At 44.2% G+C, this 57671-nt stretch carries 48 protein-coding genes, 1 other RNA gene and 1 pseudogene (1 of these 50 only partly in view); 35 read left to right on the forward strand and 15 right to left on the reverse strand.

The window, feature by feature from the left end; all coding sequences use genetic code 11:
• The 4 genes from mnmH to A8C56_RS24415 form a co-directional block, all read right to left on the reverse strand.
• On the reverse strand, positions 1–965 hold the 5' portion of the coding sequence (gene mnmH, locus A8C56_RS08680; RefSeq protein WP_067754590.1) for a tRNA 2-selenouridine(34) synthase MnmH. The gene continues 67 nt to the left of window position 1, outside the view; only the first 965 of its 1032 coding nucleotides appear in the window; it begins with the start codon at positions 963–965; the stop codon falls past the left edge of the window.
• 117 nt (positions 966–1082) lie between these two features.
• Positions 1083–2270, reverse strand: coding sequence for a thiolase family protein (locus A8C56_RS08685; protein ID WP_067754593.1), 1188 nt, complete (start codon positions 2268–2270; stop codon positions 1083–1085).
• 113 nt (positions 2271–2383) lie between these two features.
• Complete coding sequence (locus A8C56_RS08690) at positions 2384–2887, reverse strand: putative polyvalent protein kinase domain-containing protein (RefSeq protein WP_067754596.1); 504 nt, start codon at positions 2885–2887, stop codon at positions 2384–2386.
• Positions 2888–2906: 19 nt separating this feature from the next.
• A complete protein-coding gene (locus A8C56_RS24415) occupies positions 2907–3149 on the reverse strand; it encodes a hypothetical protein (protein ID WP_157097925.1) in 243 nt (80 codons plus the stop codon).
• A gap of 215 nt (positions 3150–3364) precedes the next feature.
• Between A8C56_RS24415 and A8C56_RS08695 the strand changes: the two genes are divergently transcribed.
• Complete coding sequence (locus A8C56_RS08695) at positions 3365–4600, forward strand: exo-beta-N-acetylmuramidase NamZ family protein (RefSeq protein WP_067754598.1); 1236 nt, start codon at positions 3365–3367, stop codon at positions 4598–4600.
• Between the two features lie 177 nt (positions 4601–4777).
• On the opposite strand, the gene A8C56_RS08700 is transcribed toward A8C56_RS08695, so the two are convergent.
• Positions 4778–5284, reverse strand: a complete 507-nt coding sequence (locus tag A8C56_RS08700) for a DUF6438 domain-containing protein (RefSeq protein ID WP_067754601.1) — start codon at positions 5282–5284, stop codon at positions 4778–4780.
• Between the two features lie 19 nt (positions 5285–5303).
• Entirely contained in the window at positions 5304–5624 is a 321-nt protein-coding gene (locus A8C56_RS08705) for a hypothetical protein (protein WP_067754604.1), read from the reverse strand.
• Between the two features lie 297 nt (positions 5625–5921).
• Between A8C56_RS08705 and A8C56_RS08715 the strand changes: the two genes are divergently transcribed.
• The 13 genes from A8C56_RS08715 to A8C56_RS08770 all read left to right on the forward strand — a co-directional run bounded on the left by A8C56_RS08715 (position 5922) and on the right by A8C56_RS08770 (position 18295).
• Complete coding sequence (locus A8C56_RS08715) at positions 5922–6725, forward strand: DUF3822 family protein (protein WP_067754609.1); 804 nt, start codon at positions 5922–5924, stop codon at positions 6723–6725.
• Positions 6713–7252 carry an RsmD family RNA methyltransferase gene (locus tag A8C56_RS08720; protein ID WP_067754612.1) on the forward strand — a complete coding sequence of 180 codons (540 nt, stop codon included), beginning with the start codon at positions 6713–6715 and terminating at the stop codon, positions 7250–7252. The genes A8C56_RS08715 and A8C56_RS08720 overlap by 13 nt, the downstream gene beginning before the upstream one ends.
• Positions 7253–7352: 100 nt before the next feature.
• Positions 7353–7922, forward strand: coding sequence for a 5-formyltetrahydrofolate cyclo-ligase (locus tag A8C56_RS08725; protein WP_067754615.1), 570 nt, complete (start codon positions 7353–7355; stop codon positions 7920–7922).
• A complete protein-coding gene (gene lpxK, locus A8C56_RS08730; RefSeq protein ID WP_067754618.1) occupies positions 7912–8991 on the forward strand; it encodes a tetraacyldisaccharide 4'-kinase in 1080 nt (359 codons plus the stop codon). The genes A8C56_RS08725 and lpxK overlap by 11 nt, the downstream gene beginning before the upstream one ends.
• Positions 8988–11015, forward strand: coding sequence for a ribonuclease R (gene rnr / locus A8C56_RS08735; protein WP_067754621.1), 2028 nt, complete (start codon positions 8988–8990; stop codon positions 11013–11015). Before lpxK ends, rnr begins: the two co-directional genes overlap by 4 nt.
• A gap of 204 nt (positions 11016–11219) precedes the next feature.
• Positions 11220–11339 carry a hypothetical protein gene (locus A8C56_RS25485; protein ID WP_157098105.1) on the forward strand — a complete coding sequence of 40 codons (120 nt, stop codon included), beginning with the start codon at positions 11220–11222 and terminating at the stop codon, positions 11337–11339.
• Between the two features lie 100 nt (positions 11340–11439).
• Positions 11440–12405, forward strand: a complete 966-nt coding sequence (locus tag A8C56_RS08740; RefSeq protein WP_067754624.1) for a polyprenyl synthetase family protein — start codon at positions 11440–11442, stop codon at positions 12403–12405.
• A gap of 58 nt (positions 12406–12463) precedes the next feature.
• Positions 12464–14161 (forward strand): amino acid permease, encoded by a 1698-nt coding sequence (locus A8C56_RS08745; protein ID WP_067754627.1) that lies wholly within the window; start codon positions 12464–12466, stop codon positions 14159–14161.
• Between the two features lie 138 nt (positions 14162–14299).
• Positions 14300–15325 (forward strand): Smr/MutS family protein, encoded by a 1026-nt coding sequence (locus A8C56_RS08750; RefSeq protein WP_067761792.1) that lies wholly within the window; start codon positions 14300–14302, stop codon positions 15323–15325.
• A gap of 77 nt (positions 15326–15402) precedes the next feature.
• An RNA gene (gene rnpB / locus A8C56_RS08755) (RNase P RNA component class A) lies at positions 15403–15808 on the forward strand.
• Between the two features lie 513 nt (positions 15809–16321).
• On the forward strand, positions 16322–17143 hold the full coding sequence (locus tag A8C56_RS08760; RefSeq protein ID WP_067754629.1) for an SGNH/GDSL hydrolase family protein: 822 nt from the start codon (positions 16322–16324) through the stop codon (positions 17141–17143).
• A 78-nt stretch (positions 17144–17221) separates the two neighbouring features.
• The gene (locus A8C56_RS08765) at positions 17222–18085 is read left to right on the forward strand and encodes an SPFH domain-containing protein (RefSeq protein ID WP_067754632.1); all 864 of its coding nucleotides are present in this window, start codon (positions 17222–17224) and stop codon (positions 18083–18085) included.
• Between the two features lie 18 nt (positions 18086–18103).
• The gene (locus A8C56_RS08770) at positions 18104–18295 is read left to right on the forward strand and encodes an Arc family DNA binding domain-containing protein (RefSeq protein WP_067754635.1); all 192 of its coding nucleotides are present in this window, start codon (positions 18104–18106) and stop codon (positions 18293–18295) included.
• Positions 18296–18704: 409 nt separating this feature from the next.
• On the opposite strand, the gene pyk is transcribed toward A8C56_RS08770, so the two are convergent.
• The 6 genes from pyk to A8C56_RS08800 all read right to left on the reverse strand — a co-directional run bounded on the left by pyk (position 18705) and on the right by A8C56_RS08800 (position 29306).
• Complete coding sequence (pyk, locus tag A8C56_RS08775; RefSeq protein WP_067754638.1) at positions 18705–20201, reverse strand: pyruvate kinase; 1497 nt, start codon at positions 20199–20201, stop codon at positions 18705–18707.
• Positions 20202–20342: 141 nt separating this feature from the next.
• Positions 20343–21563 carry a 6-phosphofructokinase gene (locus A8C56_RS08780; protein ID WP_067754641.1) on the reverse strand — a complete coding sequence of 407 codons (1221 nt, stop codon included), beginning with the start codon at positions 21561–21563 and terminating at the stop codon, positions 20343–20345.
• Positions 21564–22017: 454 nt separating this feature from the next.
• A complete protein-coding gene (locus A8C56_RS08785; protein WP_067761794.1) occupies positions 22018–23556 on the reverse strand; it encodes a RagB/SusD family nutrient uptake outer membrane protein in 1539 nt (512 codons plus the stop codon).
• 29 nt (positions 23557–23585) lie between these two features.
• A complete protein-coding gene (locus A8C56_RS08790; RefSeq protein WP_067754645.1) occupies positions 23586–26975 on the reverse strand; it encodes a SusC/RagA family TonB-linked outer membrane protein in 3390 nt (1129 codons plus the stop codon).
• Positions 26976–27144: 169 nt separating this feature from the next.
• Complete coding sequence (locus A8C56_RS08795) at positions 27145–28020, reverse strand: hypothetical protein (protein WP_067754648.1); 876 nt, start codon at positions 28018–28020, stop codon at positions 27145–27147.
• A 29-nt stretch (positions 28021–28049) separates the two neighbouring features.
• The gene (locus A8C56_RS08800; protein WP_067754650.1) at positions 28050–29306 is read right to left on the reverse strand and encodes a YdcF family protein; all 1257 of its coding nucleotides are present in this window, start codon (positions 29304–29306) and stop codon (positions 28050–28052) included.
• A 348-nt stretch (positions 29307–29654) separates the two neighbouring features.
• Here A8C56_RS08800 and A8C56_RS08805 point away from each other — a divergent pair, with 348 nt between their 5' ends.
• Positions 29655–29936 carry a hypothetical protein gene (locus A8C56_RS08805; RefSeq protein ID WP_067754653.1) on the forward strand — a complete coding sequence of 94 codons (282 nt, stop codon included), beginning with the start codon at positions 29655–29657 and terminating at the stop codon, positions 29934–29936.
• Between the two features lie 31 nt (positions 29937–29967).
• Here the strand turns inward: A8C56_RS08805 and A8C56_RS08810 are convergent, their stop codons facing one another.
• Positions 29968–30816 (reverse strand): fructosamine kinase family protein, encoded by an 849-nt coding sequence (locus tag A8C56_RS08810; RefSeq protein ID WP_067754656.1) that lies wholly within the window; start codon positions 30814–30816, stop codon positions 29968–29970.
• 396 nt (positions 30817–31212) lie between these two features.
• Between A8C56_RS08810 and A8C56_RS08815 the strand changes: the two genes are divergently transcribed.
• From A8C56_RS08815 to A8C56_RS08870, 11 genes are all read left to right on the forward strand, one after another.
• A complete protein-coding gene (locus A8C56_RS08815) occupies positions 31213–32730 on the forward strand; it encodes a serine/threonine protein kinase (RefSeq protein ID WP_067754658.1) in 1518 nt (505 codons plus the stop codon).
• 504 nt (positions 32731–33234) lie between these two features.
• Complete coding sequence (locus A8C56_RS08820; protein WP_067754660.1) at positions 33235–34185, forward strand: hypothetical protein; 951 nt, start codon at positions 33235–33237, stop codon at positions 34183–34185.
• A gap of 158 nt (positions 34186–34343) precedes the next feature.
• The gene (locus tag A8C56_RS08825; RefSeq protein WP_067754662.1) at positions 34344–35474 is read left to right on the forward strand and encodes a PP2C family protein-serine/threonine phosphatase; all 1131 of its coding nucleotides are present in this window, start codon (positions 34344–34346) and stop codon (positions 35472–35474) included.
• A gap of 4 nt (positions 35475–35478) precedes the next feature.
• Positions 35479–39525 carry an FtsW/RodA/SpoVE family cell cycle protein gene (locus A8C56_RS08830; protein WP_084490123.1) on the forward strand — a complete coding sequence of 1349 codons (4047 nt, stop codon included), beginning with the start codon at positions 35479–35481 and terminating at the stop codon, positions 39523–39525.
• 151 nt (positions 39526–39676) lie between these two features.
• The gene (locus tag A8C56_RS08835; protein ID WP_067754664.1) at positions 39677–40588 is read left to right on the forward strand and encodes an FHA domain-containing protein; all 912 of its coding nucleotides are present in this window, start codon (positions 39677–39679) and stop codon (positions 40586–40588) included.
• 527 nt (positions 40589–41115) lie between these two features.
• Entirely contained in the window at positions 41116–42495 is a 1380-nt protein-coding gene (locus tag A8C56_RS08845) for an FHA domain-containing serine/threonine-protein kinase (RefSeq protein ID WP_157097926.1), read from the forward strand.
• A gap of 225 nt (positions 42496–42720) precedes the next feature.
• The gene (locus tag A8C56_RS08850; RefSeq protein WP_067754672.1) at positions 42721–43095 is read left to right on the forward strand and encodes a hypothetical protein; all 375 of its coding nucleotides are present in this window, start codon (positions 42721–42723) and stop codon (positions 43093–43095) included.
• Positions 43096–43272: 177 nt separating this feature from the next.
• On the forward strand, positions 43273–44358 hold the full coding sequence (locus A8C56_RS08855; RefSeq protein WP_067754678.1) for an efflux RND transporter periplasmic adaptor subunit: 1086 nt from the start codon (positions 43273–43275) through the stop codon (positions 44356–44358).
• Positions 44359–44384: 26 nt separating this feature from the next.
• Positions 44385–47555: an efflux RND transporter permease subunit gene (locus A8C56_RS08860; protein WP_067754681.1), complete on the forward strand. Its 3171-nt coding sequence runs from the start codon at positions 44385–44387 to the stop codon at positions 47553–47555.
• On the forward strand, positions 47545–48984 hold the full coding sequence (locus A8C56_RS08865) for a TolC family protein (RefSeq protein WP_067754684.1): 1440 nt from the start codon (positions 47545–47547) through the stop codon (positions 48982–48984). The genes A8C56_RS08860 and A8C56_RS08865 overlap by 11 nt, the downstream gene beginning before the upstream one ends.
• Before the next feature lie 140 nt (positions 48985–49124).
• Positions 49125–49403: a hypothetical protein gene (locus A8C56_RS08870; protein WP_067754687.1), complete on the forward strand. Its 279-nt coding sequence runs from the start codon at positions 49125–49127 to the stop codon at positions 49401–49403.
• 226 nt (positions 49404–49629) lie between these two features.
• On the opposite strand, the gene A8C56_RS08875 is transcribed toward A8C56_RS08870, so the two are convergent.
• The gene (locus tag A8C56_RS08875; RefSeq protein WP_245645808.1) at positions 49630–50100 is read right to left on the reverse strand and encodes an ORF6N domain-containing protein; all 471 of its coding nucleotides are present in this window, start codon (positions 50098–50100) and stop codon (positions 49630–49632) included.
• Between the two features lie 452 nt (positions 50101–50552).
• On the opposite strand from A8C56_RS08875, the gene A8C56_RS08880 reads away from it, so the two are divergent.
• The gene (locus A8C56_RS08880) at positions 50553–51365 is read left to right on the forward strand and encodes an alpha/beta hydrolase (protein WP_067754689.1); all 813 of its coding nucleotides are present in this window, start codon (positions 50553–50555) and stop codon (positions 51363–51365) included.
• Here A8C56_RS08880 and A8C56_RS25010 read toward each other — a convergent pair.
• Positions 51355–51623 (reverse strand): annotated as a pseudogene (locus A8C56_RS25010) (helix-turn-helix domain-containing protein); the annotation flags it as partial. The gene A8C56_RS08880 and the pseudogene A8C56_RS25010 overlap by 11 nt on opposite strands.
• Before the next feature lie 76 nt (positions 51624–51699).
• Here A8C56_RS25010 and A8C56_RS08890 point away from each other — a divergent pair.
• From A8C56_RS08890 to A8C56_RS08930, 8 genes are all read left to right on the forward strand, one after another.
• Positions 51700–52155, forward strand: coding sequence for a YqgE/AlgH family protein (locus A8C56_RS08890; protein WP_084490127.1), 456 nt, complete (start codon positions 51700–51702; stop codon positions 52153–52155).
• 53 nt (positions 52156–52208) lie between these two features.
• On the forward strand, positions 52209–52523 hold the full coding sequence (locus A8C56_RS08895) for a hypothetical protein (RefSeq protein WP_067754699.1): 315 nt from the start codon (positions 52209–52211) through the stop codon (positions 52521–52523).
• Between the two features lie 174 nt (positions 52524–52697).
• Positions 52698–52919: a hypothetical protein gene (locus A8C56_RS08900; RefSeq protein WP_157097927.1), complete on the forward strand. Its 222-nt coding sequence runs from the start codon at positions 52698–52700 to the stop codon at positions 52917–52919.
• A gap of 831 nt (positions 52920–53750) precedes the next feature.
• Positions 53751–54077 carry an ArsR/SmtB family transcription factor gene (locus A8C56_RS08910; RefSeq protein ID WP_067754707.1) on the forward strand — a complete coding sequence of 109 codons (327 nt, stop codon included), beginning with the start codon at positions 53751–53753 and terminating at the stop codon, positions 54075–54077.
• Between the two features lie 57 nt (positions 54078–54134).
• Positions 54135–54608 carry a DUF6428 family protein gene (locus A8C56_RS08915; protein WP_067754709.1) on the forward strand — a complete coding sequence of 158 codons (474 nt, stop codon included), beginning with the start codon at positions 54135–54137 and terminating at the stop codon, positions 54606–54608.
• A gap of 140 nt (positions 54609–54748) precedes the next feature.
• The gene (locus tag A8C56_RS08920; RefSeq protein WP_245645810.1) at positions 54749–54943 is read left to right on the forward strand and encodes an arsenate reductase/protein-tyrosine-phosphatase family protein; all 195 of its coding nucleotides are present in this window, start codon (positions 54749–54751) and stop codon (positions 54941–54943) included.
• A 438-nt stretch (positions 54944–55381) separates the two neighbouring features.
• Positions 55382–56284, forward strand: a complete 903-nt coding sequence (locus A8C56_RS08925) for a helix-turn-helix domain-containing protein (RefSeq protein ID WP_157097928.1) — start codon at positions 55382–55384, stop codon at positions 56282–56284.
• A gap of 60 nt (positions 56285–56344) precedes the next feature.
• The gene (locus A8C56_RS08930; protein ID WP_067754715.1) at positions 56345–56773 is read left to right on the forward strand and encodes an SRPBCC family protein; all 429 of its coding nucleotides are present in this window, start codon (positions 56345–56347) and stop codon (positions 56771–56773) included.
• Positions 56774–57671: the final 898 nt, after the last annotated feature.

Consider the following 57671-nt stretch of genomic DNA (forward strand, 5'->3'; position numbering starts at 1 on the left):
GCTTCCAGGGGAAAAACACGTTCCGGTGGTCGCATGCCAAGCCCTTTATGGTAGGTCTTGTCATAATATACCAGTACAATCCGGATAAAATCGGCCATGCGTCCTTCGCGGATGGCGGCAATAGCCTGTTGGGTCTGTAATGGGCCCAGCCGCTTACGGATACGTTCGGTGCAGGCTATCAGGAAATCAGGATCCAGACAGCCGTATTCTTCTAACAATGCGTCAATACGTTGCACTGCCGGCACCTGCAGGTCAATCATCGGCGCAGTCCGCATCTGCTGCCACAGTGGCACCGGGATGATACGTTTGCCAATCTTCTGGCATTCGTCCTCCAGCCATAGTGGTTTGCCAGTCTGCATCTCTTTCAACTGCCAGGCCAGCTCATTTTCAAATTGTTCCTGGCTGGGTTGTACCATCCGGTTCATGGTACCATAAGAAGAACCCTTGTGCTGTGCCAGCTCCTCCAGGTCAATAACCTGTTGCCCGCGGGCTTTCATATATTGCAGCAGCCGGGTTTTACCGGAACCGGTCATACCGCCTAATATCCGCAGCTCATACATCCGCTCAAACTGCCGGTGTGCCCAGCGGCGGTATTCCTTATAACCTCCCTGTACCTGGTATACCTCAAACCCGTACAGATCCAGCGCCCAGGCCATGGCCCCGCTGCGCATACCCCCCCGCCAGCAGTGCACGGCAATACGCTTTCCAGGTGCGATCTGTAAACATTGTTGTATAAAACCCGACCATTTGGCGCCTGTAAGGTCAAAACCCAGGAGGATCGCCGGTTCGCGTCCCTGCTGCCTGTAAGTGGTGCCTACCTGTGCCCGTTCTTCATTGCTGAATAACGGTACATTGCAGGCACCGGGTATATGTCCCCGGGTAAATTCGGCAGGAGTGCGCACATCTACCAGCGGCAGTGTTGGGGCCTGTTGTATCCAATCTGCTATGGTAATGCTTTTTGTCATATTTCCGCCGGCAAAGGTAATTGATTTCAGACAGCCCAGCTAAAAGCCAGGAATACACCAATAAGCAGTAGAGAAGCTGTTACTCACTTGAAGCGTAATAGCCGCATTGTGATTGAGTCATACAATACGTTCAATGACCATAGCGCTGGCGCCGCCACCACCATTACAGATTCCGGCGGCGCCATAACGGGCATTGTTTTGCTGTAGCACATGGATAAGCGTAACAAGGATCCGTGCGCCGCTGGCGCCCAGAGGGTGACCGATGGAAACCGCGCCACCATTAACATTCACTTTGGCAGGATCTAATTGCATGCGGCGCGTATTTTCAATACCCACCACGCTAAACGCCTCGTTCAGTTCCCAGTAATTGATCTCTTCCATTTTTAACCCTGCTTTTACCACTGCTTTGGGTACAGCCAGGGAAGGTGTGGTCGTAAACCACTCAGGCGCCTGCTCCGCATCTGCAAAGGACAGGATCTTCGCTATCGGCTTTAGACCCAGTTCGTCTGCTTTTTCCCTGCTCATCAGCACTAATGCGGCGGCACCATCATTCATGGTGCTGGCATTGGCTGCGGTTACAGATCCGTCTTTTTTAAAAGCCGGTTTCAGTGAAGCCACCTTATCAAATTTTACATTAAACGGCTCTTCATCTTTTGAAAAAAGAGCAGGGTCGCCCTTGCGGGAAGGGATTGCTACAGGAATCACTTCCTCATTGAATTTCCCCGCTTCCCATGCTGCCTGGCTGCGCCTGTAACTTTCCATAGCAAAAGCGTCCTGTTCTTCTCTTGTTATACCGCATTCCGCGGCGCACAATTCAGCTGCCATACCCATGGCCTGCCCATCATAGGCATCGGTTAGTCCGTCTCTGGCCAATCCGTCAATAGCCGCTGTATTCCCGTATTTATTGCCCCAGCGCAGCTTGTCCAGGTAAAACGGTACGTTGCTCATGCTTTCCATGCCGCCGGCCACTACAATATCCGCATCACCTAATGCAATGCTTTGAGCTGCACCGGCAACGGCTTTCATACCGCTGGCGCACACTTTGTTTATAGTAGTACAGTTCACCTGATCGGGCAGGCCAGCCAGCTTTGCCGCCTGGCGTGCCGGTGCCTGGCCCAGATTAGCCTGCAGTACGCAGCCCATAAGCACATCATTAACCTTATCCGCATTCAAACCGGCTTTTTCCAGTGCCCCTTTAATAGCAGCAGCGCCCAGTTGTATAGCGCTTATATCCTTTAACGCACCGCCAAAGCTTCCTAAAGGCGTGCGCACCGCTGCAATAATATATACTTCTTTTGGTAACATAATGACAACTCTGATTTTGACAAATGTAGGCAATTTAATCAATGTTGTTAACGGCTGTTAGTGTTGGGCTGGTGGTCTTGAAGGTTTTAGTGATTTCAGTAAGCCTCCTGGTACTAAACCGGAATTTTACGGACCTTCGCATCTCCATATTCCCTTGTTCCACCATAACCTAATTCAGGAGTGTTTAAAAAAGGCACAGTGTCAATAAAGCGATAGTTTCTCTGGTCGGTCAGCATTATATTGTCAATATGCATATCCTTAATGATATAATCCCTGCCGGTATATAAGGCGGGACCGGCCCAGTTGGTAAAGCCTCGTCTGACTAATTCTTCCTGAAAGGCATCCACTTCCGAAAAAGATAACACATTCCCCTTAACATATCTTTGTTTGAATATTGGTGCAAAAACAATTGCATTTTCATTATTCGTGTCGTAGGTGTGGGTAAACCCTGTCAATTCAAGCCTGGTATCCGGAAACAGGTAATTGTGGAGCGCTATTTTATTGTCCAGAAAACGGATCGGTGTTTCATAGAATTTCAGATAGTTGTACCCGACTTTCAAAACATGATCCCCGGCAAAATATACCCGATTTTCCTGGCCGATCTGATGAAGTTCCATTCTTTGATGGCTGCAGGCTCTACCCAGATACCGGCATATTTTGCGTAGGCTTCAAGGAGTTGCTCCTGTTCAGCTCTTCCTGTTCCCTCCGGCGCATTTCTTCTCCTTTTCTTACCTGCTCCAGCGCCTGCTCGTAAGAGTAAGGATGCTTCAACATTTCTTCTGCCTCCTGCAAGGCGGCCATACTCCTCTGCCAGTGATAAGGTGTTAATGTACTGTCGTCCGTTAAGAACGGTATCTGTTTGTCTGTTAAGTGCTCCATAATTAATTGTTCCGTTTGGGCTAACAATATTCATGATGTCTTTCAATATTAAAGTTAGCAAAATAAAACCATACGGCAATGGTATCATCAGCCGAAGGCTTCCACAAATGTACTCGTGTTTTCAGCATAAAACTCATTTGTGGAAAACAAAACCGCTGTTAAGAAATTCCCCGTTTTTTTCATCCCAATCGCCAATCCTTTTGTATTTTAGTCCGATGAAATGGAATACCATACAATGGTTGTTTGTTGCCGGATTATTATTCTGTTCCTTTATGAAGGCTCCTGCAATTAAAAACAATGAAAGGAACAACCAGTTCCGTGAACCTGATATTAAAACAGGGGCAGACCAAACAGAATTATATGTGCCCTATCTGAGAGGAAAGCGGGTTGCAGTAATGGCCAATCCTACATCCATAATAGGGAAAAAACACCTGGTAGACAGTCTCAAAAGCCTGGGAATACATATTGTAAAGGTGTTTGGTCCTGAGCATGGTTTCAGGGGAAATGCAAGTGCCGGTGCTAAAGTTAAAGATGAGACCGATCCGGCTACGGGTATCCCGATCATTTCGTTATATGGCTCTAAACATAAGCCCAGCAAAGAGGATATGGCTGATGTGGATGTCCTTGTTTATGATCTGCAGGATGTAGGCGTGCGTTTTTACACCAACATTAATGCACTGGCGCGATTGATGGAAGCCTGTGCTGAAAATAATAAAGAAATGCTGATCCTTGACCGGCCTAACCCTAATGGCTATCTTATTGATGGGCCTGTACTGGACATGAAATATAAATCCGGCATCGGTATGTTCCCGATCCCGATGTCGCATGGTTTAACTGTTGCAGAATTTGCCCAGATGGCCAACGGAGAAGGATGGCTGGCCAACAAAGAAAAATGTCGCCTGAAAATTATCAAAGTAACCCATTATAATCATGCGATGCCTTATACATTGCCTGTAAAGCCATCTCCTAACCTGAATACACAGCAGGCGGTTTTATTATACCCCTCAACCTGTATGTTTGAGGGTACTTATATCAATCTGGGCAGGGGCACACAGTTCCCGTTTACTGTATTAGGCAGCCCTGAACTGAAAGGGAAATATACCTTTCATTTTACGCCGGTTTCCATAAAAGGCATGGCTGAAACTCCTTTATTTATGAACCAGGTTTGTTATGGGCTGGACCTCCGGAACTATGATACAGAGAAGCTTCGTAAAAGCGGAAAGATCAATTTGCAATGGATCATGGAATTGTATAAAGCGTCACCGCATAAGGAAAAATTCTTTGATTCCAAATTGAGCAATCAAATGGGTAAAATCGAAAACCTGATCGGGAGTGGTTTATTCCGTCAGCAGATCATTGAGGGCGCATCAGAAGCAACCATCCGGGCCTCCTGGGAACCGGGACTATCAAACTATAAAAAAATGCGGGAAAAATATTTGCTGTATCCATAAGAAATTTCCATCCAGCTGCTCTTCGGGAAAGCTGTATTCTGTAATCTCTGGCTACAATAGGATAGGAGCCGGCCAAAAGTTCCTGTTGAGCAAAATGTGTTTCCAATCATTATAGGTAAGCGCAGCGAACAGTTATATTTATATACTCATTCAGGGAATAGGCCCATACCCTAGATATTAAGCATTTGTTTCAAACCTGATTGTATCCTTTGAGGGTACAAGTTTTTGTTTAGTGCGGCTATCCAAAAGCCAGAATAAAATTTTCCGAACCGAATCAAGCAGATCAGCAGATTGAGCCCTGATCTTTTTTATTGAATCATTATATTGAATAACAACCTGGATATTCATGTCGTCATGTGAATTGATATATTGGGAGTCCAATTGCTTAAATTGAATCCTTTCCAGTTTCTGGCTGACGCTATCCCAAAACTCATTTGAGACTTTACCGGTATAGAACCCATTTAGTTCTGTATATTCGCCTCCGAAGTAATTATAATTTAAAGATTTGTCAATAGCAATTGCCAAAAAAGGACATTCTCCATAACATCCTCCCGTAACAATAGTTATTTTATTGATCTCTTCAGGCAAGGAATGTTGTTTTTTTATATTACAAGAACCCAAGATCAACAAAAACAATAATATTATTCTTAAAAATATAAACTGCCTAACCAGTAGTTGCCACATTTTTGTACAGAGTTTACGTTTAAATAGCTATCTCCTGTTTTAGATTCCGAAAATCAGAATGATATTTTTTAGAGCAAAGCGCACTATTCCCAAGGTTTATCCTTTGACCAAAAGCCTGTTGTTCAAATTTAAAACCATATTCATATAGATCTTCAGCTGCTGTTCGGTCTAATTTATTATTGTACCTGCGAAAATGCACTAATTCATGTAACAGAATAACTGAAATAAAAAATGCAGTAGACAAAATTGTATCTGTATTTTTTGCTACTTCCAGTCCAATTAGGAGGTTTTCTCTAATTTTAATATCGGTTATACTTTCTTTTGAACGAAAACTTTCCATAATTTATGGCCAGAATAATCAGAATAATTCAAAACAGGTTTTATTACAGGGAAACCGGTTCCGGACAGATATTTTGAAATATTAGAAGTACCAGCTCCGGAACATTCTTTTAATGAATGACTTATATTGATATTTTGGAAAACAAGATTGTGCAGATCCCAAACAGCAGCAACAGAACGTTTATATCCTGCTATTTGAGTTATGTCCATTCATTAGGTTTGCTGTTCAAATATACAAAGGATTTTTTTATTGCTAAGTATTTAGAATGGCTATATTTACGCCCGGTAATTAAAAAAAATGCAGGCAAGATTTGAAATAAACGGGGAATATTTTATTGACCATGAAAACGGGACCCTTGTAGTACAGGCCGGGCCGGGGTATTTTGCATACGCGATCTGTGATGGCTTTGGATCCAAGCTCGGAGCGCTGAAATGGTTCCAGGTTGATCACAACAACCATATATCCTCCCTTTTAGGGGAATTGCCTTTTTTACAACAGCAGTTTGCAAAAAAGATCATTGCCTTTGATTTCCCGGCATACACATTACTGCCTGTTTTTTTAAATGAAGGTGATAACGAAGCCTTGTTGCACCTTGCTGGCGCTGACCCGCAGGATCATATTTTAACAGAAGTGATCAACAATAATATTGCACTGAACTATTCTGTTCCGTATTCCCTGTTAAACCAGTGTATTCATAATATACCGGGCGCCGCTTACTGGCATTTACAGGCAGTGCGGATCACCGAGCTGTTAAAAGATCGGGCTGCATCCATAATGGAAGTCAATATCATTGATGATCATTTTTCCGTTGTTGCGTCAAAGAATGGGCAGTTGCTTTTAGCCCGGCACTATACTTATCAGGCTCCTGAAGATCTGCTGTTTTACCTGTTAAAGATTGCAGAAGTGCACCAACTGCCGCAAACAGAAGTACAACTGAATGTTTCAGGGCTCATTGATTCAGATTCCAGGCTATACCGGATGCTGTATGATTATTTTCTGAACATCCGGCTGATGAAAGCGGGCTGGGCAGATGAGCAGCAACTGCAATACCCGGCACATTATTTCACAACATTAAAGCAGGTAGCTATATGCGAATTATAGCAGGAGCGCTGGGAGGCCGGAAAATTAACCCTCCTGCAAAAATGCCTTATACACGCCCTACAACAGATGTGGCTAAAGAAGGTCTCTTTAATGTATTACAGCACCGTATTGATTTTGACGGTATCAAAACCCTGGATCTTTTTGGAGGCACGGGCAGCATCAGCTATGAGCTGGCCAGCAGGGGAGCGGGCGACCTGACCATTGTAGAAAAAGATCATACCATGTTTGAGTTCATAAAAAAAACAGCTGCTGCCCTGAAAATTGAGAACATCCAATTTGTAAAAATGGATGTTTTTAAATACCTGGAATCCTGTCACAGCTCTTATGATTTTATTTTTGCGGGGCCACCCTATGCTTTGGTTTCTATTGATGAACTGCCTAAAATAATAGTGCAAAGGCAGTTGCTGAACCCCGGAGGATGGTTTGTACTGGAGCATACACCGCGTAATGATTATAAGCAGTTTGAAAAATACAGTTTCGAAAAAAATTACGGCACCACTATTTTTTCTGTGTTTATAAATGGCTAGCCTTTATTGTTCTTAAGCAGCCATTAAACTAATAATGGGCAGGGTGCTTCTGCCATACTGGTGAGCCTTAGGCGAAAGCTGTTTATATTGCATATATTTTATGCTGAAATCTGAAGCCAGAAAATTATACCGTCAAAAGCGTGCCGCTATTACACCGCGGGAGCAAAGGATCTGGGACGATCTGCTCTTAATACAGTTCCAGCAATTATCTCTGCCGCCGGTCCGTTCCGTTTTCAGCTATGCGGCTATTGAAAACCGGAAAGAGATCAGTCCCGATGCTATTATCGGCTACCTGGAATTCAGCAATCCCGGGTTAAAGATCGCATATCCTGTGTATGATCACTCCATTGCAGCAATGAAAGCCGTTTGGGTCAATGATGCCACTTTTTTTGTGGTAAACCCGCAGGGTATCAGTGAGCCGGAAAACGGCATTCCGGCAGCTCCCGGGGAGCTGGACATCATCCTGGTACCCTTGCTTTGTTTTGACAAAGCGGGTTACCGGGTAGGCTATGGTAAAGGCGTTTACGATAAATTTCTCAAAAATGTGCGGCCGGATGCGTTAAAGATCGGGCTGAGCTATTTTGAGGCTGTTGCAAATATTGAAGATACCAATGAATTTGATGTATCTTTAAACTATTGTATTACTCCGCATCGGATTTATGAGTTTTAAGAACGTCATTAAAAGAAAGAATAAACTATTACTACCTATTTCATGGCTTTATGTTGCAGGCGTCCGCATTTTTAATTTCCTGTATGATTCTGGGCTGAAAGGATCCACCCGTTTTTCGCTCCCCCTTATTTGCGTAGGCAATCTTTCCGTTGGTGGTACCGGCAAATCACCCATGGTGGAGTACCTGGTCCGGTTACTAAAAGAACAGTACAGTATAGCAGTTGTGAGCCGGGGCTATAAAAGAAAAACAAAGGGCCTCTTAATGGCGTCGGCAACAACAACGGCCGATGATATTGGTGACGAACCTATGCAGTTGCATAAAAAATTTCCCGGGGTGCCGATAGCTGTGTCAGCCCAAAGGGCTGTAGCAGTAGCAGCATTGCTCAGGCAACAAAAGCCGGAGGTGATCATTCTGGACGATGCGTTCCAGCACCGTGCCCTGCAGGCCGGGTTCAATATTCTGCTGACAGAATACAGTAATTTGTTCGCGGATGATTATTATTTGCCTGCCGGTCAGCTGCGCGATCTGAAATCGAACTATAAGAGAGCTCAATGTATCATAGTGACCAAATGCCCGCCAGATCTTACCTCAGAACAGGCCCGGGCAACCTGCAATAAATTACAACCTGTTAGCGGGCAGCCCGTTTTTTTTGCTGCTTTAAAATACGGCCAGCCCCAAACGCTTTTTGGCAACACGCCAGTGCTTTTTGAGTCTGTGCAGCACCTGCTGCTTGTTACCGGGATAGCGAATCCATTGCCCTTAAAAAGGGAATTACAGCAATATCAGAAAGATATCCGGACGTTTTATTTTGAAGATCATTACGACTTTGAGCAAAAGGATATTGTGGCTATACTGGAAGCCTATCACCGGTTTCCCCCCGGAACTGCGGCTATTATTACCACTGAAAAAGACGGTGCCCGTTTACAGAAATTTCAACCGCAACTGGAAAGGGCCAATACCTGGTGCATACCGGTAAGCCATTCTTTTTTATTGGGTGAAACAGAGAAATTTAATATCTTGATCAACGATTTTATCAGAAATGTTGATAAACAGAAAAACAAAACATGACAAAAAAAACAAAAAAAAAGAAGTCCCGGTCATCGTCCGGAAGCGAGCCGTTGCTGAAGGGGGTGCTTGAAGTTACGAGATCCGGAAGAGGGTTTGTAATTGTACCAGGGCTTGAGGAAGATATTCTCATCCGCCCGGAAGACCTGAAGAATGCAATGGATGGCGATACGGTGCGGGTTAAACTGACCTCAGGATATGATGCCAAGCTAAAGGGAAAGATAACGGAGGTGGTACAGCGCGGAAGGACTGAGTTTATCGGAACCCTGCAAATGAACAGAGGCTTTGGATTTGTGCTGGGCGATAAAGAAAAAGGATTGCCGGATATTTATATTCCTGCAGAAAATCTGAACAATGCAAAGAACGGCCAGAAAGTAGTGGCAAGAATACTTCGTTGGGAAAAAGAAGATAAACGTCCTGTGGGCGCTATTGTATCTGTACTGGATGAAGAAAAGGCAGGTGATATTGCTATGAAAGAAACCTTGCTGGAAAAAGGATTCCCGCTTACTTTTTCTGATGCCGCTATGGAAGTGGCAGGCCGTATTTCGGATATTATTACAAAGGAAGAGCTCTCCAAGCGAAAAGATGTGCGGGGAACCCTTACATTTACAATAGATCCCGAAGATGCAAAAGATTTTGATGACGCCATCTCTTTTCGTATTTTAAAGAACGGAAACTATGAAATAGGAGTTCACATTGCAGATGTAAGCCATTATGTGGTGCCGGGCACTGCTTTAGACGATGAAGCCTACTTCAGGGCAACATCCGTATACCTGCCGGATCGTGTAAACCCCATGCTGCCTGAGCATATTTCCAATGTACTTTGTTCATTGCGGCCTGATGAAGACAAACTGGCCTTTTCTGCTATCTTCCAGTTGAATGAGAAGGCAGAGGTAAAACAATACTGGCTGGGCAAAACAGTGATCCGCTCCAACAGGCGGTATACCTATGAAGATGCCCAGCAGATCATTGAAACCGGTACAGGAGATAATGCGGAGGTGCTTTTAACCGTGCATAAATTAGCTCAACGCTTAAGGCAAAGCCGGTTTGATGAAGGCGCTATCAACTTTAACTCTACTGAAGTACGTTTTAAGCTGGATGAGCATGGTGCTCCTGTAGGCATTGTTTTAAAAGTAAGCAAGGAAGCCAACCAGCTTATTGAAGAACTGATGCTCCTGGCTAATAAATACGTGGCTGAATCTGCATCTAAAGTAAAAATCAATAATAAAACATTACCATTCCCTTACCGGATTCATGATACCCCAGATGAGGAAAAACTGCTGCCGTTTATTGCTTTTGCCAATAAGTTCGGGTACCGATTTGACAGCTCCAGCGCAGAAGCAATTGCCGCATCCTTTGATAAATTATTAAGAGATATCAAGGGACGCCCGGAAGAGGCTGTATTGCAGCAACTGGGTATCCGCACCATGGCCAAGGCCAAATACACTTCATCCAACATCGGGCATTACGGGCTGGGCTTTGAAAACTACTGCCATTTTACATCGCCGATCCGCCGTTACCCGGATATAATGGTGCATCGTATCCTGCTGGACATCCTGGAAGACAGGGCAAAGGTGGACAAGAAGCTGGAAGAAAAATGCAAACATTGCAGCGACCGGGAGCGGGCTGCTATGGAGGCGGAGCGCAGCGCTAATAAATACAAGCAGGTAGAATATATGCAGCAGTTTGTAGGCGAAGAGTTTGATGCCATCATCAGCGGTGTTTCCAAGTATGGTTTCTGGGCAGAAACGGTTGCGCATTTGTGTGAGGGTATGGTCAGCATGGCCAGCCTCTCGGAGTATGATACCTTTAAGCATTCTGAGGCAGATTATGCGCTGATAGGGCTACGCACCGGTACTAAATTTACAATGGGAGATAAGGTACGGATACAGGTAGTAGCGGCTAATCTTGAAAAAAGACATTTGGATTATCATTGGGTGCAACCCGCCTCATCATCAAAACCGGGAAAGAAGCGGTCATCAGGAAAAAGCAGCAGACAAAAGGGCAGCAGGCAGGGCGGCAAGTAGCTGATAACAGGGATTAAATCATTGCATGCTCATTTTAAAGCAGGGGAATCTACATCATCCTTATTTTATTTTTCAACCAATAGTTTTGGAACACAACCCTCATTGTTTTGACAGGTTTTGCTGTACCCGTCCTTAGCCGGGAGATCATCATATTGATGATTGGTGGGATTAAACGGAACAAGCGCACTATCCGTATAGCTTTACATCAGCCCGCTTACGGTAAACAGCCACAGGAAAAACCTTCCGGCAAAATTTGAAGTAAATAATACAGCGGCATTGATACGGGTTACAGCTGAATATCCTCTATTGGATAAACATACATAATGGTCCGGGTCCGCGCATGCCGGCGGAAACGCTTTTGGTTAAATAGCAGGGGATCGGGTCAAATGGTTCTAATTTAATAAAGAACCGTTATTTTTGATGCATGCATACATTTGAAGAATTATCCACGCTGTTTTCAGAAAAATTTGATATTGCGCATTTTCCGCAGGAGCCGCATACCTTATATGAACCGAATAATTATTTTTTATCACTGGGCGGAAAAAGGCTGCGCCCTGTTTTATGTTTAATGGCTAATGAACTGTTTGGGGAAATAAACCAGGATGCATGGAATGTGGCCTGTGCCATAGAGCTGTTTCATAACTTTACGCTGATCCATGATGATATTATGGATAAAGCGCCTTTAAGAAGGGGAAAGCAAACGGTGCATACCCGCTACAATGAAAGCACAGCCATTCTTGCAGGAGACGTAATGATGATCAGGGCTTATGAATACATTAATAGCATCGATATCTCTTTGATACAAAGAATCATGCACCTGTTTAACCACACAGCTGTTGAAGTATGTGAAGGGCAGCAGCTGGATATGGACTTTGAACAGAAGGAGCCGGTAACTTTTGATGAATATCTGAAAATGATCACACAGAAAACTTCTGTGCTCCTGGCTGCCAGTTTACAGATGGGCGGTATTTTAGGTGGTGGCAGTCTGGGGAACCTGGATCTGTTGTACCAGGCCGGTAAAAAGATCGGGCTGGCTTTTCAGGTACAGGACGATTACCTGGATGCGTTTGGCGATCCTGAAAAATTCGGAAAACAGGCCGGCGGTGATATCCTGGCCAATAAAAAGACGTTTCTTTTAATAAGAGCGCTGGAAACAACTACAGGAGCACAAAAGGAAGAGCTGGAGGCATTGCTGAAAGGGAATACTCCCGACAAGATTGCCAGGGTCTTAAAGATCTACAGGGATTGCGGGGTAGATGACTGGGCGCAGCAGCTGAAGACCCGGTTCCTGAATGAGGCCCTGGAGCATTTTGATGATATGGCTGTTCTTTCAAAAAGAAAACTTCCCCTGAAAGCGCTTGCCCAGAAACTGGTGAAAAGGGAGCAATAGGATAAAAAAAATCCCGGATCTTATTTTTTTATAATATTTTCACCTAAATTCATCGTAGATGGGAGCATCAATCTTTCGAAAGAAAAAGATAGAAAACATTCTTGCTGAACCCAATGAAGAAGGGCACCACAGTCTCAATAAAATTCTAACTGTAAAGGATCTTACTTTTCTGGGCATTGCAGCAGTTGTGGGGGCGGGGATCTTTTCCACCATTGGCAGTGCAGCTTACCACGGTGGCCCGGGCGTTTCCCTGCTGTTTATCATAACTGCCGTTACCTGTGGCTTTTCTGCGCTTTGCTATGCTGAATTTGCAAGCAGGGTACCGGTATCCGGCAGCGCCTATACTTATTCTTATATCAGCTTTGGTGAAGTAATTGCCTGGGTCATAGGCTGGGCGCTGATCCTGGAGTATGCCATCGGTAATATTGTGGTGGCCATTTCCTGGAGCGGCTATTTTAATAACCTGCTGGTGCATATTTTTCATATTCATTTACCGGGCTGGTTACTTATTGATCCTGAAACGGCGGTGAATGCTTATCATAGCTCTGTAAAGGCTTTATCTGAAAACACAGGCTCATTAACAGCTGCGCAAATCTCCAGCTATAACTTTGCCATTAAATCGTATACTGAAGCTCCGCAAATAGGAGGGATGAAGGTGTTCCTGAATTTGCCGGCATTTTTTATAACTGCACTGATCACCTGGGTGGCGTTTGTAGGCATTAAAGAAAGTAAACAGTCTGCTAATTTTATGGTGCTCTTTAAAATCGCAGTCATTATCTTTATCATTGTCGCCGGTTCCTTTTTTGTAGATACCAATAACTGGATTCCCTTTCTGCCCAACCGTTTTGAAGGAGTTTTAAAAGGTGTATCGGCTGTATTCTACGCCTATATAGGGTTTGATGCCATTTCAACCACAGCAGAGGAATGCCGCAATCCGCAGCGCGATCTGCCCAAAAGCATGATCTATTCCCTTGTTATTTGCACAGTACTCTATATTGCCGTAGCGCTTGTTTTAACTGGAATTGAAAAGTATTCTTCTTTTAAGGATGTTACAGATCCGCTGGCATTTGTATTTGAGAAGCGGGCACCCTGGATCGAGAAGATTGTGTCTGTAAGCGCAGTGGTGGCCACTACATCTGTATTGCTGGTCTTTCAGATAGGCCAGCCCAGGATCTGGATGAGCATGAGCCGCGATGGACTGTTGCCAAAGATCTTCCGGAAAATACATCCCAAATACAAGACGCCTTCTTTTTCAACGCTGCTGACTGGTATTATCGTGGGGTTGGGCGCATTGTTCCTGGAAAGCAGCCTGGTAACGGATCTCACAAGCATCGGCACCTTATTTGCATTTATTCTGGTTGGAGGCGGTTTACTCGTATTGCCCCCTGTAAAAAAGGAAACGGGCAAATTTAAAATTCCCTATATTAACGGGCGGTATATTGTTCCTTTCTTGCTGGCATTATTCATCTACTGCTTCCGCAGCCGGCTGGTAAACGCATTGGAGCATATAGGGACCGAAAGTTACCAGGAAGTGCTGTTTCTGTTATTTCTGGTTATTGCGGCGGTTATTACAATACTTACGATTCTTCGCAGCTATTCTTTTGTTCCTGTAATGGGCGTGCTTTCCTGTCTCTACCTGCTTATAGAAATTCCTGCCATAAGCTGGCTGTGGTTCTTTGTGTGGATGGCGATCGGGCTGATCATTTATTTTTTATACGGCTACCGGCACAGCAACCTGGCAAAGAAAAGGGCTTGATTTTTAGCTGCAAATGCACAACAGTATAGCTCATATTCGTGCATCTATAGCAGTCAGGAACCGGTATTGCACGCATATTTCAAAATGGCGAATGCGTGCTATTGTGTTTGCAGGAACCAGAAATAATTATATTTGCGTGTGAAATATCAGGTAGGCGATAAGGTTTTAATACAACATTCGGAAGAAGAAGGCATCATTGTTGATTTTATCAATGATAAGATGGTGATGGTAGATGTGCGGGGCGTTCAGTTTCCCGTTTACATAGACCAGATCGATTTTCCTTATTTTAAGAATTTTACACAAAAGAAAAAAGAACAGCAAGGCAAAGCCCGCCGGTTTGTTGAGGATCTGAAAAAAGAAAAAAAGCCTGCCGGGGAGAAAGAAGAAGACGGGGTATGGCTGAATTTCCTGCCGGTGTCTGATACAGACGAATTTGGAGATGAGGTGGTAGAGCTTTTAAAAGTGCATCTTGTTAATAATACAGGCACTGCCTATAATTTTAAATATGCACTGAACTTTTTTGGTGAGCCCGAATTTGAATTAAAAAATACCCTTCTGCCTTTTCAGCATTTTTATATGCATGATATTCCTTTCGGGGATGTGAGCGACAGCCCTTCGTTTGATTTCGAATTTACATTAGCCAGGCCCGAAAAATCAAAAGCAACTCATTTTGAAACGGCTGTTAAGCTGAAGCCAAAACAGCTTTTTGCAAAAATTGAAGAGCTGCGGCAGAAAAACCAGGCCACCTTTTCCTATAAGCTTTTTGATGTATATCCTGATAAAGCCATGGAAGAAGCCCCCATGGATATTTCTTTGAGCAAGCTTGGCCAGAAGTTCAAAGTATACAATGCACAGGAAGCCCGTAAACACCTGGAACCTGCAAGAACCGTTGTAGACCTGCATATTGATAAGCTGACAGACGATCATTCGCGTATGAACAATTTTGAAATGCTTACCCTGCAACTGGATACTTTTGAAAAGTACTATAACCTGGCCGTAACCCATATGCAGCCGATGCTTACGATCATTCACGGTGTGGGCACCGGTAAGCTGCGCGATGAGATACATGATGCATTGCGTCATAAAAAAGAGGTCAGCTATTTTGTGAACCAGTATCATCCTTCCTATGGCTATGGCGCTACCGAAATTTATTTTAAGTATTAAAGAGTAGGGAAAGGTCTGCAGCCGGCGCCAGCGCTTTTACATTTTACTTTTTGCTTTTTACATTCTAAATTTGCACCGTTACAAGCCGGGTTATCGTTTCCGCCACAGGCGGGGAAGGAAAGTCCGGACAGCACAGAGCAATGCACCGGTGAATAGCCGGGCCCTGTTTAAAACAGGAATAGAGAGTGCCACAGAAAATAACTGTCCCGTACGGGACGAGGGTGAAAACGTGGGGTAAGAGCTCACGGTGTTTATTAGTAATAATAAACACGGGTAAACCTTGCATGCTGAAATGCCATGTAAACCCCGCTGAGGATTATCTTTGGGTGATCCCGGTAAGCTGCTCGTTTACTATCCCGTCTTTGACGGGGTGGCGGGAAGGGTAGGCAGATTGATTCATTGAGGTAACTCTTTGAACAGATAAATGATAACCGTCCCGCCCCGAGCGGGATACAGAATCCGGCTTACAGGCTTGTAACATTTTTTTTATTCTCCCCGGTAATTATGATAACACCGGCAAATGCCCCCCGTGAAATGGGAAATTATCCCTGCAGGGCACTCCTAATGATAGGGTTACGGCTGTTATTACAGTCATTTTAACAACGAACTGAAGTTCCCTGTTTATAGCTACCCTCAATTATTATAGCAATTCTCCAGTGCACTTTTTAATCTCTAATAGCCCCCGGCCTGATCTTTTAGAACAACTCCGGAATTTATTCCGGCACTTAAGGCATCTCTGTGAAGCCTTGGGTGCCACGGGCGCAGCATAATTCTTTAGCAAAAGAAACATTCCTGACAGCGACGTACAAAAATGATGCTCCCGCTCTTTAGATTGACGGCTATAGCACGGCACAGATCCATCCGGAGGCATATTCGTTTTAATAAAATTGATACCAGCTTTATATAACTTTGGCAGGAAAAGCTTTATGACGGTTTGTATCCTGTTTCAGTGCGGGCCCCAAACCTGATCTTATTACCTACAATATTCAAAAGCCAATGAAAAAAATAATAGCAGGTTGCATCATTCTGTTAGCCCTGGCAGCCTTTAAGCAGCGGGAAATAAAATGGGTGGCCATCGGCGACAGCATCACTTATCTGAATGATCATTTGGAGGAGACCGGCCACCGGGTATCAAAGGGGTACCTGACAAGGGTTACAGAGCAATTGCCTTTTGTACATGCCCGGAACAAGGGCTATAACGGGTGGACATCCGCAGGCATTGCCCAGAACTTTGATTCATTGCATATCCCGTATGCGGATGTCTATACCATTTTTCTTGGCACCAATGACTGGTGGCAGGGAAGGCCCGTTGGCACTATTGAAGATTATAAAACGAACACGGGCAATAACACTATTTACGGTTCGTTCAGGATCATTGTTGACCGGTTAAGAGCCATCAATAATAAAGCCCGTATCCTGCTGATCACTCCTATGAAAAGAACCGACTTCGTGTACCTGTTCAATATGAAAAATAATGCCTGGGGCTCTTACAAAGAAAAGAACGGGCAAACCCTGGCAGCCGTGGCAGCTGCTATACGGAACATTGGCAAACAGGAGCAGCTCGGCGTCATTGACCTGTATAATGACCCGGAGCTTCCCGAAAGCAAACTTGTAAAATTCAAACGCCTCAGGAATCCTGCCACGGGTAACTATCAGAATTACCGGTACCCGGAATTTGAAACGATCCCTTTTGATCCTGGAAAAGATGAATACCCTTATCCAAAAGAAGCCATCGGGCTCACTTTTGACGGATTACATCCGTCTGACAAGGGAAATGCCATTATTGCGCAACGCATCATTGCGCAGCTTAAAAAATAAGCTTTCCAGAATATATTTTTTTGTTTCATAGGGATTATACATATCTTTATGATATCACTTTAATATCAAACTAAAATTATGGAAAAAATTATGAAGCCCTTATCGGGTTACCTCGCTTTAATAATTGCCATAGCATCAATAGGAGCAGGCATATACCTGTTCCTGAATGCCAGCCAGCAACTAACCTATATCATAGGAGGAGTGCTCTTTGTTTTACTGGGTATCTTTTTTATCAAGGGCCTTATGATCATTCAGCCGAATCATTCAAGAGTGCTTAACTTTTTTGGAAAATATGTTGGCTCTGTAAAAGAGAACGGGCTGTTTTTTGTGAACCCACTGTATTCCAGCTACAACATCAGCCTGCGCTACCAGAACTTCCAGGGGCAGACCTTAAAAGTAAACGACAAAATGGGGAATCCGATAGAGATCGGCGCCGTTATTGTATGGCGTGTGGGCGATACCTATAAAGCCGCTTACCAGGTGGCCAATTATATGGATTATGTGCGCACACAAAGTGAAGCGGCGATCCGCCACCTGGCAGTGAGCTTTGCTTACGATAGCATTGAGGACGAGAATGCGGATATGACCTTAAGAGATGGAGGCGATAAGGTCAATAAGATCCTGGAACAGGAACTGACAGAACGGCTGGAGCCCGCCGGTATCCTGATACAGGAAGCGCGCATCAGCCACCTGGCCTATGCACCTGAAATAGCAGGGGCGATGCTGCAACGGCAGCAGGCCACGGCAATTGTTGCTGCCCGCGCCAAAATTGTGGAAGGCGCAGTAGGAATGGTGGATATGGCCTTAAAAAAGCTGTCAGAAGAAAATATCGTTGTGCTGGATGACGAACGCAAGGCGGCAATGGTCAGCAACCTGATGGTGGTGCTCTGTGGTGAAAAAGCGGCCACGCCCGTATTAAATGCAGGAACGCTTTATCAATAACAAAAAAGAAAAAAGGGTTTGAAGGAGCGGAAGAGTTTCATATTGAGAATAGATCAGGCCACCTATACCTTACTGGAAAAATGGGCTTCAGATGAATTCAGAAGCGTGAACGGGCAAATAGAGTATTTACTCCAGCAGGCACTGGTCCAATCCGGCCGGAAAAAAACAAAGGATACGGGCAATGCGTCCGGGCCGGTAAAAAAAGAATGAGCTGGTTACTATAATGAATGGCAGCAACGACAACTTTTAAATAAGAAGAAGCTGTATCAAAAGTCGTCATTTCGAGTTTTTTATAGAGAATCTAATCAATGAGGCAATGACAAATTTTCCTATCGTCATCCTGCGCAACGAAGTGGAGCCGAAGGATCTCTCAATTATCGAACACTTCAATTTTTCAGAGAGCCCTCCCCGCCTACCGGCCGGCAGGGGCTGGGGCTTCGCTCGGATCCGAACATTCGGATGACGAAAGTATCATTGATCCTCAATGCATAACTCCATCTGTCATTGGCAGCGCAACATCCGCCTGTACCATTCGGGCAGGCTTCGATATGACGATTTCTTTCTTTTGATACAGCCTCAACTTTAAATAAGAAAGCCTCCCGGTAAGGAGGCTTTTATTTTATTGGACGTCTGTAACTTTTATCGTATTGGTACGTAATTTTAAGTGAACAGGCGTGCTTCCTGTACTTACTACCGTATCGCCCCGTTTTAGGAAACCGTTTTTCTTAAGAATATTGATCTGGTCTGAAAAAATCGTATCCAGGTCATGCTGATCGTCATCATAGAAAAATGCCCGTATTCCCCAGCTAAGGCTCAATTGGGTTATAAGACTGAGATTCTTTGTAAATACATACAGCGGCACTTTTGGCCGGTAGCTGCTCAGCATAAAACCGGTATACCCGCTTTGCGTCATGCCGATCAGCCCGTCTGCCATAATATCCTTTGCCAGGTTACAGGCATTGTAACAGATGGCATCGCTGGAAAGTGAGGGAGAATGCGGCTGTGGCTGCAGCTCATTGGAAAGATCATAATGATATTCTGTTTTTTCAATTTCCAGAATGATCTTCCGCATGGTTTGCACCACTAATGTAGGATGCTTGCCGCTTGCGGTCTCTGCGCTCAGCATAACGGCATCAGCACCTTCCAGCACGGCATTGGCTACATCCGTAATTTCCGAACGGTTGGGCTTGGAGCGGTCGATCATGCTTTCCATCATCTGCGTGGCTACAATAACAGGTTTTGCCCTGTGAATGCACTTGCGGATAATGCTTTTCTGGATCAGGGGAACCTTTTCAACAGGCAGTTCCACGCCCAGATCGCCCCGTGCGATCATAATACCGTCTGAAGCGTGAATGATCTCCCGGATATTGGGAATCGCTTCCGGCATTTCAATTTTGGCGATTACTTTTGCCTTGCTTTTATTCCGGTCAAGGATCTTACGGAGTTTTTTAATATCATCTACCTGCCGTACAAAAGACAGGGCTACCCATCCCAGTTGCTCTTTCATGATAAAATCAAGATCCTGAAGATCTTTGGGCGTTAATGCTGGCAGGGAGATTTTTGTATCCGGCAGGTTGACGCCTTTTTTAGAGGAAAGAAACCCGCCCAGCACTACTTCCACCTTCACATCATTATTGGGCAGTATTTTGCGTACAATCACTTCCAGCTTGCCATCATCGATCATTATTTTGTTCCCCACCTTTACGTCTTTATGGAAGTTAGGGTAGGAGATGTATATCTTTTCCTTGTTCCCCACCATTTTTTTGTTGGTAAAAATGAAGGTATCCCCGGGCTCAACAGTGATGCCGCCTCCTTCCATATCGCCCACCCGCAGCTTGGGCCCCTGCAGGTCGCCCAGTATGGCCACCGCTGTTTTTTCTTTACGGTTAATCTCGCGGATGTATTCAATGATCTGCTTTTTTTCCTCATGCACCCCATGGGAAAAGTTCAGCCGGAAAACGTTCACACCGGCTTTTACAAGATCCAATAGTTTGTCGTAGGTATTACAGGCCGGGCCTACAGTGGCTACGATTTTTGTGCGATTAAAGCTGTGATCTGTATTGGTCGGTTCAACAGGCAATAATGTTTTTTTCCGGACTTTTCGAGTTTCTGTCATGTTCATTTTAATTAATATGCGTGCTCTGAATTAACGCTGCAATATCTGATAAATAATCCAATTCTGTTCAAAATTGAAATCTACAAAATAAAAACAAAAAACCGCTCTGAACAGGCGGTTTTTTGTTTTTGCAGTTTTTTTTTATTTCCACTCCAGGATATTATTGAAAATATATTCATCCGGGTTGGAAAGGTATTTTTTAGCAGCTTCTTTATCTGCTTCTGTTAAATAGTGTAATGTGTGGGCAAATACGGTTTTTGCATCAGGGCTGTCTATATCGATCAACCGTGGTTTTACCTTTCCTTTTTCGTCTGCCACATCTTTCAGGTACAGAGGCGTTACATTACCTGTTGCATCAGCTGTAACCACGGCCCCGGTAACGCCCTGGTCAAACAGTTGCTTTACACCAAATCCAAGGAACGTGCAATATTCCAGGTCATAAGCTGTAGGAGCCAGGCAGCGCAGTTCATATCCCAGTTCAACCGGCCGGCTTTTTACCGCAATATTCAGCTTTTTGAGTTCATTCTGTAAAAGGATATTGTAAATATGCGCTTTACTTACATTTCCCAGTTCCGGGTGCCCGTGATCGTCGTAAGTAAACTGGATCCCGGATTCCTTGATGTCGTCATCGCTCATAAAATGGAAAACGCCTTCGCTTACAACAGCCACCCCATAAGGGATATCCAGGATATTTCTCTTTACGATAGAAGATACGATCAGTTTGGTGATCTTATCTAATGTGAGTTTTGTTTTGTTAAACATTTCCGGTATTACAATCATCGGGTAATGACAGGCAACACCAATACCAAAGGCCAGGTGCCCTGCTTCACGGCCCATTGCTGAAACTACAAACCAGTTACCGGAGGTACGCGCATCTTCATAGATTGTTTTTCCCAGTTTTACCCCTTCTTCACGGGCACTTTGATAACCAAAGGTTGGCTGGCCATAAGGAAGCGGCAGGTCATTATCAATGGTTTTCGGAACGTGGATATTTTTAACCGGAACATTCTTATCTGTAAGGAATTTTGCAATACGGTTGGCAGTAGAAGCCGTATCGTCACCACCGATGGTTACCAGCAATTGTATGTTGTTCTGCTCAAAAAAGTCGCTTGTAAATTCATTATCTTTTGGTTTGTAACGGCTCATCCGCAGAAAGGAGCCACCGCGGCTGAAAATATCATCTGCCAGCTTAAAATCAATATCTGTAGTTACTCCCTTTCCATTAAAAAGGTTTTTATATCCATCATGCAGGCCAATTACACGATAGCCATCGTTAAGGAAGGTTTTGGCTACAGACCCGATCACTGTGTTAATACCAGGAGCCGGCCCGCCACCGGCAAGAATTACAATACTTTTCTGCATATACAAGTTTTAATGTTCTTAAGTGGCGCAAATATAAGTGAAATTGACGTTTTTGCTGATAACCGGGAATTATTTAGATACTATCAAATATGAACGTTTGTTTTGGAAATAAAATTCAATTTTAACCCAATGCTTTAATTTAATTTGGAAAGCTGCTTTCGGAAGCATGTCAAAAGGAAGCTTTCCTGGATTCCGGCTAATGTCGTGTAAGGTTTTTTATTTTTAAAAACAAAATCATCCGAAAGTTCGGATGAGGCCAAGACAATCCTTCTTACGGGTCATCCTGAAGATCTCATTTGGGATCTCCCGCAGCCATCGCTAACGAACGCAGAGAAAAAATAATCTGTGCCGATCTGCATATTCAGTGGGAAATATTGCTCTACATTTTATTGTTTACATGACACCAATAATATGCTCAGAGAACTACGTATAAAGCATCATTCATTCGTAACACTTAATAGCCCGGGTTTTGCGGCATTTTTTCGGGGTTTATTTTCACTTCATTTAATGGAACAGGAAAATACCAGTCTTTTGTAGTTATATTAGAAAGGGGGGAGTTGCCATAATCTGACTGGCTCTTGGCTTTGAAGTAGGTTACCAGTTCTCCAGGATTAAAGAAACGGGTAAGATCATGCCAGCGATGGTGCTCAAATGCGAGTTCTACCCGCCTTTCATGAAGGATCGCCAGTTTAAGGCTGGGGTAGCGGGCCGCATAAATTGCATCACCTTTCATCGTAGCGTAAAGTGGCCGGCTGGCTCTTGCACGCACCATATCCAGATACCGGATAGCGCCGGGTTCATCATTCAGATACAGCGATACTTCTGCCAGGTTCAGAATGATATCGGCATAGCGCAAAATGATCCAGTCATTACCGCCGTAACCTAATGCGCCTGCCGCATCGCTTGCATCGCGGAATTTGGTAATATAATATCCCAGATTCGCAGGAACGTATTTGATAGAATAGTCTGTTCTAAGATCACCTGTTTCAAATTCTTTCACCAGGTCAGGCGTCATTTCCCCGCCGGAAATAGAGGTTGTAACGTATTGAGAAATGAGCTTTTCCCCCTTTACCTGGTAGCCACGCGCTTTACCTGAGCTATAATTCTGATCTCCCTGTATGTAAGGAATCTGGAAGATGATTTCCGGACAGGTTGTTTTTTTATTCACATCAAATACATCTGTGTAGGGAATGTCCTGCAGTGCATCAAAGGTTTTCTGATTGTAACAGTCCAGCAGGTATTTTTTGGCATTGTTAAAATCAGCAGCCGCATCGCTGCCGCCAAGTGTAGCTCCCTTACGCAGGTATACCTGTCCCAATAAACCATTAATCGCCTGAAGGGATGCCCTTCCTTTTCCGGCAGCAGGCTGCACTTCCGGCAGACCGCTGTTCAATGCATCTTTCAGATCAGCGATGATCTGGTTGTACACATTCTCCGGCGACTCCCTTATTGTCAATGCATCTACCTCCTCTTTGGATGTGAGCTTTTGTTTTTCGGTTACCAAAGGAACACCGCCAAATTCGCTTACAAGATTAAAGTACATCAATGCACGTACAAATTTCAGCTCGCCGATATACTGCGCTTTCGTGGCCCCGCTGGCAAATGTTATATTATCGATTACGGAAAGAATCTGGTTGGCTCTTGAAATAGGCACATATAATGCAGTCCAGTGGTTCTGGAGGTATATATTGCCTGCGCCGAGATTGAATGCGGTAAACTGAAAGGGCTCACCATTGTTTGACTGATTGTCTGTAGTGTTGATGTCGTCAGAACGGTCATCTGTCCAGGTATTGGCGCCTTCGCCAATACAATTTGAACTTCTTAATGCCTGATAAACGCCATATACGCCATTGGTAATATCGGCTTCCGACTGGAATGCCTTGTCTACAGCCACCGAATTGGGATTATGCTGATCCAGGAAGCCTTTTTTACAGCCTGACAGACCGCCAGCGATCACAAGAGCTGCTATAGTATAATAAATTATTTTTTGCATAATTATTTTTTTAAAAGTTGTTAACATGATTAGAACTGGACTTTGATACCGGTATTATAGGCACGTACCAGCGGGTATTTACCATAATCAACACCCGACCTGTAATTCTGTCCGTCATTATAATCCACTTCAGGATTGTAACCGAGGTATTTGGTAATAGTGAATGCATTATCCACGCCCACATACCATCTCAAACCACTGATCCCTGCTCTTTTCAGGGCACCTGCCGTATTGAACGTATATCCCAGTGAAATGTTGGTGCACCTGAAGAAAGAGCCGTCCTGCAGGTAGAAGGTGGACAAACGGGTACTGTTGCTTTGCGTACCACCGCGTGAAGCCCTGTATTCATGTCCATCGCCGGGCTCTGCTTCGCTGCGGTACCTGTTGTCTGTAACAGCATAGTTGTTACCGGATCCTTCAAAGTTGCGGATATAGTAATCCTGGCCGTCAAGAACCTGGTTCCCCTGAGAGCCGTTGAAAGAAGCGCTGAAGTCAATACGTTTATAGTTAGCACTTACATTAAATCCGTAAGTAAAATCAGGATAAGGAGTACCAATAATATCTTTATCATTATCATTGATAACACCATCGCCGTTCTTATCCACAAAATACAGATCTCCCGGGCCTAAAGGCGTGCTGGAGTAAGTAGAAATCGGAACACCTGCCAGTTTATAACCGGCGGGAAACTTGTTGCCATTAGCCAGGTAAACCTGCCTGTCTGCATTGATTCCCGGCATATCCTTTTCCCTTACCATTCCCGCAACAGTAAGACCGTAGAACATACCTACAGGAGCGCCCACACGTGTTACGTGCGTATTATAAGGCCTTTCAGCGCCTTGTGCATACAGTTCACTTGCACTGCCAAGGCTGACCACTTTGTTTCTGTTGGCAGTAATATTGCCACTGAAACCCAGGTTGAAATCTCTTTTCTGAATGATCCTTGCATCCATCTGTAAGTCAAATCCTTTGTTCCGGATATTGGAATTAGGAAGATTGGTCATAATGGTTGTGAATCCGGACAATGCAGAAATACTTTGATTATACAGCAGGTCATAGGATTTACTCAGATAATAATTAAGGATAACGAAAAGCCTGCTTTTCAGCAATGCCGCATCCAACCCGAAATTGAAGCTGGAAGTAGACTCCCATCCTAATTTAGGATCGGCGATATTACTTACAGCAATACTGTTGTAAACGGTCCCGCCTATTACAGCACCACCAGCGCTTGAAACTGCCTGTTCATAATTGTAGTTACCTATATTGTTATTACCGGTCAACCCCCAGCTTGCCCTTAATTTTAAAGAAGAACCTTCACCTAACCAGTCATGATAGAAATCTTCATTGGAAAGTGCCCATCCGGCCGACACCGATGGAAATTGTCCCCAACGGTTTTCAGACCCGAAACGGGAAGACGCATCTCTGCGGTAAGAAGCCATTAAAAAATATCTTCTGTCGTAGTTGTAGATCACACGGGAAAAATAGGACAACATGGTAGTCGTTGATTTACCTGTTGGTGCTATCAACGTAAAATTGGCCGCCTCAGCGCCTTTTGCAGTGATCTCCGGTATGTAGTTATTGGAAAAACCTTTGGCATTAACAGCTACAATATCCTGTGTGCCTTGCTGCGCCGAAGAGCCGGCCAGTACATCGAAGCTGTGCTTGCTGAATTGCCTTTTATAGTTCAATGTAAACTCGCCTAATACATCCTTAGTGTCCAGGAATTCTGCAGTAGCGTTGGCTGCCGCTATTGCCTGAGCAGAATTGGGCGGATTAGCGCCACTACTCAGATCGGTAGGGTAGTAGTAATCATATTTCTCAGTGTAGGTCTGAGCGTTAAGGTTTATTTTGGCATTTAAATCCGGCAAGATCTCATACTGCCCATACATTCCATAAGTACCACGGGTACCCTTACGTGTTATTTTAATTTTGGTGGCAAGCGCTACCGGGTTCTCGATACCCTGGAAAGAATGCGTGTACCCGTCTATGGGTTGCGAAGGCAGACCAAGTGCAAGGCTTCCATCATCGTTATATACCGGGAAGATGGGCATATATACCAGCGCTGCAAGAATGGCTCCATGGTCAAACCTGCCTTCCTCTACTTCTTTGCTGTTGGTGTTGGTAACAAATATATTGGTACCTACTTTAAACTTTTTGGAGATGTCAGCATCAATATTTGCCCTCAGGTTTATCTTTTGCATGTTAGTGGAAATAATGATTCCATCCTGGTTCTGATAGCCTGCACTCAGCATATAGCGGACGCTCTTATTTCCGCCGGAGAACGAAATATTATGTCTTTGGTTCAGTGCATTCCGGTACAATTCGTCCTGCCAGTCTGTATTTACAGGTGACTTGAGCGCTTTTTGATTTGCAAAATCATACAGGGAATTAATCATTGTAACAGAAGCAGCATTGGAAGCGCCGGCTTTGGCCACGCGTGTTGCATTATCATCAGAATAAAAGGCGTCATTCCATTGAATACCTTTGGCAACCAGGATATCCCTGTATGCAAGGTTACGGCCGTCTACAAATAATCTTGCAAAACCGTCTGCATCAAGCAGCTTTACTTTATGTTCAAGCTGGTTAATGCCAACCTGATAATCGTATTCAAATTTTCCTTTTCCTTCCTTACCGCGTTTGGTAGTGATCAGAACCACGCCTGCAGCAGCTCTTGATCCATAGATGGCAGCAGAGGCTGCGTCTTTTAATATTTCTATAGATTCAATATCTTCCGGGTTAATAAAGATATCGTTGTTAGAAGTATTGGGGTTATAGCCGCTTGCACTGTTACCACTGTTGCCCGGTCCGGAGCTGATATTGCCTCCCATCGGGTAACCATCGATCACGTACAAAGGCTCAGAGCTTGCATTAATAGAGCCCACCCCTCTTACACGGATCTTGGTACCTGAATTGGGAGCGCCACTTACCTGAGATACCTGTACGCCCGCTACTTTACCAACAAGCGCCTGGCTGACAGTAGGGGAGCTTAAATTTAATTCACTGGCTTTTACACTTGATACAGCGCCGGTAAGATCACTTTTGCGTAAGCGTGTATAACCTACCTGTACTTCTTCCATCATAGTGGAGGAACTCTGCAGCTGCACATCAAGCACGCTTCCTGCCGGCTCTTTTTCGAGCGAGCCATAGCCTGTATGTGAGAAACTGATCAGGCTTCCTTTAGGCACTGGTATCGAGTAATGCCCTAAAGAATCGGTGGTGGTTGCTTGCGCACCTTTTACAGATACATTTACTCCGATCAAGGGTTCGTTCTCTTCATTGGTAACGGTACCGGTTACCTGCAGGGTTTGTGCCTGTACGGGTAACCCGCTTAGCAAACCCATTAACATAAAGAAATGGATGAAGCGCGGGAATACTGCGCTTTTGGCTCCAGCTGCTTTATGTTCCTTTTTCTTTTTTTTCATGATTCTTATTTTCAGTTGTTTAATTACGCTAATAAAAAGGTGGTACTCTATCGGTCATAAAACAGCGCGTGAAAACCTTCCGCAGCAGTATGCTCATCTGCGTTTGTCCGTGCTTCCGAAGCTTCGGAACAGCAGGAAAATTCACCCCACATGCTGTCGCTGGCAAACATTAGTGCTGCCAGGTAATATCCATAAGGTTAACGTTATTGCGCCGCGAAGAACTTACAGCAACGCCTTTGCTGGTATTGCCGAGAAAGCTGAATCCTTCCAGTTCATCTTCCCGGTCGATATCAATCACCTTCAGTACCTGCTCCTTACCGGCTGTAATTGATTGTTCCAGATCAACAAAGGAGAATCGCCACTTCCTGCCTTCCACCTGATTCCGGATGAGCAGCAATACACCTTTTTCAGGCATCCAGTGAAGATTTTGCACCCAGGGAGAACAGGTGAATTGCTTCACCAGCACCCCTTTTTCAGAAGTTCTTTTAGCCTGTTGCAGGCGTTTGGGATCATATAATCTTACTTCGTTTCGCTGATTGCCATAATCGGCAGTTGCCACGTACCATTTGTTCTTATATTGAACATACTCAGGTCTTGTTCCCTGAATACAGGCATCATCTTCAATGGTGTTCAGAAGGTTTCTGTCGAGGTTACCTGTCTTAAGCAAGCCCTCCCAGTTCACGTTATAGATGACCGCTTTCCACAATGTGCCTTCTTTATTCAGCCGGATACTATTACCAATGAACACAGGGTAATTCTCCTGCATCGCAATACCAGTGGGATGATTGATCAAATCTTCTCCATTGATTGTGAGCCGATACTCTTTGTGTAGATATTCCACAGAGTCCTGGTGGAGCCTGTATTCACGGATAATACCTGTTTCCCTGTCTCCGTAAAGAAAAAGCCGTCTCTTATCATAGGCAGCACCCTGGCATGCCCCAAGCGAATCAACGGTCAGCGATGAAGTGATCCGCATGTTTATATTTTCCCGGTGCGGAAAAACAATGGCGAACAGAGTGATGATCAATACAATCAAAATTCTCATAACTTAATATTAGTGAAGGATAAAAAGCATTATGGATCCACAGGCTCCATCGGATCGATATGAAGAGCATCTGTCAGTGGGTAGAATTCTACTTCTGTCTCTGAAAGCCGTTTGCCGTTTTTATAAGGCACTTCATCAAGTTCCTGTAAGCATCTGGCAGCAAGGGTCTTTTCAATTGCAGCGCTTTGATACCGTGAAGTAGCAGTGATACAGGGTCTGTTCATCGGCATCCCATAATGGAAGATCAGTCGTACCGTGTTGCGCATATTCGTAGTAGTGTGCCTCGCATGAGGCTCCATGATCACAGCTGATTCCGGAATATGCAGGGTTTCTACCAGGAACTTTTTCATTTCCAGGGCTTCACAATATTTTGTTTTATAGGGATGTATTTTTCCCCCGGACACAACAATAAAAGGAGCCATGCCCTTTTGATATTGCAAAGCACCCAGCCGTAGCCGCAACCTGGCTTCAGCGCTTATTTTAACACCATACTCATCAGGACCGGCACCGGGAATCAGAATGAGCGTGTAGGGATATTTGTTCCAGTTAACTGTCTTTATTTTTTCAGCAGCGGCCTTGTTCACAGTTTCCGCCATGGGTTCAAAATCAGCAGCCTGCCAGCGGTCATTTATTTCCAGCAAACGGAGCGCACTATAAAGCGAGAGAAGAAAGAATAATGAATTTTCCTGCAGTTCAGCATTAATTCCATAAGCAGCCGTGTACATCAGGGAAGCAAGTTGCTTTCCATGAGCATCGAAACTAATGGAGTCGATATTGGGATAATTCGGCTTTTCACCTTCGCCATATACACCGATAGCAAAGTTGATCCCTTTTGCATCCTGTTCCCATGCCTTTGCCAGTAAATCCTGTGGCCTGGAATTAACAAAGCGGATATAAGCGCCGGAAGGAATCAGGTGCCGGCGTACCAGCCTGCCCAATGCATTCTCTTCTTTGTACAAGGTGCGCAACCGTTCCCCTACAAGTGCAATCTCCTCATTGGTGAACTTCATTTTTGCGGTAATAATTGCAGCTTTATTGTTATAAGAATCAAGCGCGCTTTTTAGATTGGCTTGTTTTTGTTTTGCCAGGGAACTGAGCGCCGGATCCTTTTCCACCAATATCCTCGCCTCTTTATCATATTGCAAAAGTGTGAGGAAGTAATAATTTTTGGATTGCACATAATTGTCGCCGTTTAATGGCTGGTAGTGGGGATCTGGATCGTTGTGTTGGCTATACAGGTGAAAAGATAAAACGAGAAATGAAACGCAGGTAAAAAAAATCTTCATGCTGATTTGTTTTCTGGCAGCAAAGGTGAACGATTACTGTTAACAATCTGTTAATAGATCATTATCAAATCCTTGCAATGAAGTTGTTTTTAAAGGGCCTTTTTTGTTGCAGCGGAGCACATATATGACAATAAAGAGCTATAATTTTATGGTCTGAAAGCATGATTTATATATTTAGATGTGGTGATCCAAAATTTATCATAAACATGCGCTTTTTTATTGTTAATGATACGTGCTTAGGTTTATTAATAACTTTAAAGCAGGAACAACAGGTCCCAAAATGGCTGAGGCAATAGCATTGCCCTACAGTTGTTTGCAGATAATGCGCAAATATAAAAATGGAGCGAAATGAAAAAGCAAAAAACAAAAACAGGAGGGAAAGCCTCCGAAGAGAAAAAGATCTTTGGAGATCCTGTATATCCCGCAAAGGATGATATTTATGCAAGGGCTAAAAAACAACCTTTTAAAAGAAAACCGGATGAATCTCCGCTAAGTGAAGGGCTGGATATTCCGGGATCAGAACTGGATGATGACGATGAACGGATAGGCGCCGAAGACGAGGAGAATAATTATTACAGCCTTGGCGGCGGTGAGCATAATAACCTGGAGGAAGACAATGAGGAGGAATAACTTTTACTCCGGTATACTGCTGCCGGGGTTATTAAAATAAAGCGAGTATCCTGCGGCAAGTATGTATATAATGTCCTCCGAAAAGATGTGCATGCAATAGCAGCGGGTACAGCTGTGTAAAATTTAAGCGCTGCTGCCACCCCGGCTGTAAAGGGTAATATTGCTGGTACGACTGGTAAAACTGTTCGTTAAACCCACCGAATAAAAGTGTCATGCCAATATCCATTTCCCGGTGCCCGTAATATACTGCCGGATCAAAAACACAGGGCATTCCCGGTGAGGTAAACAGCAGGTTGCCGTTCCACAGGTCTCCATGCAATAAAGAAGGTTTTTCTTCCGGGAAAAGAGCGGCCAGCGCTTTGCAGAATTTTTCTGCCCGGATACTGTCCATTTTGTTAAGCTTCTGATCATCATACAATTTTTTCACCAGTGGCAGGATCCGGAAATCAGCATAAAACCGGCTCCAGGTGCTCACAGGTGTATTCACCTGCTGCCAGGTGCCCAGGTAATTATCTTCTCTAAATCCAAAATACGGCTGTTCTTTCCGGTGCATTGCTGCCAGCAATTTTCCCAACAGGTACCAGGAGTTGTTTTGAGGCGGTTCCTGCCGGATCCATTCCAGTAAAAGGTATTGCACATTTTCCGTCTTGCCCCATTTTAAAGGCTGCGGAACCACAAAATCACTGTTGGCGCTCAGTTCCTGCAACCCGATGGCTTCCTTTCTGAAGAGCCCGCTGTAAGGAGCGGCCTTATTGATTTTCAGAAAATAAATAGTTTCCCCGGAGCAGATGCGGTATGCCTGGTTAATATCGCCACCTGCTACGGATTCATAGCCGGCGTGGGGTAGCCCAATGCTATTCAAAACAGAAGAGAGGCTCATAAAGGCAAGTTACCTATAAATACGAAAGCAACAGGAACCCGTTTACAGGACGTATAAAAATATAGAGGATAGCCACGAATTCCTGAATAAATACTCATCTGTGCATTCGTGGCCTTCTTAATCACATTATTGATGATCAATTACAGTTAAAATAAAAATACATACTGCACACTGAGGCCATTTACCGTTTTAATCCCTTCATTTACCGGTTTTATCCCAATTTTAAGAGGTCCGGACAGGAAGGACGGTTATTTTGCAGGTTACATTGTGGAAAACAATGTATTAAGCATAAAGGCAGGGTATGGCAGTTACAGATATTTGGAGTAAGTTTGAAAGAGCAGAAATACGGGACGTAGATCATCAGGCAAACAGGAAGAAGATTAAGAAAGTAAGGCAATGGAGAATACAACCATTAACGGTTATAAACTAAAGTACCAGTTGGGCGAGGGTGGTATGGCAGCTATCTGGTATGCAGAAAATTATCTGCAAAAACCGGCAGCTGTAAAAGTATTGCAGCAACGGTTCTGCCAGATGCCGGAGGTGGTGCATCGTTTTGAAAATGAAGCCCGGCTGATGGTTCAGTTAAATCATCCGCATATCCGCAACGTATATGATTATTCCACGGTGGATGGTTGCCCCTGCATGATCATGGAATACCTGGAAGGCAAAGATCTTTCGCATCGTATGAAAGAAGGAGAGTGGTTCACTGCACAGCAGTTAACCGGTTGGTGGAACAGCCTGGTAGATGCCCTTCAGTACACGCACCGGAAAAATATTATTCACCGGGATATAAAACCTTCCAATCTTTTTCTGACCGAAGAAGGACAGATAAAGATCCTGGATTTTGGCATTGCAAAGCTGCGCGATAATGTTACGGTAACGCAAACAGGTTCCCGAATGGGCACTTTAATGTATATGAGCCCGGAACAGGTATATGATGTCAAAAACCTGTCGTATAAAACCGATAGCTATTCCCTGGCCGTTACTTTTTATCACCTGGTTTCCGGTAAGCCCCCTTATGATGCATCAAAGATCTCTGATTTTGAGATCCAGGAAAATATTGTCCGGAATCATCTGGACACTTCATCACTTCCGGAGCCCTGGCGCAGTTTATTGCCGCTTTATTTAGCAAAGAATCCGGAAGACCGGAAGGAGCTGCGCAGGATAGATGCCGGTATGCCCATAGCAGATGAAACCATCCTGTTTACCCCTGTTTCGTCAAAGGAGCCTGTCGGGAATATAGATTCTTCTGTAGCAGCACCTCCGCTGCAAAGAACGGGCTCAAACCATTTGGGATACATCTTCCTGGTATTTTTTATTGTAGCAGCCCTGGTACTTTTTGCCCTGAATAAAGATCGTTTTATGGCAATGCTGGATACCCATAAAACAGCAGCAAAACAACCCAACAAAGAAAAAACGGTTACAAAACCAAGGCCAAAGAAAAATGAGCTGCCGCCGCCCCCTGCCCCGGCAGATACAGTGGAAGCCAGGTCTGATACGGTAACAAGCACACAGGTGGTAACCAGTGAAGACCTGGGAAAGCTGGAAAACGATATAAAGATCCGGATCAATGATTATTACCGTACCCGGCAGGATTGCGGAAGCTTGTCGCGTTTTTTCCGTGATACCGTAGACCAGTATTATAATAAAAGCAGCGAGCCCCTGACCAGCATCCAGAAAGAATGCGCCCAGTATCATGGCAAATGGCGTTTTACAGATGCAGATATTGCCAGTTCTTCTTATGTATTTACGCATAATCCTAATGGCAATACATATGTTGATTTTAATATGTTATATAAAATAAAGCAGAAGGAGGAAGATGACTGGATCCCCTATAATATAGATGTGTCAATCGTGTTCGACAAAGAACTGAAGATCGTGCGCATCGTGGAAAGAAGAATTGAAAAGCTGTAGACAGATGAAAATATATGTTACAACAGGACAGGGATATTTAAAATTACCGCAGGCGATTGAGGCACAGCCCGGCGAATGCTATAGCTGTTTAAAACGCTCTGGTTGTACGGTTGAGCGCAGATAAAACGTAGTGTTAGTTCTTTTAGATCCGAACATTTGGATGACGAAAATGATTGTCATGCTGAGGCAACCATAAAAACATTGCTTTTATGCTCATTAAAATGACAATTTATCCAATCGTCATCCCGACCAAACCCGCTGAAAGGGGATGCGTGGAGGGATCTCATCTGTCACCGAGATTTCTCCGCTCCGCTTCGCTACGGTCCAAATGACGTACTGTATATTGTTGCTTATCATAATAATACAGCACTTGTCATTAACAGCTTGTAGAAGCATGATTCGATTGTAAAGATTACCCTTTGTCAGGTTCAGGCGGACAGTACTTTTAGTCATCCTCTGACGCTGCACTTAAAATACTTTTAATAAGATCTTAAATGATTTTTTATGTTTGACAAATTAAAAAAATGGCTGTTGCCGGACGATGAGGAAGAGCAGGAGGAAGTGCGCCTCACGAACCAGGCACTGGTAGACCAGGTACTGGTTTCCTTTAAGGAAACAGTGGAGCGGGAATCATTTAATAAGCGTATGATGTATGACTGCAGTTACCTGATCTTAATGCGCCCCGAAGATTACAAACATGCAGAGCTCCGCCTGGCGGGCATTACAGAGGGGATACTGGATGAATTTTATGATTATATTAATCAGCGCAAAACGCAGTACCCGCGTTATGAGCCCATTGGCAACTACTGGGATTTTCAATACTGCCCCTCGGAGCGTGGCGTGGATAACCGTGAAATAGAACCGGGAACCATCCAGGTCATCAGCACCCCAACATCAGAGAAATCCTGGTCAGAACTATCTTCTGAACATATTAAAGTTTCTGTAAGCAGCAAACATTCAAAATATTCAAAATATGACCTGAATCCTACAACATTCGCAAATATTGATATTTTGTCCAAAGGACATTTCAGGGTGAAATTTAATAAGGAGTTTCTGGAAGGTCTTGCAACAGCGCAGCACCTGCCTTCCGGGGCCGGTAGCAGTACGCCGGTTGATAAGCTGGCCACCATCCAGTTTGTATTGAATAAACAACGTTACAGTTTTCCGATGCGGGAAAAGCACCTAAAGATCACGAAGGCAATTGATGGAATGACAAGCACGGCTACTTTGTTATGCATCAATGAGCCAAGCGGCAGCCTGCAAAAGGAGCATATAATGATCCGGTATGATGATGCGGCCCGTGCTTTTTATATTGCCCTGTTTGCGGATGCATTTGTAAATGAGCAAAGGCTGGAGCTGAGCCGTGTTGGAGAAAACCCCGTATGGCACCCGCTAAAAAGTGAATCCAGTATTGTATGCGGTATTTTTCAGCTGGATTTTAAAGCGCTTGTTTAATGTTCACTTTAAGTAATTTACAGGTACAACTGATCAGTCATGAAGTTTTTTCTATCAATAGTAAAAGCTGTCCACCTGTCAACTAAATAGAGTATGCTGGGTATTGCAATGTTATTATTTATTATCCTGGTGTTGCTGTTACAATCAAAAGTAAAGTAATGAACAGAACTATTGAATTATATGGCCAAACGGATCTCGGCCGCAGGCGGGAAGAAAATGAGGATACTTTTATTGCCGTTCCCAATTTATGGAACACGCCGTCCAGGGCACTGGTAGGGGCCATTGATGGGGTGGGCGGTTATGAAGGAGGCGCCGAGGCAGCATCGATGGTAAAAGAAACCATTGAAGAATATCTGCAGCATTTCAGTTTTGGCGCGCCTCTGCAATTGCTGAAAGAGGCTTCAATTGCAGCAAATAACAAGGTTTATGAGGAACGCGGGCGGCAGGAGGCCCTGAACCGGATGAGCTGCGTGTTGTCTGTTGCGGTGCTGGACGCTGATAAAGAAATGATGTATATAGCCCATGTGGGAGACAGCCGTGGTTATGTGTACCGGAACGGCCATATGCTGAAAATAACGCGGGACCACTCTGATGTGGGCATGAAGGAAGACAGCGGCTATTTAACAGAACAGGAAGCCATGCAGCACCCGCGCCGGAATGAGATCAGCAAAATGGCGGGGGAGCTGTTTTTAGACGCAGAGGATTCCGGTAAGTATTTTGATATAGGCGAACATAGCTTTCTGCCGGGCGATATTGCCCTGTTTTGTTCTGATGGATTGACCGATCTGGTGACCCGGGCACAGATGGCAGCTATCTTATCAACCGGTGAAAGCCTTCCCAAAAAGGCACAGCAACTGATCGATAAAGCCAATGAACTGGGAGGGAAGGATAATATTACCGTGGTGCTGGCCACTTATAAGGCTGCAAAAAAAGCAGGCAGGAAAAAGGCGGTAAAAAGCACTATTGAAGTTCCTATTGCACAGGAAAATATTCCAACAGAAAAACCAGCACATATGCAACCCAATACGCCTGCTACGGTCAAAAAAAAAACAGGGCTGGTTCCGGTTATCATCGCATTCGTTATCGGATACCTGGTGAACTGGAACGGAACAGGCTCTTTTTTTTCAAAAGAAGCAGCGCCGCTTCCTGTAACAGATACTACAGCGATCCGGATGGATACGCTCCCCGTTTCAGATAGTTCGCACCTGCAGCAACCGGATACCCTGATCAACGCAACGGATACTATTTATAAAGATAGCGCGCACAGGAACGCGCTGCAAGGCTATTAATTCAATGAAGAAAAGAAAAATGACCTTATATCCCCGGAGAATTGAGCGTATACTGCTGCTCTCTGTTACATTGCTGACAGCAGCTATGGCTTTTTCATACTATCAGCATAAAAAAAATGAATTTGCGGATGCTGACAGCGGGTATAAAAGCGGAAAGATAGTGAACCTGTCCGCGCCTTTAAAGCAGGCCGTGGTAGAGCAGATTCTTACAAGGGGAGGATATTTTACGGACGAAAATTATATCCGGTTCATTTCAGGCAGGCTGAAAGATCTTGTAGACAAGGAGGGCGTATTGCCCAACCTCGGTGCATTGAACAAGAACAGCTTAATGATACCGGCCGTGGATTTTTTAAACACTTCAGGCGAAGAAGGTAAATTACGTTTTTTAAATGCCATTACCCGGCTGGATATGGACAGCGCACTCTACGCACAGGAATCACGGGCCCCTGCAAAGTATCCTGATGAAGTGGCGGTTCAGAATGAAAAAACCAAATTAGCCATTCAGGGTAAGATACGGTTTTACCATGAAGCCGGTCAGCCCGATGTGCCTGCCGGCGGTGTTCTGGTAAAGCTGACCGAAATATTTCCTTCCGGTTATTTTGACACATTGAGCACAAAACCTGATGATACGGTTACAGAATTTTTTGCCCGTACCAATGAGAACGGCGCCTATGAATTTTATAACCTTAAAAAAGGAAGCAACTATCGCGTGATAGCCATAAAACCCGGTTATGATTTTGGACCGGCAAAAGGGGTAGCAGCCATACAGGGCACTGAAACCTTCCGTTTCCAGGGACGGCTGCATAATATACCGGTGCTGGACAGGGTAGCATTCCGACAGATAAAGAACGACAGGGTCTTTACGGTACGCACGCCCCGTGATTTTAAAAAAGAGTATTTTACCAACCTGGCATTATTCGTATTGTCATTCTGGATCCTGCATTTTGTATTGTGGCTGAAAAACTACCGGAGCGATCAGTTCATCCTTCCTTTATTATTTTTTCTTTCCGGTACAGGTATTATTGTTTTATACAGTATGCAGGACCCGCTGCGGGATATGATCCACGGCAGCGGAATGGCCCGGTGTGCAACTGCTGTATTGCTCTTCTTTTCTGTGCTTCTTTTCTTTTTAAAGAACAACCCGGTGATGCGTTTTTATCACTCCCGGTGGTTTGATCCCGTATATGCCCTGCGGCCCGGAGCCAGCCTGTTAAAGGCACCGCGCGGGTATTCATGGATGCTCCTTTCCATCCTGTTAATGCTGGCCCTGTTTTTTGCCGGTAGCGGCCCGGAGGGAAGCGGTGTAAAAGTAAACCTGTTTGGCTTCCAGGTAAGCGAGCTGTCCAAAGCATTGATGATCGTTTTCTTTGCAGCTTATTTTGCCGTAAAATCAGAATACTTCCGTAACATCCCCGATAACCGGTGGCTGGTCCAGAACAGTATAAAAATGCTGCTGTTATTCGGCTTCCTGCTTTGTATTTATGCCGCCCTGGGCGATCTTGGCCCTGCGGTAGTGCTCTGCCTGACCTTTTTGTTTTTCTATTCCTTTGCCAAGGATGAATTCTTTCCCATGATAGCAGCAGCAGCTGTTTATGTGGCGCTGTTAATAATCACCTCCCGGTTTATCAACACGCCGCAGCATAATTACCTGCCGCTGGTAGCCGCTGTTGCCTGTACCGGCACACTGGCCTATGCATTCTTTAAAAAGCGGCATGAGTCTGTGTTCTTTATGATTCTTATTATCTCGTCCTTTATCCTGCTGGCAACCTTGCCGTTTGAATTTACCCAACGGCTGGCTGACCGTAACGGCATGTTTAAAGATATATGGGAAAACCAGCTGATCGGAGGTGACCAGGTGGCGCATGGTATCTGGTCTTTAAATGCCGGAGGGTTTTGGGGCCAGGGATTAGGTAAAGGTTATTCAAGTGTAATGCCTGCTTATCATACGGATATGATTCTTGAAAGCATCGGGGAGGAGCTGGGTAGCATCGCACTGATCGCTATTTTCCTCGCCTTTGGACTATTGACCTATCGTTCCCTGCTGGCAGCAAGAAGAACCGGGAAGCCATTCCTGTTCTATCTTGTAGCGGGTATTGCAATCGCCACGATGCTCCAGTTCTTCCTGATCACAGCAGGCACGCTCGGACTGATCCCGATGACCGGCATCTCCGTTCCGTTCTTAAGCAAGGGAAACGCAGGCATTATTGTAACCCTGTCACTTTTCCTGTGGGTGCTTATTCTTTCCAATGAAAGGGGCGAAGCCGTTGAGATGGAATATATAAAAGCGCACACGGATAATGTGAACGCCTATGCGATCCTTACTTTTTTTGCTGTGCTGCTCATCTTTACCGGCAGCCTGTTCTGGTACCAGTATAAATCCGGTGAATACATTGTAAAGCCTGCGTTGGTGCTGAACCGGAAGGGGGCCTGGCAATACAGCTATAACCCCAGGATCGGGATCTTTCTGCGGCAGATCCGGTCGGGGAATATCTATGACCGGAATAAAGTGCTCCTGGCTACTTCCGATAAAACAACATTTGACCAGCAAAAAAATAAGCTCATTCCGCTGGGGGCAAATCCTGCTTTATATGCGGAGCAACTGAAGCGGGACCAGCACCGGTATTATCCGTTTGGGCCGGATCTTTTATTTTGGCTGGGCGATTATAACAAGGAGATCGCCAATGATGAAGAAACCGGCTACGCCGCAGAGTACCGCCATTATACCCAGCTGAAAGGTTTTGATGTAACGTATACTACTTCTCAAAAAACCTCTGATCGCTACAGGGAAGACCGGTTCCTTCCGGTCACCAGTAAGGAGTCTGAGCTGGTAAAATATGACTACAGCGCATTGGTACCCGTTTTAAAAGAAGGCATTAACAGTAAATGGGTAACCTTGCAGAATAATAAGGATAAGGACATCCAGCTCTCCCTGGATGTTACCTTAAACGAAAGGATCAGCGAGGTGATCCGGAATGCTGCTGCTTCCAGGGCCTTCCGTACTTCTGTTGTTGCTATCAACGCTAAAACAGGCGATGTGCTGGCATCTGCATCCAACCCCGCACCTTCCTATAGGGACCTGAAGCTCATCAGTAATATCGAGCCATCTGATTACAGGACCATTTTTAAACAGATCTTCCAGGATAAAGTAGTTATACCACAGGATCTGGGTATTACCTTTAACTCAAGGCCCGGTTCTACCATAAAGATCCTGGATGCTACCGCGGCTATGAACCAGTACGGCCCGGAGGCCGCGCGGTTCAGCTATTTTATTTACCCCGGGGAGATCATTCATAAAGGCGAGCCGGAAAATATGAATGTGGATATGCGTACCGCTATTGTAAGATCCAGTAATGTGTATTTTATAAAGCTGGCAAATGATAAGAACCTGCAGGCTTCCCTGTTTAACCTGTATGACGCGTTAGGGATCAATATCCTTAACCGAGGCGGTTTTCATTTTCAGCGGCCGGAGAATTATGACAATGAGAAGTATTTTAAGGAATGGAATCAATTTGTATCCCAGGGTAAAGCGATCTTCAATAACCGGCGGCTGATGAATACCCGCAGGCGTTTACAATCGCGTTATTCTGATATTGCCTGGGGCCAGGGCGAGCTGATGGTAACCCCTTTGCAAATGGCTAAAATGTCGGGCCTGTTAGCCGACAGCGGTCTGTTGCAACCCTCCCGGTTCCTGTATAAAAGCTGGAGCAGCAGGATGGTTCAGCAAGATCCTGTAACTATTGCTAAACAGCCGGAAACAGCCGGGTTAATCAGCGACTTTATGCGGGAGCAATCCGCCAAAGTTGCAGCAGCATCGGGGCTGGATGTACATGGAAAAACCGGAAGCCCGGAGCGGGACAAAGTAATTCAGACCGGCAAAAAAACAACCCTGAAAAGGGTTACCGATTCCTGGTATACTTTTTTTGTAGCTTCGCCCAAGCTGAATGCCCCTGTCGCTTTTACGATACGGATCGAAGAGATCGGCAATTCAGAATACGCAAAGGCGCTGGCTGTGGATATTTTAAAACAATTAAAAAATGCAGGGTACTTTTAAAGCAGGGGATAATTGAGAATAAGAAATAAGGAATATTAAATAAGGAATGAGAAAGGATAGGAAATGTAAAATGCAGAGTGAGGAATGAAAAATTTACAATAAAAAATGAGAAGGTCTGAAGTCTCAAGTCAGAAAACTGAAAACTGATATTATGAACTGGTTAAAGAAAAAAATGGAGCAGTTGGCTGAACGGCTTAACGCCGATGACGAGTTGTTTGATAAGGCCGGGGAAGGGAAACAGCCTGCTGAAGCGCAGCAAACAGAGCTGCTGGCAAATCCGGAGTTACGCTCACCGGGAACGGCTTCGAAGATAGATAATATTGAAGAGCTGAAAGAGATGATATTAGGGGCTATCAGCAACACCGTCCGTATGCTGGGGTATGGCGATACTACCGTATCCGGCTTGATCTTTCATTCCGCCTATAAGGACAATTCCGTTGAGAATGTGGGACTGATGACACTGATAAAGGATCAAAAGTTCATCAATCGCATTAAAAGGGAATTCAGATCCAGGGGAATTGCCTATAAAGATGACCTGACCTTAGAGCTGGTGCATGAACCCGAAGACGCTGGAAAGTTTACCGCAATCATGGCGGGGATAGGCGTGGAGGTTATAACGCCGAAAGGTGCTGCCCGAAAAATAAAAGCAAAAGTGGTTGCGGCTGAAGGCATTTTGTGGGAGCCGGAGTATATTCTTGAGCCAACCGGCAAGCATTATTTCATTGGCAGGGGAAAAGATCCCAAAATTGAGAACGGCCCAAAGATCCATAACGACATTGCCTTTGTAGGCATTGAGGAAAAAAATGAAGAGCAGTATAAGATCAATAATTTCGTCAGCCGGTCGCATGCGGTCATTGTATTTGATAAGGAAACAGGCGCCTATAAATTGTATCGGTCTAAGTTCCTCCACAATCCCGCCCATAAAATAAAAGTATTCAATACATCGCTGGACGATTTTAACGGGGTCACTCTTGGAAATGCAGCTGTGCCGCACATTCTGAAGGACGGCGATGCTATTTGTTTTAATGATACCGTGGTGCTTGAGTTTAGCCTGTTGCCTTAAACAGGGTGTTGGGTTTTAAATGATAAGTTCTTTATAGTATTGGCAACATAAGTGAAATGTCATGCTGAGTTTTCCATTTGTAAAAATAAAATCATCCGAAAGTTCGGATGAGGCAATGACAATCCTCCTTAGGGGGCACCTAAAGATGTCATCCCCGGACTGGTTCCGGGATCCGTTTTTGTTTCAGGGCCTGTTGAGTGATACTATACATAAATGCTGAAATACCCGTCCGGGCGGGAATTCAACATGACTAAAGTAGGATTGGTTTTCAACGTATCATGTAATCTGTTATTGGCAGCCTGACGAAGGGCGGCAAATAGAACCATGGCTTCCGTTGTAGCACACGTCAGGACCATCATAACAGATCCTTCGGCTCCACTACGTTGCGCTAGGATGACGATCGAAAGGAACTTGTTATTGTAATGGGCCGGACAACAGCAAGCAGGCATAAGGTGTAGCACCTTAGAGCCTGCCACAAGGCAACTGCCGTCTTTTATACATATAGAAAGTAAAAATAATTATTGCAGATGCAGGAGTTAGCAAGCAGGTACGATATTTTAAAAGTAATTGGGCACGGAGGCTTCTCTGCCGTTTTTAAGGCGCGCAGCAAAGAAGACCCGGAGCATATAGTAGCCCTGAAACAGCTGGATTTTGTGCTGGACAATAAAGACGCAAAGGAATATAAAGATTTTAAAGATGAGGTAGAGATCCTGAAACAACTGGATCATCCCAATATTGTAAAGATCTATAATGAATACATACTGGATAACAAGCCCTCCCTTGAAATGGAATACGTGGATGGTGAGACCCTGGAAACCATTATTCAGCGCGATGGTTATTTTTCCATTGAGGATACACTGGATGTTATTGCCCAAATGGCCGCTGCATTAAGCTACTGCCACCATTATTATGTGTCAGGCAATATGCCGCAGAACCGGGCATCTGATTCTGTGATTATCAACCGCAATGCCATTATTCATAATGACATTAATCCCAAGAATATCATCCGGGCCAAAAACGAAGATGGTTCCTGGCGTTATGTGCTGATCGATTTTGGATTGTCCTTTGTTGACCCGGATGCAGTGCGCCATAGTAAAAAAGAAGACGGCATGGCCGAATACAAAGCTCCTGAAAAATGGAACGGAGAACTGGTGGATACACCTTCTGATATTTATAGTTTGGGCATTGTTATTTATGAACTATTAACCGGTACTGTTCCCTTTCCTGTAAAGGATTACAAACAGGCCTCTGAAATGATAGCGCTGGAGGAAAAGCACAAAAGCGCTCCGGTACCTGATCTTTGCACCACAAGGATGGAAGCTGTGTATGAAAAAGAGCAGGAACGGCCCGGTGAGTGTGATATTCCCGGCTGGCTGGAACTGCTGGTACAGCGCTGTCTTGAAAAAGACCCTCTCAAGCGGTTTAAAACCGGCAGGGAGCTGAGCCGGTTCTTTTACAACGGACTGGATGAGAAAATAGCCGTTCCGGAAAAGGAGCCGGAAACCTCGGTCATTGATATTGACCCGTCAGCAATAAAGAACACTGCAGCTTACCTGGAAGTGGAACCCAATATCCTGACCGAAGGCCAGCATTATTTTATTCAGAAAGCGTACACTACCATCGGCCGGTGGAACGATATGCCCGGAGCCGTCGCAGCCGATTTTGGAATACGAACGGCTGATCGTTTTATCTCCAAGAACCATTGCCAGATCATCCGGAAGCGCGACCCGGAAGGAGGCTACCGCTATTTTTTGCAGGATACAGCGCCCAGTAAGAACGGTACTTTTCTGAATACTTCAAAAAATTCCACCCGCCTTTCAGCTACTACAGAAGCCGTCTTAAAAGAAGGCGATTATTTCTGGATAGGGAACACCAAAATTATTTTTCATCAGCCCGGGGAAATGTAAGTGGTTTGTGCGGGCATAAACTGTGATATAAAGGCCTCAAGACCAGCACGAGCCGGAACTGAATAATTTGGTGGAAGAAATGAAAGGAAAAAATTTACAGGAGAAAATAATGGGTGATTATTGTTAATTCCTAATTTTGACTATTGATAGGGATCGCTATAAAATGTTAAAAATGCGACCGTATCTGTAATAATCAATCACAGGAGAATTACTTTTGCGCAAGAGATGGATCGCGTGTATAAAATATTTTTACTTTATATCTTATTCTTTGTAGGGAGCGAATATCACCTCGCCATTCACACTAACAAGTGTTCTTTTCCTATATCCTTTATCAGTCAATCGACAGATAAATCACAGATCCGTTTTAAAAATGCGGCCAATATTCCTGTAGACTCAAAGGATTATTGTTTCGATGATATAGATGACAAAGATGATGACACAGTGGTTACAGACCATTCAGTGCCGGTGCCGTTCATGGCAGTTCATTTTTGCCGGCTGACCAAAAATACTCCTTATTTTAAAAGTTACCTGCGTACAAAAGCCTCCTGGCAGGAGTCGCAACAGGACAGGAACATCCTGCATTGTATCATCAGGGTATAATGTATTCCCTTCTGCATCATCAATCCAACTCCTAACCTGAATGCAACCGGTATTGCAATACTTTTCAGTAATGCAGCTCCATCAATAACCAGGAAACGGTAATACTTCCGGCGGGTTCCTGGGGTTTCTCATCAATAAGAACAGAATCAATCGTTTATTCAAACCAATCGCTAAACAATGAACAGAATCGCATTGCTGCTCAGTTTGTGTGCAGTTATTTTCCAGGCAACGGGCTGTGCATCAAAGAAACAGGAAAGCACAGCAACAGAACAATTTTCAGTAACCAATCCGCTTAAAATAGACACTGCTTATAACAAGGAATATATTGCCCAGATCCAATCCCTGCGCAATGTGGAATTAAGAGCCCAGGAAAAGGGATATCTTGAAAAAATTTATGTGGATGAGGGGCAATATGTAAAGGCAGGACAGCTGCTTTTTAAAATAATGCCAAAGATCTATGAAGCAGAGTACCAGAAGGCAAAGGCCGCTGCAAAGACCGCCGAACTGGATCTGAACAATACCCGTATACTGGCCGATAAGAACATCGTTTCCGATAATGAGCTGGCCCTTTCAAAAGCAAAATATGGTGAAGCAAAAGCAGATATGAACCTGGCCGGTGCGCATCTTTCGTTTACGGATATCAGGGCTCCTTTCAGCGGTTATATCGACCGGATAAAGTTCAAACAGGGCAGCCTGATTGATGAGGGAGGCTTATTGACCACCTTATCGGACAACAGCAGCGTTTATGCCTATTTTAACGTATCAGAGAATGAATACCTGAACTATAAAAAAGACCCGGCTTCCAATTCCAATAAAACGGTATCACTGATCCTGGCAGATGGTGAGCAGCATAAGAGCCCGGGCGTTATTGAAACCATTGAAAGCGAATTTGATAATACCACCGGCAATATCCAGTTCCGTGCAAAATTCCCGAATACGGACAATCTTTTAAGAAACGGTGAAACCGGGAAAGTGCTCATGAAGCTGCCCGTCAGGGATGCCCTGGTCATTCCCCAGAAAGCCACCTATGAGCTGCAGGATAAGGTTTATGTTTTCATAGTAGACAAAGACAACAAAGTGCACTCCAGGAATATTACCGTAAAATTTGAGCTGCCTAATCTTTATGTGATCGACAGCGGACTGGAAGCAGAAGACAGGATCCTGCTGGATGGATTACAATCCGTTAAGGACGATCAGAAAATAAAACCGGTATACGTGGCACCCGACCAGGTGATCAGTAAACTGCAATTGATCAATGAATAATTTTTACAGGAAGAAAAGAAGCAGCTATGTTTAGTAAGTTTATTAACCGGCCGGTTTTATCTATTGTCATTTCCCTGATCATTGTGTTCCTGGGTATACTGGCCATAACACAATTACCGGTTACGCAGTTCCCATCCGTTTCCCCGCCAAAAGTGAATGTTACCGCAGAGTACCCGGGCGCCAATAGCGAATTATTGATAAAAGCCGTTGTGATTCCGCTGGAACAGGCCATTAATGGGGTGCCGGGCATGAAATACCTGGAATCGGATGCCGGTAATGATGGAGAAGCAAGCATTCAGGTAGTATTTAACCTGGGCACAGATCCCAATATAGCATCAGTAAACGTGCAGAACCGGGTAGCAGCGGTTGTAAATAAATTACCGCCGCTGGTAGTGCGGGAAGGTGTAAAGATAACGAGAGAGGAATCCAATATGCTGATGTATGTGAATCTGTACAGCGATGATCCCAAACTGGATGCAGGGTTCCTTTATAATTTTGCTGATCTGAACCTTCTGGCTGAATTAAAAAGGGTAGACGGAGTGGGGTTTGCAGATATCCTGGGCGATAAAGAATACTCTATGCGCATCTGGTTAAAGCCGGATCGTATGCTGGCTTATAAGGTAACAGCAAATGAAGTTATGGAGGCCCTGAACCAGCAGAGCATTGAGGCGTCACCCGGCCGCCTGGGGGAAAGCTCCGGTAAGAAATCGCAGGCCTTTGAGTATGTGTTGAAATATACCGGCCGCTTCAGTAAAAAGGAGGACTATGAAAATATTGTTGTAAAAGCCAGTGATGATGGGCAATTGCTGCACCTGAAGGACATTGCGGATGTGGAGTTCGGCAATACGTTTTATAACATTTACTCAAAGCTTAACGGAAAACCTTCTGCAGCCATTGTAATAAAACAATCCTATGGAAGCAATGCCAGTGAGGTCATAAAAAATATAAAGGCAAAGCTGGCAGAGATTCAGACTGCTTCATTTCCAAAAGGGCTGCATTATGAAATCAGCTACGATGTATCCAGGTTTTTAGACGCCTCTATTGAAAAAGTGGTACATACGCTTGTGGAAGCTTTTTTGTTAGTGGGGCTGGTAGTATTTTTATTCCTGGGCGACCTGCGCTCTACGCTCATCCCCATTCTGGCCGTTCCCATTTCATTAATAGGCACTTTTTTCTTTATGCAGTTCTTCGGCATTACGCTCAACATGATCACGCTTTTTGCATTGGTGCTGGCCATTGGTATTGTAGTGGATGATGCGATTGTGGTGGTAGAAGCTGTGCACGCAAAAATGGAGAATGAAAACCTGAAGCCCAAGGCAGCCACCATTGCCGCTATGAGGGATATCGGGGGCGCCATTATTGCCATAACGCTTATTATGGCCGCTGTATTCATACCTGTATCGTTTATGTCGGGCCCCGTAGGAGTCTTTTACCGGCAGTTCTCCATCACCATGGCCACATCTATTATTTTATCGGGCATTGTGGCGTTGACCTTTACTCCGGCCATGTGCGCCATGATCTTAAAAAATACGCATGGGAAGCCTAAGAAAAAAACATTGGTTAACCGCTTCATTGGCGGTTTTAATAACTGGTTTAACGGGTTGCAGGGTAAATACAAGCGGCTGCTTGGTGCTGTAGCAAACAGGAGGGTCGTTACCTTTCTGGTACTGGTTATTTTTCTTGCGGGTACCTGGGGCTTCAGTTCTTCCGTGCCTTCCGGCTTTATACCCAATGAAGACCAGGGTATGTTTTATGCTGTTATATTAACCCCTCCGGGATCTACGCTGGAGCGTACAGATGAAGTGGCGGGGCAGCTACAGGCCATTGCCTCAAAAATGCCGGATATCCAATCTGTTTCTTCTACCGCTGGATATGAGATCCTTTCAGAAGGTACGGGGTCTAATTCAGGGTCCGTATTGATCAATCTTAAAGACTGGAGCAAACGAAAGCATACCATGCAAGAGGTAATGGAAGAACTGGAAGAAAAAACAAAAAATATTAAAGGCGCTACCATTGAATACTTTCCGCCACCGGCTGTGCCGGGTTATGGTGCCGCAGGAGGCTTTGAGCTCCGCCTGCTGGACAAGGCAGGTACAGGCGATTATCATTTAATGGAACGGGTGAGCAAGGACTTTGTAAAAGAACTGAACAAACAGCCGGAATTAAGCTCGGTGTTTACTTTCTACAGCGCCAGCTTCCCGCAGTATCTGTTGTCTGTAGATAATGATAAGGCACAGCAAAAAGGCATCAATACGGATGATGCAATGGATAACCTTTCCACATTAGTAGGCAGTAACTATGAAACAGGGTTTATTAAGTTCGACCGGCCCTATAAGGTAATGGTGCAGGCATTGCCCCAGTACCGCCAGTTGCCGGAAGATATCTTTAAATATTATATAAAAAATAAGCGGGATGAAATGGTGCCTTACTCTGCCTTCATGACCATGCAGAAAACGTATGGCCTTTCAGAAATTACCCGGTATAATATGTACAACTCTTCAGAAGTAAGTGGAGGCCCTGCTCCCGGCATAAGCAGCGGAACTGCCATTGATGTTATTAACAAGGTGGCAAAAGAAAAACTCCCAAGAGGCTTTGGCATAGACTGGTCCGGTATTTCAAAAGACGAAACAGGAAGGGGGCACCAGGCTATTTATATTTTTATCATTTCGCTGGTATTCGTTTACCTGGTACTGTCCGCCCAGTATGAAAGCTTTATTTTACCCTTGCCCATTATTTTATCGTTGCCGGTCGGCATCTTTGGCGCCTTCTGTTTCCTGAAGATCTTTGGGCTGGAGAATAATATCTATGCACAGATCGCAATGGTGATGCTGGTGGGCATTCTTGGTAAAAATGCGGTACTGATTGTTGAATACGCCGTTCAACGGCACCGGGAAGGCAACACCGTGCTGCAATCCGCTATTGAAGGGTCCGGGGCCCGTTTGCGCCCGATACTGATGACATCTTTTGCATTTGTTGCCGGTGTTGTTCCGTTGATTGTTGCTACAGGCCCCGGAGCCATTGCCAACCGTACTATTGGCTCTGCGGCTGCCGGCGGCATGCTGTTCGGAACCGTATTTGGCGTTATCATTGTTCCGGGGCTTTATTACATTTTCGGGAAAATATCTGAGAAGCACCTTCTGGTAGAAGAAGAAGAGGAAAATCCGTTAACAGAAGAAATTGATCATCATGAACATTAGTAAGCACTATTCTTTTCTTATTTGCGCAGGTGTTTGTTTATGGATGGGGAGCTGCAAAGCGCCTGCCGTTACAGTACATGAAGAGCATTCACCTCCGCTGGCCACCTATGAACAGCAGCCGGGGGATACCAGCAATATGGCCTCTATAAAATGGCGCAACTTTTTTACGGATAAATATCTGGTCAGCCTGATAGATACCGCGTTGCAACGCAACCAGGAATTGTTAACGACCTTACAGGAAGTGGAAATAGCACGGAACGATATCCGGGTGAAAAAAGGAGAGCTGCTGCCCAGCGTGGTAGCAAAGGCCGGGGCAGGGGTTGATAAAGTAGGCCGTTATACCAGCCAGGGCGCGGGCGATGCTTCAACCGAGATTACGCCGGGCAAAGAAGTGCCAGACGTTTTGCCGGATTATAATGTAGGCGTTTATGCCAATTGGGAGGTAGACATCTGGAAGAAACTGCGTAACCAGAAGCAGGCCGCTGTAGAGCGCTACCTGGCCACCATAGAAGGGAAAAATTTTGTCATTACCAACCTGGTGGCAGAGATCGCTAATACCTATTATGAGCTGTTGTCGCTGGACAATCAACTGGACATAGTAAAGGCCGCACTGCAATTACAGAAAAATGCTTTGGAGGTTGTAAAAGTGCAAAAGATAGCGGCAAAAGCCAATGAGCTGGCTGTAAAAAAGTTTGAAGCAGAAGTGCTGAATTCGGAAAGCCGCGCGTACGACATCCAGCAGCAAATTAAAGAAGGGGAGAACAAGATCAATTTTTTACTGGCACGTTATCCTCAGCCCGTGGAACGGGAAAAGACCGGCTTCCTGACCCTGCTGCCGCAACAGGTAAAGACGGGCATACCTGCCCAGCTTTTAAGTAACCGGCCGGATATCCGCCAGGCGGAGCTGGAGCTAAGGGCAGCCAGGCTGGATGTGAAAGTGGCCCGTGCCGCGTTCTATCCATCGCTGGATCTTTCTGCTGCAGTGGGCCTGGATGCTTTTCAGCCAGGGCTCCTGACGCATTTGCCGGAGTCCCTGCTGTTCTCTATCGGTGGCGATCTGGCAGCGCCATTGATCAATAAGAATGCAATCAAAGCGGAGTTCAAAAATGCCGATGCCCGGCAACTGCAGGCATTATATAATTATGAGAAAACAGTGCTCAATGCCTGCATCGAAGTATCCAATGAGCTTTCCAATATCCATAATATGGAGCAGAAATACCAGGCGAAATCCAAAGAGGTTGATGCATTGAATAAGTCCATTGAAGTGTCTAATGACCTGTACCGCTACGCCCGCGCTGATTATTTGGAAGTGTTGATGACACAGCGGGATGCGCTGGATGCCAAACTGGAACTGATGGAAACCAAGGGGAAAGAGATCAATGCAGTTACCAATATTTACCGGGCACTGGGTGGCGGGTGGAATGATTAATAGCATTAAGAGATTCGTGCATTCGTGGCATTAAAGAGGTCTGTAAAGAGGATATCTTATTTTTCATCCCAATTATAAACTGTTCTGTCACTTTTAAAAGCGGACTATCAGTGCCGGTTTTACTTTTGGACAAAAATCGCATGCAATATAACAAAACCCAGGGATGGGGCACTTTGCTCATCATGCTTTCGATCGCAGCGCTTTCGTGCCAAAACAATCCCGATGTCCATATTTCCGTACGTAAAAATAAGGGCCATACAGCCATCAGCATCCGTATAAAAAAAGGGCCCTTCCGTTACCTGAAATATGATACCAGCTTTGCTGCAAAAGCCTTTGCCAGTGAACAGCAGGAGGACGCGTTTGTGAAAGCAATCATTGATTCCGTTACCACCCGTCATACAGCACAAAAAGATCAATAAGAAGCCGCAGGGCCAGTGTTTTAATAAAGCCGGACAGCACAGCAGAACGAACGCATCAGTTTATTTTTTTCCGCCAACTTTGGTGCTGAGTGTGGCTTATGCGCGGGAAAAGGTACCAACGGCATAACAGCGTTTGTTGGTGTTGCTGCTACCGCTACGAAACAGGTGCGCAATACCAAAGGAGCGAAATTTATACTGTTCAATTCGGCTGTTCATTATCTCTTAGTCATTCATTATACCGTTTGAAACCGATTTTATTTCTTGGTATCGGGTGGCTTTGTTTTTCGATTAGCTCTCTGAGCACTGCGAAAATATTCTCAATATCACGACTATTGCCTTTTACTTCTTTTTCTAATTGTGCAAACTGTCGCAATATCTCTTTGTGAGTAAGTGTGTATTCCTTAAGTCTGGTAAATACACGAATAATGCGGATGTTAACCTCTATAGCAGTATCGCTGTTCAATACACTGGACAACAGGGCTACACCTTGTTCTGTAAAAGCATTGGGAGTTTTCGAATGCCTTCCCAAGTTTGTGGTTAAACCTGATGTCGCAATTTGCGACATCAGGTTATCAAGTTCTTTTTGGGTAAGGGAAAACATAAAGTCTTTAGGAAACCGCTTAATATTACGCTTTACCTGCTCATTCAAACGCCTTGTTTCCACACCATACATTTCGGCCAGAAGTCGGGCGCGCACTAAAAAAATTTATTTATTGATCAATCTCTCCAACTTCTCAATCATTTCCTTTTGGGTGATACAATGACAGCTCTTCAACTCATCTTCTTTTCAACCTTTTGTTGCCATAAAAGGTGGCCAATCTTCCCGAAGGGAGTTCGTAAGCGCCAACAATAATAATAGTTTACGCGCATAAAAAGGCTTGGCCAAAAGAACGCTCCGCCTTTTGGCCGCAGTAGTCGCAATTGTGTTCCGGAATCCGAACATTCGGATGAAAAACAAGAAAAAGCAGCGCAGAATAATCAGAAACACTTATGCCTGTCAGCAAAAGATATGTATACAGCATAGCCATCTGGTCAGGCGGCCATTGGAGGCAACAGGGTTTATACATCTGCCCCGGGCAGTATTGGGCCAGGTCTTTAAAAAGCCGTATCTTGTTTTTCCCTGAATCGGGAATTTAAAACAGATGCATTATGAAGAGATTATTGATTCTGATTTTGCTTTTAAATGTTCTGCAAGGAAAAGCAAAAGCGCAAAACAATTATGCTACTGAAAAGGACATCCCTTATTATCCTGCATCGGTAAAACAGGATGCTTACCAGCAAAGCCAGTGCCGGCTGGATGTTTACTATCCAAAGGAACAAAAAAATTTTACTACCATTATCTGGTTTCATGGAGGAGGTCTGAAAGCCGGCAAGAAGGAAATTCCGGCGGCACTGATGAATAAGGGCTATGCCATCATTGGGGTGGGGTATCGTTTTTCGCCAAAGGTAAAAGCCCCTCAGTATATTGAAGACGCGGCAGCAGCCGTAGCCTGGGCATTTGAGCATATTGCGCAATATGGCGGTAACCGGTCAAAGATCGTCCTGTCCGGCCACTCGGCAGGTGGGTACCTGGATCTGATGCTGACGCTGGATAAAAAATATTTACAACGCTACAGTATTGATGCAGACAGTATACTGGGTATTGTACCCTTCAGTCCTCAATGCATTACCCATTTTACGGTACGGGAAGAACGCGGTATCCCGCCCTTACAGCCGGTAATTGATTCCCTGGCACCCCTGTATCATGTACGGAAAATAATACCACCGGTTCTACTGATCACCGGCGACCGGGAAAAAGAGTTGTACGGGCGTTATGAAGAAAATGCATATCTGCTGCGGATGCTGAAGCTGACCGGTAATACCAAAGCAAGGCTTTTGGAGTTACAGGGTTATGACCACGGTGGCATGGCAGAGCCGGCGTTCCCTTTACTATTGGCGGAGGTAAAAATGCTTACGGAATAACTGTAGTAACACAAGCGATTGACAGCTTCTGATTAAATGAATGCCGGAACTCCGGCGGCGGCAGGCTGGTTTTGCTCTTAAACAATTTGCTGAAGGATTGTAAATGCTCAAAGCCCAGCTCATAAGCAATTTCACTGACAGACAGGGTAGTGGCGGATAATTTTTCTTTTGCTTTTTCAATCAGCTTTTCATGGATCAGTTGCTGGGTATTCTGGTTAATGTACGAAGCAGATCGCTTAAATAGCGCGGTGAAAGATGCTAAAGCAGCTAACCGAACTGAAAGCGCTAAATTTGAACCGGCATCAGTTTTGATCAGCTTCCAAAAAAATAAGATATGGATATCAGTGCCGGCACAATTCTTATAAGCAGTGCTACCATGGATGATGAAAATTTTAAACAGGCTGTTGTGCTCATTACGGAGTATAATGAAAAAGGTGCTATGGGCTTTGTTGTGAACAAGCTGTTTCCAAGGCCGATGAATGAATTGGTTGAATTCCGGCACAGCCCGGCATTCCCTTTATACAACGGCGGACCGGTAGATCATGATCATCTGTATTTTATACATCGCAGACCCGGTTTAATTAAAGGTGGTCTGCGCATACAAAACGAATTATATGTGGGTGGAAATTTTCAGCAGGCTGTCATTCAGATCAATGCCGGAATTTTAACCGGCAGGGATCTTAAAATTTTTGTCGGGTATTGCGGATGGGATTTTGGAGAGCTGGAGGCAGAGATGGGGGAAGGGTATTGGGAGTTTGCTGATACGGGCACAGCCATATTTGAAACGTAGAGCAATATTGAAAACCGGAGAATGAATTCAGCCGATCAAAAAAGGTAAAGCGCATGTTAGCAATGTATAATATGGTACCTAACCTGGTTTGGTCTGTCCTGAATTTAATGCCAGTTTTCATCTATTGTCTTGGATTGGCTGATCACAGGATCCTTTACATTTTCCTGGCGGTAAGCCTGCTGCCGGTATTCTTAAAAAATGCTTTCCTTGATAAAATGCAGATCGGGAAAACAACCAGCGTTTACAAACGGCTTATGGTTCACCAGGTCAATAAAGTTGCGCAAAACGGAGTCATCATTAACAATCTGGTAAAACGGAAATTTTCCGGTTATGTTTGCTATAAGGGTGGCAGCGGCCCAGACCATTGAAAAGAGGCGGAAATGTCAGAATTATTTACTTAACATAATATAAATTATAGGACAAAAAGGGCCGCCGCGGTGGCGGCGTCTTATCCGTTTGTCAGCTATAATTCTATATTATGTCTGCGGTGCCGCATTATGGCTTTGAGACGTTAATATTTCTTGCTGTTTGCTTGTAAAATTTTGACGGCGTTTTTAAAGAAATTTACGCCGCAAATTTTACTGCGCAAAGCCACCGCACAGGCGCTGCATTTAAAGCCTTTTTCTTTCTTTACCCACGCACAAAAAAAATCAGGAAGTGGTCGCTCCCTGGCCTGTAAAAAATGCAATATGCCTGATGGGCCTTGTTTCCATTTTTTACAGGCTAGCGTTCACGTAGTTTTTTTATTTGTTCTTTTGCCTTGATGCAAAAGAACGAAAAAATCAAGGCCAAAGGAATGCTCCGCCGTTTGGCCGCCCACGCACACGAGCACCCGGCACAAAAAGCAACACGCCAGCTCTATTGAAGGTGTAGGCTGAAGTGTCCGCTGCCTGATTATTCGAATGCCCTAATTACACTGATTTTCTTCGGGAAAATATACGTTAGCTACAATTATTTGTTATAAAGAAAATAGGCGCTTACACTCTCTTTTTTATGGAAGATCCGGTCCCTCCAACTTAACATAATATTTAGGTCTTCCTGGAAAGGGCCCCGTGTTATCGTCAATTTATTGGCTCTGATGCGATCTCAATATACTGCCCCTGCTGAAAGCCATTGTCAACCAGACAACGGAAGATGATGAAAACTGGAACCGCTTTTTTGCAAGAGCAAAACCATAAAAGAATGATCAGCTGTTTGTGCAAGAAAATGAAAGATCATGCAGGAATAAAAAAACTGGAGCTTCGGGAAATGCACGACCCTATCCCTCCTTCTGCTGTTCATGACAGGTATCTTATTGTATTGAAAGCCAATAATATACAAGATCGTCGTCTCGACCGAGTTTGGAGAACGAGCGGAGAGATCTCTGTAACAGATCAGATCCCTCTGCGCACCCGCTGAAAGCGCGTTTGGTTGGGATGACGATTAAAAAAAAACTGTCATCCGAATGAACTTAATGCCCTTTATTTGTGCCTTTTAATGACAAATCTACTTCGCCGCTAACCCAAGACCGCTGGGTATAAGATTCAGGCTGGATTTTTTTTAAATCTGGCATATAAAATATTAATCGTAATATTGCAATATTAAATTACTGATCAATGGGCGCAACTAAGACCGACCATTTTACTCATAAACAAAATCAAATCGCTACAATCGCAAAGGCATTGGGACATCCTGCAAGAATTGCCATTATAGAATATTTACTGAAAGTGAATGAATGTATTTGTGGTGACATAGTGAACGAATTGCCGTTGGCACAACCCACCGTTTCACAACATTTAAAAGAGTTGAAAAATGCAGGTTTGATTAAAGGTAACATTGAGGGTAATTCAGTTTGTTACTGCATTAACGAAAAAGCCTTTAATATACTGAAAAGTTATTTTTCAAAGATCATTTTAACTGTAGCTAATCAAAAATGCTGCTAAGCATTTTTTTTACTTTTATTATCGCAATATTGCAATAAAACAAAACAATCAAATAAAATGAAATTATCAGAACTAAAGGGAATCTTACCAACATTAGACAATGTGCAATTTCAGTTAGAAAACGGAACTTTTGTTCCCAAACATTTCCATATTACAGAAGTCGGATTTATAACTAAAGATTTTATTGATTGTGGCGGAACTATCCGGAATGAAAAGGCAGTGAGCCTGCAACTTTGGAACGCAAACGACTTTAGCCATCGGTTAAAGCCCGAAAAACTTTTAAAAATCATAGAAGTTTCGGAAAAGCATTTGAGCATTGAAGATGCCGAAATTGAAATAGAATATCAGGGCGATACAATAAGTAAATACGCTTTGGGGTTTGACGGAACACATTTTATACTGCAAAGCAAAACAACGGCTTGTCTGGCAGGCGACAAATGCGGTATTCCGCAGCAAAAACAAAAAGTAAATTTATCAGAACTACAAACCATGAAATCTTCTTGTTGTACATCCAGTAGCGGTTGTTTCTGATTCATGAAACAAAATTTGCCAAATACAATAAGCCAGTTATTATAACGACATCAGTAATTGGGTTGCAACTCATTTTTTGGATTTGACCCGGAGTTTTGTATTACCAATATTATCTGGCTCTCCGTTTAATCACAAAAAAAATGAAAAAGAAAATTTTAGTACTTTGTACAGGGAACAGTTGCAGAAGTCAAATAGCAGAGGGCTATTTACGATACTTCGCACACGGCAAAGCAGCTATTTACAGTGCAGGTGTGGAAACGCACGGAGTAAATCCGAAAGCTATTGCCACCATGCAGGAAGACGGTATTGATATTTCAAACCATTTTATTTATTAGGGCGTGCCCCCGGTAAGAAAAGACTACGCCTCCTGCCCTCTCCTTGTTTTTCTAACCGGGGTCGGGCTATCCGCTTGTAGTCCTCATTACGCTGCGCTCCATTGCGGGCTACTGCTTCTATCCCTCACGCACTCCCACTGCATAAAAGTCAAAATTTTAAAGGTGCGCTACTTAACATAATGCGAAAACATTATAGGACAAAGCGGGCAATCGCTGCGGAGGCCGGATAAGCCGCCTGTCTGCCCGTCATGGAGGTTCGTCAGCTATAATTTATATTATGCCTGCGGGTAAATATATGTCTTTAAAATTTTTGACTTTACAGAACCAATATCATTGAAAAATGGCATAGTTATAGACATCAGATAAATACATTTAACTAAATTCAATTCAAACTATTAATACAACCCATATTTTTAATACTTTATCTTTTATCGAAACGTGAAAATACCGTCTGATATTTCCCGTGAAGACCTTTCAACAGATATGCAGGATTGGTTTTGTGATGGCATACGCCTGACTTATGCAAAATCTTCATTCACTAAAAACGATATGCATCAGGGGCACAGCAATGCAGATGTGGTTCGCCTTCATTTTGGTCTGAAAGGCGATTATAGCGTTACTTATAACCAGATTGGAAAATCGTTTGACCTGGCAGGCGGCCATCATAACCTGTTTTACTCCAAAGAATTTGACATGGAATTTTTTAATAAGACCCGGAAAATTGAAACTTTCGGGATTCAATTTCCAAAAGAAAAGTTCTTACAATTTACGGATAACGCCAACGACGCGCTCCAGCGCTTTTCTGAAAAAATATTAAAAGGTGAAAACGTAATCTTTTCGGGCAAATGGGGAGCGATAGACCTTCCTATCCAGCAGGTCATCCGGCAGGTACTGCACAACCCGTATACGAATGGCTTACAGCAATTGTTTTTACTTTCAAAAAGTATAGAACTGCTGGTGCTATCCACCGAAGCCATACTATCCCCGCAGGAATCAAAAAGCTCCGTTATAAAAAACAACACTGAAAAGGAAAAAATTATTGCCGCAAGAGATATTATCAATGAACATTTAAAGGCGCCGCTTACGCTGTCGCAGCTCGCGAAAATGACAGGGTTAAATGAATACAAGCTCAAGCATGGATTTAAAGAAACCTTCAAATCCACTGTTTTTAATTATTTAAATGAACAGCGGCTGTTGCTTGCCAGGGATTATCTGCGCGACACCCAAAAATCTGTTGCTGAAATTGCGTATGACATGGGATATTCCACACCGCAATATTTTAATAATGCTTTTAAAAGAAAATTCGGGCGCACACCTAAAAGTGTTAGAAAAAATCCTTAAAGTGCAATTGCAAGTACAGCATCCAGACCAACTTTACATCAAATTTAAAAATAAAAAGAAATGGAAAAGAACTTAACAGCCCGCGCATCTGTTACAATAAATGCGGCGCCGCAAAAAGTATGGAAAGCATTGACCACTCCGGCTTTAATTAAAGAGTGGCTGATGGGAACGGAAGTGCTAACCGATTGGAAAGAAGGAAGCGCCATTAACTTCACCGGCGAATATGAGGGGAAAAAATACCACGATAAAGGTATCATTAAAAAGGTGGTGCCTGATAAATTGCTGGAGCACACTTACTGGAGCTCCATGTCGGGCAAGGAAGATAAGCCGGAAAATTATAACCTCGTTACCTACAAGCTGGATGCAAAGGACGGTAAAACGCTGCTGACCCTTACCCAGGATAATAATAAGAACGAAAAGGAAAAAGAGCATTCAACAGAAAACTGGAAACAGGTTTTAAAAAAGCTAAAGGAAGTGGCAGGGCGCTAACTTTATCGGAAGATTAAAAGTAATCAGGGCATGCCCCCTATTCTGTTTTAATTATTTTGGTCAGCCGGGGTGCTGGTAACGGCGAAGCCCTCAGCGAGACAATTAAAAACAAATAAAATATTTGAGCAGATCCCTCACCCATTGCTACAAAACAAAAGGCAAATTTTTAAGCGCGGACTAATTAACATAATGCTTGACCATTAACGGGCAACCTCCGCAGAGGCCCGGTAAGCCGTTTATTAGTAAAAGAACTCCCATTTTATCTCTGTCATATGGCAGATTGTAAAAAATGAAGCGGTATCAAAAGTCGTTTTTACAACGGAATGTCGTTCTGAACTTGTCTCAGAATCTATTGATAAGGATGAACGGTTGAATGAATTATAAGTGATCTATATAGGGCCGGTACCTGCATAAATTCTATTGCTTTGCTTCCTATCCGCACACATCTTTAAACGGCCCCGGTTAATAAAAGGATAATAGCTACGGCATATTTGCAGAGAATAAAGAACACGGAAAATGATCATTACAACGTCTCTTCTGTCAAATTATGTATATAATGACGGTAGTTCTGCAGCACTACTCATATTACAATATCCGGTTCTAAAACGGGTAATGTTTCGGCAGCCCCCGCTTGAGGGATAACAGAAAATAGTCCGGCCCCGGCGATGTATTAGCATATAGCTATCGGTGTTGTGCGCTGACGGGGCTGAGAACATGCCCAATTGAAAATTATAAAAAACAGGAAATTTAGGAAAGGAATTACCGGATTTCCTCCTGTTAAAATTTATATAAAAAATATAGTGTATTAATTTTCAAATTGTAATTTAATTTATATACAAAATATATTTAGCAGATAGTAAAAAAGTGCAAGGGGCTAAAAACGCAGTTTGTTTCATTC

The sequence above is a fragment of the Niabella ginsenosidivorans genome (assembly GCF_001654455.1).
Lineage (GTDB): Bacteria > Bacteroidota > Bacteroidia > Chitinophagales > Chitinophagaceae > Niabella > Niabella ginsenosidivorans.

Excerpts from the sequence above, each read along its gene's own strand:
- A8C56_RS08685 (WP_067754593.1), bottom strand. The coding sequence starts at position 2,270 with ATGTTACCAAAAGAAGTATATATTATTGCAGCGGTGCGCACGCCTTTA.
- A8C56_RS08690 (WP_067754596.1), bottom strand. The coding sequence starts at position 2,887 with ATGGAACTTCATCAGATCGGCCAGGAAAATCGGGTATATTTTGCCGGG.
- A8C56_RS24415 (WP_157097925.1), bottom strand. The coding sequence starts at position 3,149 with ATGGAGCACTTAACAGACAAACAGATACCGTTCTTAACGGACGACAGT.
- A8C56_RS08695 (WP_067754598.1), top strand. The coding sequence starts at position 3,365 with ATGAAATGGAATACCATACAATGGTTGTTTGTTGCCGGATTATTATTC.
- A8C56_RS08700 (WP_067754601.1), bottom strand. The coding sequence starts at position 5,284 with ATGTGGCAACTACTGGTTAGGCAGTTTATATTTTTAAGAATAATATTA.
- A8C56_RS08705 (WP_067754604.1), bottom strand. The coding sequence starts at position 5,624 with ATGGAAAGTTTTCGTTCAAAAGAAAGTATAACCGATATTAAAATTAGA.
- A8C56_RS08715 (WP_067754609.1), top strand. The coding sequence starts at position 5,922 with ATGCAGGCAAGATTTGAAATAAACGGGGAATATTTTATTGACCATGAA.
- A8C56_RS08720 (WP_067754612.1), top strand. The coding sequence starts at position 6,713 with ATGCGAATTATAGCAGGAGCGCTGGGAGGCCGGAAAATTAACCCTCCT.
- A8C56_RS08725 (WP_067754615.1), top strand. The coding sequence starts at position 7,353 with ATGCTGAAATCTGAAGCCAGAAAATTATACCGTCAAAAGCGTGCCGCT.
- lpxK (WP_067754618.1), top strand. The coding sequence starts at position 7,912 with ATGAGTTTTAAGAACGTCATTAAAAGAAAGAATAAACTATTACTACCT.
- rnr (WP_067754621.1), top strand. The coding sequence starts at position 8,988 with ATGACAAAAAAAACAAAAAAAAAGAAGTCCCGGTCATCGTCCGGAAGC.
- A8C56_RS08740 (WP_067754624.1), top strand. The coding sequence starts at position 11,440 with ATGCATACATTTGAAGAATTATCCACGCTGTTTTCAGAAAAATTTGAT.
- A8C56_RS08745 (WP_067754627.1), top strand. The coding sequence starts at position 12,464 with ATGGGAGCATCAATCTTTCGAAAGAAAAAGATAGAAAACATTCTTGCT.
- A8C56_RS08760 (WP_067754629.1), top strand. The coding sequence starts at position 16,322 with ATGAAAAAAATAATAGCAGGTTGCATCATTCTGTTAGCCCTGGCAGCC.
- A8C56_RS08765 (WP_067754632.1), top strand. The coding sequence starts at position 17,222 with ATGGAAAAAATTATGAAGCCCTTATCGGGTTACCTCGCTTTAATAATT.
- pyk (WP_067754638.1), bottom strand. The coding sequence starts at position 20,201 with ATGACAGAAACTCGAAAAGTCCGGAAAAAAACATTATTGCCTGTTGAA.
- A8C56_RS08780 (WP_067754641.1), bottom strand. The coding sequence starts at position 21,563 with ATGCAGAAAAGTATTGTAATTCTTGCCGGTGGCGGGCCGGCTCCTGGT.
- A8C56_RS08785 (WP_067761794.1), bottom strand. The coding sequence starts at position 23,556 with ATGCAAAAAATAATTTATTATACTATAGCAGCTCTTGTGATCGCTGGC.
- A8C56_RS08790 (WP_067754645.1), bottom strand. The coding sequence starts at position 26,975 with ATGAAAAAAAAGAAAAAGGAACATAAAGCAGCTGGAGCCAAAAGCGCA.
- A8C56_RS08795 (WP_067754648.1), bottom strand. The coding sequence starts at position 28,020 with ATGAGAATTTTGATTGTATTGATCATCACTCTGTTCGCCATTGTTTTT.
- A8C56_RS08800 (WP_067754650.1), bottom strand. The coding sequence starts at position 29,306 with ATGAAGATTTTTTTTACCTGCGTTTCATTTCTCGTTTTATCTTTTCAC.
- A8C56_RS08805 (WP_067754653.1), top strand. The coding sequence starts at position 29,655 with ATGAAAAAGCAAAAAACAAAAACAGGAGGGAAAGCCTCCGAAGAGAAA.
- A8C56_RS08810 (WP_067754656.1), bottom strand. The coding sequence starts at position 30,816 with ATGAGCCTCTCTTCTGTTTTGAATAGCATTGGGCTACCCCACGCCGGC.
- A8C56_RS08815 (WP_067754658.1), top strand. The coding sequence starts at position 31,213 with ATGGAGAATACAACCATTAACGGTTATAAACTAAAGTACCAGTTGGGC.
- A8C56_RS08820 (WP_067754660.1), top strand. The coding sequence starts at position 33,235 with ATGTTTGACAAATTAAAAAAATGGCTGTTGCCGGACGATGAGGAAGAG.
- A8C56_RS08825 (WP_067754662.1), top strand. The coding sequence starts at position 34,344 with ATGAACAGAACTATTGAATTATATGGCCAAACGGATCTCGGCCGCAGG.
- A8C56_RS08830 (WP_084490123.1), top strand. The coding sequence starts at position 35,479 with ATGAAGAAAAGAAAAATGACCTTATATCCCCGGAGAATTGAGCGTATA.
- A8C56_RS08835 (WP_067754664.1), top strand. The coding sequence starts at position 39,677 with ATGAACTGGTTAAAGAAAAAAATGGAGCAGTTGGCTGAACGGCTTAAC.
- A8C56_RS08845 (WP_157097926.1), top strand. The coding sequence starts at position 41,116 with ATGCAGGAGTTAGCAAGCAGGTACGATATTTTAAAAGTAATTGGGCAC.
- A8C56_RS08850 (WP_067754672.1), top strand. The coding sequence starts at position 42,721 with ATGGATCGCGTGTATAAAATATTTTTACTTTATATCTTATTCTTTGTA.
- A8C56_RS08855 (WP_067754678.1), top strand. The coding sequence starts at position 43,273 with ATGAACAGAATCGCATTGCTGCTCAGTTTGTGTGCAGTTATTTTCCAG.
- A8C56_RS08860 (WP_067754681.1), top strand. The coding sequence starts at position 44,385 with ATGTTTAGTAAGTTTATTAACCGGCCGGTTTTATCTATTGTCATTTCC.
- A8C56_RS08865 (WP_067754684.1), top strand. The coding sequence starts at position 47,545 with ATGAACATTAGTAAGCACTATTCTTTTCTTATTTGCGCAGGTGTTTGT.
- A8C56_RS08870 (WP_067754687.1), top strand. The coding sequence starts at position 49,125 with ATGCAATATAACAAAACCCAGGGATGGGGCACTTTGCTCATCATGCTT.
- A8C56_RS08880 (WP_067754689.1), top strand. The coding sequence starts at position 50,553 with ATGAAGAGATTATTGATTCTGATTTTGCTTTTAAATGTTCTGCAAGGA.
- A8C56_RS08890 (WP_084490127.1), top strand. The coding sequence starts at position 51,700 with ATGGATATCAGTGCCGGCACAATTCTTATAAGCAGTGCTACCATGGAT.
- A8C56_RS08895 (WP_067754699.1), top strand. The coding sequence starts at position 52,209 with ATGTTAGCAATGTATAATATGGTACCTAACCTGGTTTGGTCTGTCCTG.
- A8C56_RS08910 (WP_067754707.1), top strand. The coding sequence starts at position 53,751 with ATGGGCGCAACTAAGACCGACCATTTTACTCATAAACAAAATCAAATC.
- A8C56_RS08915 (WP_067754709.1), top strand. The coding sequence starts at position 54,135 with ATGAAATTATCAGAACTAAAGGGAATCTTACCAACATTAGACAATGTG.
- A8C56_RS08920 (WP_245645810.1), top strand. The coding sequence starts at position 54,749 with ATGAAAAAGAAAATTTTAGTACTTTGTACAGGGAACAGTTGCAGAAGT.
- A8C56_RS08930 (WP_067754715.1), top strand. The coding sequence starts at position 56,345 with ATGGAAAAGAACTTAACAGCCCGCGCATCTGTTACAATAAATGCGGCG.